At 59.7% G+C, this 57,671-nt stretch carries 50 protein-coding genes and 2 pseudogenes (2 of these 52 cut by a window edge); 15 read left to right on the forward strand and 37 right to left on the reverse strand.

The window, feature by feature from the left end; genetic code table 11:
• The 3 genes from nrdA to yfaE form a co-directional block, all read left to right on the forward strand.
• On the forward strand, positions 1-683 hold the 3' portion of the coding sequence (nrdA, locus tag ACOI7Z_RS10045) for a class 1a ribonucleoside-diphosphate reductase subunit alpha (protein ID WP_048297918.1). The gene continues 1,603 nt to the left of window position 1, outside the view; the window shows 683 of its 2,286 coding nt (coding positions 1,604-2,286); its start codon lies off the left edge, out of view; its stop codon occupies positions 681-683.
• Between the two features lie 101 nt (positions 684-784).
• A complete protein-coding gene (nrdB, locus tag ACOI7Z_RS10050; RefSeq protein WP_004140835.1) occupies positions 785-1,915 on the forward strand; it encodes a class Ia ribonucleoside-diphosphate reductase subunit beta in 1,131 nt (376 codons plus the stop codon).
• On the forward strand, positions 1,915-2,169 hold the full coding sequence (gene yfaE / locus ACOI7Z_RS10055) for a class I ribonucleotide reductase maintenance protein YfaE (protein ID WP_004201692.1): 255 nt from the start codon (positions 1,915-1,917) through the stop codon (positions 2,167-2,169). The genes nrdB and yfaE overlap by 1 nt, the downstream gene beginning before the upstream one ends.
• Positions 2,170-2,379: 210 nt before the next feature.
• Here the strand turns inward: yfaE and glpQ are convergent, their stop codons facing one another.
• On the reverse strand, positions 2,380-3,450 hold the full coding sequence (gene glpQ / locus ACOI7Z_RS10060; RefSeq protein ID WP_087849528.1) for a glycerophosphodiester phosphodiesterase: 1,071 nt from the start codon (positions 3,448-3,450) through the stop codon (positions 2,380-2,382).
• A gap of 9 nt (positions 3,451-3,459) precedes the next feature.
• Positions 3,460-4,806, reverse strand: a complete 1,347-nt coding sequence (gene glpT, locus ACOI7Z_RS10065; RefSeq protein ID WP_023290488.1) for a glycerol-3-phosphate transporter — start codon at positions 4,804-4,806, stop codon at positions 3,460-3,462.
• 272 nt (positions 4,807-5,078) lie between these two features.
• Between glpT and glpA the strand changes: the two genes are divergently transcribed.
• Genes glpA through glpC form a run of 3 tightly spaced genes read left to right on the forward strand, consistent with a single transcriptional unit; the run spans position 5,079 to position 9,125 of the window.
• Entirely contained in the window at positions 5,079-6,701 is a 1,623-nt protein-coding gene (glpA, locus tag ACOI7Z_RS10070) for an anaerobic glycerol-3-phosphate dehydrogenase subunit A (RefSeq protein WP_032453558.1), read from the forward strand.
• Entirely contained in the window at positions 6,691-7,950 is a 1,260-nt protein-coding gene (gene glpB / locus ACOI7Z_RS10075; protein ID WP_087849529.1) for a glycerol-3-phosphate dehydrogenase subunit GlpB, read from the forward strand. Before glpA ends, glpB begins: the two co-directional genes overlap by 11 nt.
• Positions 7,947-9,125 (forward strand): anaerobic glycerol-3-phosphate dehydrogenase subunit GlpC, encoded by a 1,179-nt coding sequence (gene glpC, locus ACOI7Z_RS10080; RefSeq protein WP_087849530.1) that lies wholly within the window; start codon positions 7,947-7,949, stop codon positions 9,123-9,125. The genes glpB and glpC overlap by 4 nt, the downstream gene beginning before the upstream one ends.
• A 21-nt stretch (positions 9,126-9,146) precedes the next feature.
• Here glpC and yfaU read toward each other — a convergent pair whose 3' ends face one another.
• From yfaU to ACOI7Z_RS10115, 7 genes and pseudogenes are all read right to left on the reverse strand, one after another.
• Positions 9,147-9,950, reverse strand: a complete 804-nt coding sequence (gene yfaU / locus ACOI7Z_RS10085) for a 2-keto-3-deoxy-L-rhamnonate aldolase (protein WP_086075462.1) — start codon at positions 9,948-9,950, stop codon at positions 9,147-9,149.
• 14 nt (positions 9,951-9,964) lie between these two features.
• Positions 9,965-11,254, reverse strand: coding sequence for an MFS transporter (locus ACOI7Z_RS10090; protein WP_032428943.1), 1,290 nt, complete (start codon positions 11,252-11,254; stop codon positions 9,965-9,967).
• A gap of 41 nt (positions 11,255-11,295) precedes the next feature.
• Entirely contained in the window at positions 11,296-12,501 is a 1,206-nt protein-coding gene (gene rhmD, locus ACOI7Z_RS10095; RefSeq protein WP_087849531.1) for an L-rhamnonate dehydratase, read from the reverse strand.
• Positions 12,502-12,511: 10 nt separating this feature from the next.
• Entirely contained in the window at positions 12,512-13,297 is a 786-nt protein-coding gene (locus ACOI7Z_RS10100) for an IclR family transcriptional regulator (protein ID WP_023290494.1), read from the reverse strand.
• A gap of 203 nt (positions 13,298-13,500) precedes the next feature.
• Complete coding sequence (locus ACOI7Z_RS10105) at positions 13,501-14,697, reverse strand: nicotinamide mononucleotide deamidase-related protein YfaY (RefSeq protein WP_049013195.1); 1,197 nt, start codon at positions 14,695-14,697, stop codon at positions 13,501-13,503.
• 102 nt (positions 14,698-14,799) lie between these two features.
• Entirely contained in the window at positions 14,800-15,342 is a 543-nt protein-coding gene (locus ACOI7Z_RS10110; protein ID WP_004201712.1) for a YfaZ family outer membrane protein, read from the reverse strand.
• Positions 15,343-15,625: 283 nt separating this feature from the next.
• A pseudogene (locus ACOI7Z_RS10115) lies at positions 15,626-16,339 on the reverse strand (Rpn family recombination-promoting nuclease/putative transposase); the annotation flags it as partial.
• Here ACOI7Z_RS10115 and ACOI7Z_RS10120 point away from each other — a divergent pair.
• Positions 16,332-16,415 (forward strand): annotated as a pseudogene (locus ACOI7Z_RS10120) (nucleoside triphosphatase NudI); the annotation flags it as partial. The pseudogenes ACOI7Z_RS10115 and ACOI7Z_RS10120 overlap by 8 nt on opposite strands.
• Here ACOI7Z_RS10120 and ACOI7Z_RS10125 read toward each other — a convergent pair.
• Together ACOI7Z_RS10125 and tctD are read right to left on the reverse strand one after the other, a co-directional pair.
• On the reverse strand, positions 16,407-17,813 hold the full coding sequence (locus ACOI7Z_RS10125) for a sensor histidine kinase (protein ID WP_032453565.1): 1,407 nt from the start codon (positions 17,811-17,813) through the stop codon (positions 16,407-16,409). The pseudogene ACOI7Z_RS10120 and the gene ACOI7Z_RS10125 sit on opposite strands and share 9 nt — an antisense overlap.
• Positions 17,800-18,477: a transcriptional regulator TctD gene (tctD, locus tag ACOI7Z_RS10130; RefSeq protein ID WP_087849532.1), complete on the reverse strand. Its 678-nt coding sequence runs from the start codon at positions 18,475-18,477 to the stop codon at positions 17,800-17,802. Before tctD ends, ACOI7Z_RS10125 begins: the two co-directional genes overlap by 14 nt.
• 133 nt (positions 18,478-18,610) lie before the next feature.
• On the opposite strand from tctD, the gene ACOI7Z_RS10135 reads away from it, so the two are divergent.
• Genes ACOI7Z_RS10135 through ACOI7Z_RS10145 form a run of 3 tightly spaced genes read left to right on the forward strand, consistent with a single transcriptional unit; the run spans position 18,611 to position 21,567 of the window.
• Positions 18,611-19,591, forward strand: coding sequence for a Bug family tripartite tricarboxylate transporter substrate binding protein (locus tag ACOI7Z_RS10135; RefSeq protein ID WP_048297924.1), 981 nt, complete (start codon positions 18,611-18,613; stop codon positions 19,589-19,591).
• A 15-nt stretch (positions 19,592-19,606) separates the two neighbouring features.
• A complete protein-coding gene (locus ACOI7Z_RS10140) occupies positions 19,607-20,038 on the forward strand; it encodes a tripartite tricarboxylate transporter TctB family protein (RefSeq protein ID WP_023290501.1) in 432 nt (143 codons plus the stop codon).
• 11 nt (positions 20,039-20,049) lie between these two features.
• A complete protein-coding gene (locus tag ACOI7Z_RS10145) occupies positions 20,050-21,567 on the forward strand; it encodes a tripartite tricarboxylate transporter permease (RefSeq protein ID WP_023290502.1) in 1,518 nt (505 codons plus the stop codon).
• On the opposite strand, the gene menE is transcribed toward ACOI7Z_RS10145, so the two are convergent.
• The 7 genes from menE to ACOI7Z_RS10180 form a co-directional block, all read right to left on the reverse strand.
• Complete coding sequence (menE, locus tag ACOI7Z_RS10150) at positions 21,564-22,925, reverse strand: o-succinylbenzoate--CoA ligase (RefSeq protein WP_087849533.1); 1,362 nt, start codon at positions 22,923-22,925, stop codon at positions 21,564-21,566. The two genes, ACOI7Z_RS10145 and menE, sit on opposite strands and share 4 nt — an antisense overlap.
• Entirely contained in the window at positions 22,922-23,887 is a 966-nt protein-coding gene (gene menC, locus ACOI7Z_RS10155) for an o-succinylbenzoate synthase (protein ID WP_087849534.1), read from the reverse strand. Before menC ends, menE begins: the two co-directional genes overlap by 4 nt.
• The gene (menB, locus tag ACOI7Z_RS10160) at positions 23,887-24,744 is read right to left on the reverse strand and encodes a 1,4-dihydroxy-2-naphthoyl-CoA synthase (RefSeq protein WP_004201730.1); all 858 of its coding nucleotides are present in this window, start codon (positions 24,742-24,744) and stop codon (positions 23,887-23,889) included. Before menB ends, menC begins: the two co-directional genes overlap by 1 nt.
• 14 nt (positions 24,745-24,758) lie before the next feature.
• Positions 24,759-25,517 (reverse strand): 2-succinyl-6-hydroxy-2,4-cyclohexadiene-1-carboxylate synthase, encoded by a 759-nt coding sequence (gene menH, locus ACOI7Z_RS10165; RefSeq protein WP_087849535.1) that lies wholly within the window; start codon positions 25,515-25,517, stop codon positions 24,759-24,761.
• Positions 25,514-27,184 (reverse strand): 2-succinyl-5-enolpyruvyl-6-hydroxy-3-cyclohexene-1-carboxylic-acid synthase, encoded by a 1,671-nt coding sequence (gene menD, locus ACOI7Z_RS10170; RefSeq protein ID WP_087849536.1) that lies wholly within the window; start codon positions 27,182-27,184, stop codon positions 25,514-25,516. The genes menH and menD overlap by 4 nt, the downstream gene beginning before the upstream one ends.
• An 82-nt stretch (positions 27,185-27,266) precedes the next feature.
• On the reverse strand, positions 27,267-28,556 hold the full coding sequence (menF, locus tag ACOI7Z_RS10175) for an isochorismate synthase MenF (RefSeq protein ID WP_087849537.1): 1,290 nt from the start codon (positions 28,554-28,556) through the stop codon (positions 27,267-27,269).
• 135 nt (positions 28,557-28,691) lie between these two features.
• Positions 28,692-29,153 carry a GNAT family N-acetyltransferase gene (locus ACOI7Z_RS10180; protein WP_080901565.1) on the reverse strand — a complete coding sequence of 154 codons (462 nt, stop codon included), beginning with the start codon at positions 29,151-29,153 and terminating at the stop codon, positions 28,692-28,694.
• A 57-nt stretch (positions 29,154-29,210) separates the two neighbouring features.
• Here ACOI7Z_RS10180 and rnz point away from each other — a divergent pair, with 57 nt between their 5' ends.
• Positions 29,211-30,131, forward strand: coding sequence for a ribonuclease Z (gene rnz, locus ACOI7Z_RS10185; RefSeq protein ID WP_087849538.1), 921 nt, complete (start codon positions 29,211-29,213; stop codon positions 30,129-30,131).
• Positions 30,132-30,187: 56 nt separating this feature from the next.
• Here rnz and nuoN read toward each other — a convergent pair whose 3' ends face one another.
• The 14 genes from nuoN to ACOI7Z_RS10255 form a co-directional block, all read right to left on the reverse strand.
• Positions 30,188-31,645 (reverse strand): NADH-quinone oxidoreductase subunit NuoN, encoded by a 1,458-nt coding sequence (gene nuoN / locus ACOI7Z_RS10190; RefSeq protein ID WP_004201737.1) that lies wholly within the window; start codon positions 31,643-31,645, stop codon positions 30,188-30,190.
• Between the two features lie 6 nt (positions 31,646-31,651).
• Positions 31,652-33,181 (reverse strand): NADH-quinone oxidoreductase subunit M, encoded by a 1,530-nt coding sequence (gene nuoM, locus ACOI7Z_RS10195; RefSeq protein WP_008803950.1) that lies wholly within the window; start codon positions 33,179-33,181, stop codon positions 31,652-31,654.
• Between the two features lie 298 nt (positions 33,182-33,479).
• A complete protein-coding gene (gene nuoL / locus ACOI7Z_RS10200; protein ID WP_032453592.1) occupies positions 33,480-35,321 on the reverse strand; it encodes an NADH-quinone oxidoreductase subunit L in 1,842 nt (613 codons plus the stop codon).
• Entirely contained in the window at positions 35,318-35,620 is a 303-nt protein-coding gene (nuoK, locus tag ACOI7Z_RS10205) for an NADH-quinone oxidoreductase subunit NuoK (RefSeq protein ID WP_004865088.1), read from the reverse strand. Before nuoK ends, nuoL begins: the two co-directional genes overlap by 4 nt.
• Complete coding sequence (gene nuoJ / locus ACOI7Z_RS10210; RefSeq protein WP_004201743.1) at positions 35,617-36,171, reverse strand: NADH-quinone oxidoreductase subunit J; 555 nt, start codon at positions 36,169-36,171, stop codon at positions 35,617-35,619. Before nuoJ ends, nuoK begins: the two co-directional genes overlap by 4 nt.
• A 10-nt stretch (positions 36,172-36,181) precedes the next feature.
• Positions 36,182-36,724 carry an NADH-quinone oxidoreductase subunit NuoI gene (gene nuoI, locus ACOI7Z_RS10215; protein WP_002913152.1) on the reverse strand — a complete coding sequence of 181 codons (543 nt, stop codon included), beginning with the start codon at positions 36,722-36,724 and terminating at the stop codon, positions 36,182-36,184.
• Between the two features lie 14 nt (positions 36,725-36,738).
• A complete protein-coding gene (gene nuoH / locus ACOI7Z_RS10220; RefSeq protein ID WP_023290510.1) occupies positions 36,739-37,716 on the reverse strand; it encodes an NADH-quinone oxidoreductase subunit NuoH in 978 nt (325 codons plus the stop codon).
• On the reverse strand, positions 37,713-40,439 hold the full coding sequence (nuoG, locus tag ACOI7Z_RS10225) for an NADH-quinone oxidoreductase subunit NuoG (protein WP_087849539.1): 2,727 nt from the start codon (positions 40,437-40,439) through the stop codon (positions 37,713-37,715). Before nuoG ends, nuoH begins: the two co-directional genes overlap by 4 nt.
• 33 nt (positions 40,440-40,472) lie before the next feature.
• Positions 40,473-41,810 (reverse strand): NADH-quinone oxidoreductase subunit NuoF, encoded by a 1,338-nt coding sequence (nuoF, locus tag ACOI7Z_RS10230; protein ID WP_002913158.1) that lies wholly within the window; start codon positions 41,808-41,810, stop codon positions 40,473-40,475.
• Positions 41,807-42,307, reverse strand: coding sequence for an NADH-quinone oxidoreductase subunit NuoE (gene nuoE, locus ACOI7Z_RS10235; protein WP_002913160.1), 501 nt, complete (start codon positions 42,305-42,307; stop codon positions 41,807-41,809). Before nuoE ends, nuoF begins: the two co-directional genes overlap by 4 nt.
• A 2-nt stretch (positions 42,308-42,309) precedes the next feature.
• A complete protein-coding gene (gene nuoC / locus ACOI7Z_RS10240) occupies positions 42,310-44,118 on the reverse strand; it encodes an NADH-quinone oxidoreductase subunit C/D (protein ID WP_004201746.1) in 1,809 nt (602 codons plus the stop codon).
• An 87-nt stretch (positions 44,119-44,205) separates the two neighbouring features.
• Positions 44,206-44,880, reverse strand: a complete 675-nt coding sequence (nuoB, locus tag ACOI7Z_RS10245) for an NADH-quinone oxidoreductase subunit NuoB (protein WP_002913178.1) — start codon at positions 44,878-44,880, stop codon at positions 44,206-44,208.
• Between the two features lie 15 nt (positions 44,881-44,895).
• On the reverse strand, positions 44,896-45,342 hold the full coding sequence (gene nuoA, locus ACOI7Z_RS10250) for an NADH-quinone oxidoreductase subunit NuoA (protein WP_002913181.1): 447 nt from the start codon (positions 45,340-45,342) through the stop codon (positions 44,896-44,898).
• A 650-nt stretch (positions 45,343-45,992) separates the two neighbouring features.
• Positions 45,993-46,919, reverse strand: coding sequence for a LysR family transcriptional regulator (locus ACOI7Z_RS10255; protein ID WP_086075473.1), 927 nt, complete (start codon positions 46,917-46,919; stop codon positions 45,993-45,995).
• Positions 46,920-47,794: 875 nt separating this feature from the next.
• On the opposite strand from ACOI7Z_RS10255, the gene alaA reads away from it, so the two are divergent.
• Both alaA and yfbR read left to right on the forward strand, forming a co-directional pair.
• The gene (alaA, locus tag ACOI7Z_RS10260; protein ID WP_004201748.1) at positions 47,795-49,012 is read left to right on the forward strand and encodes an alanine transaminase AlaA; all 1,218 of its coding nucleotides are present in this window, start codon (positions 47,795-47,797) and stop codon (positions 49,010-49,012) included.
• 81 nt (positions 49,013-49,093) lie between these two features.
• Entirely contained in the window at positions 49,094-49,693 is a 600-nt protein-coding gene (gene yfbR / locus ACOI7Z_RS10265; protein ID WP_002913188.1) for a 5'-deoxynucleotidase, read from the forward strand.
• A gap of 45 nt (positions 49,694-49,738) precedes the next feature.
• Here yfbR and ACOI7Z_RS10270 read toward each other — a convergent pair whose 3' ends face one another.
• The 4 genes from ACOI7Z_RS10270 to yfbV form a co-directional block, all read right to left on the reverse strand.
• Entirely contained in the window at positions 49,739-51,571 is a 1,833-nt protein-coding gene (locus tag ACOI7Z_RS10270; RefSeq protein ID WP_044524269.1) for an SLC13 family permease, read from the reverse strand.
• Between the two features lie 76 nt (positions 51,572-51,647).
• Complete coding sequence (locus ACOI7Z_RS10275) at positions 51,648-52,307, reverse strand: sugar phosphatase (protein WP_023290514.1); 660 nt, start codon at positions 52,305-52,307, stop codon at positions 51,648-51,650.
• An 11-nt stretch (positions 52,308-52,318) separates the two neighbouring features.
• A complete protein-coding gene (locus ACOI7Z_RS10280; protein WP_023290515.1) occupies positions 52,319-52,813 on the reverse strand; it encodes a YfbU family protein in 495 nt (164 codons plus the stop codon).
• A gap of 87 nt (positions 52,814-52,900) precedes the next feature.
• A complete protein-coding gene (gene yfbV, locus ACOI7Z_RS10285) occupies positions 52,901-53,356 on the reverse strand; it encodes a terminus macrodomain insulation protein YfbV (protein ID WP_002913194.1) in 456 nt (151 codons plus the stop codon).
• A gap of 338 nt (positions 53,357-53,694) precedes the next feature.
• Between yfbV and ackA the strand changes: the two genes are divergently transcribed.
• On the forward strand, positions 53,695-54,897 hold the full coding sequence (gene ackA, locus ACOI7Z_RS10290) for an acetate kinase (protein ID WP_086075475.1): 1,203 nt from the start codon (positions 53,695-53,697) through the stop codon (positions 54,895-54,897).
• A 199-nt stretch (positions 54,898-55,096) separates the two neighbouring features.
• Positions 55,097-57,244, forward strand: coding sequence for a phosphate acetyltransferase (pta, locus tag ACOI7Z_RS10295; protein WP_032453599.1), 2,148 nt, complete (start codon positions 55,097-55,099; stop codon positions 57,242-57,244).
• Between the two features lie 90 nt (positions 57,245-57,334).
• Here pta and yfcD read toward each other — a convergent pair whose 3' ends face one another.
• Positions 57,335-57,671, reverse strand: the 3' portion of a protein-coding gene (gene yfcD, locus ACOI7Z_RS10300; RefSeq protein ID WP_002913197.1) for an NUDIX hydrolase YfcD. The gene runs 215 nt beyond the window's last position; only the last 337 of its 552 coding nucleotides appear in the window; the start codon falls outside the window, past its right edge; its stop codon occupies positions 57,335-57,337.

Consider the following 57,671-nt stretch of genomic DNA (forward strand, 5'->3'; position numbering starts at 1 on the left):
GCGCCAACAACCTGACCCACAAAACGTTCGAAGCGATTCAGTACTACCTGCTGAAGGCCTCCAACGAACTGGCTATCGAACAGGGCGCTTGCCCGTGGTTCAACGAAACCACCTATGCGCAGGGTATCCTGCCGATCGATACCTATAAAAAAGACCTGGACGGCATCGTCAGCGAAGCCCTGCACTACGACTGGGAAGCGCTTCGCGCGTCCATCAAAACCCACGGCCTGCGTAACTCCACGCTCTCCGCGCTGATGCCGTCCGAGACCTCGTCGCAGATCTCCAACGCCACCAACGGCATCGAGCCGCCGCGCGGCCACGTGAGTATCAAAGCGTCGAAGGATGGGATCCTGCGCCAGGTGGTGCCGGACTACGAAAACCTGCAGAACGCCTACGAACTGCTGTGGGAAATGCCGAACAACGACGGCTACCTGCAGCTGGTGGGTATCATGCAGAAGTTTATCGACCAGTCGATCTCTGCGAATACCAACTACGATCCGACGCGCTTCCCTTCCGGAAAAGTGCCGATGCAGCAGTTGCTGAAAGACCTGCTCAACGCCTATAAATTCGGCGTCAAAACGCTGTACTATCACAACACCCGTGATGGCGCTGAAGACGCTCAGGATGACCTGGCCCCGTCCATCCAGGACGACGGCTGCGAAAGCGGCGCTTGTAAGATCTAAGGTATTTTTGCCGGGTGGCGCTACGCTTACCCGGCCTACGATTTTGTAGGCCCGGCCAACGCATCGCCGCCGGGCAGTACAGTTCAACAGGACTCACTTCAATGGCATACACCACTTTTTCACAGACGAAAAACGATCAGCTGCTTGAGCCAATGTTTTTTGGCCAGCCGGTTAACGTGGCCCGCTACGATCAGCAAAAATACGATATCTTTGAAAAGCTGATTGAAAAACAGCTCTCCTTCTTCTGGCGCCCGGAAGAGGTTGACGTCTCCCGCGATCGCATTGACTACCAGGCGCTGCCGGAACATGAAAAACACATTTTCATCAGCAACCTGAAGTACCAGACGCTGCTCGACTCCATCCAGGGCCGTAGCCCAAACGTGGCACTGCTGCCGCTGATCTCCATCCCGGAGCTGGAGACCTGGGTGGAAACCTGGGCCTTCTCCGAGACCATTCACTCGCGCTCGTACACCCATATCATCCGCAACATCGTCAACGACCCGGCGACCGTGTTCGACGATATCGTCACCAACGAGCAGATCCAGAAGCGTGCCGAGGGGATCTCCCACTATTACGATTCGCTGATCGAGATGACCAGCTACTGGCACCTGCTGGGCGAAGGCACCCACACCGTCAACGGCAAGACCGTGACCGTCAATCTGCGCGAGCTGAAAAAGAAACTCTATCTGTGCCTGATGAGCGTCAACGCCCTGGAAGCGATCCGCTTCTACGTCAGCTTCGCCTGCTCCTTCGCCTTTGCCGAGCGCAAACTGATGGAAGGCAACGCCAAAATTATCCGCCTGATCGCCCGCGATGAAGCGCTGCACCTGACCGGCACTCAGCATATGCTGAACCTGCTGCGCTCCGGCAGCGACGATCCGGAAATGGCGGAAATCGCCGAAGAGTGCAAGCAGGAGTGCTATGACCTGTTCGTGCTGGCGGCGCAGCAGGAGAAAGAGTGGGCGGACTACCTGTTCCGCGACGGCTCGATGATTGGCCTGAACAAAGATATTCTCTGCCAGTACGTCGAGTACATCACCAATATCCGCATGCAGGCGGTAGGCCTCGATCTGCCGTTCCAGACCCGCTCCAACCCGATCCCGTGGATCAACACCTGGCTGGTCTCCGACAACGTCCAGGTGGCGCCGCAGGAAGTAGAGGTCAGCTCTTACCTGGTCGGCCAGATCGACTCTGAAGTCGATGCCGACGACCTGAGCAATTTCCAGCTGTAATGAAGCGGATCTTCTTGAAAATCTCTGACACTCGCCTTGAGTGTCAGGATGAACACCCTTCCCTGTTGGCTGCTCTTGAATCGCATAATATCGACGTCGAGTATCAGTGCCGCGCAGGCTATTGCGGCTCCTGCCGCACTCGTCTGGTCTCCGGCCAGGTTGACTGGCTGACCGAGCCGCTGGCCTTTATCCAGCCGGGAGAAATTTTGCCCTGCTGCTGCCGGGCGAAGGGCGATATTGAGATCGAGATGTAGTCTTGTCAGGTGGCGCTACGCTTACCTGACCTACTGTTCCAGGACCGGCCGTTTACGCACTGCCGTCCTGGGCTGCTGAAACTGCCGGTGTTGCGGCCTCAAAATCGCTGAGACGTTCCCGGAAGGCTGGGGCAGCCCGCATGGATGTGGGCTGAGGGCCGTGTTTTGCACGGACGCTGCCTCGGCCCGACCCGAAGCCTGCAGGGATATTTAGCGTTTAGCATCCAGGAATTGCACCGCTTTATCCGGGAAATCGGTAAACAAGCCATCGACGTCCGCCTGGCGATACAGCAGGTCATAGAGCTGATTGACGTTGCTGGCGTACTCCGGCAGCTGATCCGCGCGCACGGTATACGGATGCACCTGCAGATGGCTGGCGTGCGCCTCCTTGACCATCGCCGTCAGCTTCACCGCCCCCGGCTTTGAGCCTTCCGCCACCAGCATATGATAATCCGGACCAATGCCGTCGGCGTACTGCGCAATCTGCGCCATGGCCCCCGGCTTGAACATCCAGTCATAGCTGTAGTTCACCCACTTGCCGTCAGCCTGCCGCTGCTGGGTTTCATTCCAGTCGGTATAGGCGATAAGCTGCACCAGCTTGAGATCCATGCCCATCTTCGGCTCCAGCTCATGCTTAATACGCTTGAGCTCGTTGGCGTCAAAGCACTGCAGATAGACCTTATCCTGCTTGCTGGTGTAGCCATATTCTTTCAGCACTTTCAGCGTGCTGGCGGCAATATCTTTGCCTTCCTGATGGTGGAACCACGGCGCTTTGATTTCCGGGTAAATACCGATGTTTTTGCCGGTGGAATGATTCAGCCCCTGGACAAACTCAATCTCTTCTTCAAAGGTATGAATGCGGAAATCGGATTTGCCCATCGGGAAACGCCCGGGATAGGTTTGCACATTCTTGCCATCTTTCGGCTCAAAGCCTTCGGTAAACGTCAGCGACTTGATCTCGGCCAGGGTAAAGTCGATGGCGTAAAAACGGCCATCTTGACGCGCCCGCTGCGGGAAGCGCTGAGCGACGTCGGTCACCCGATCCAGATAGTGGTCGTGCAACACCACCAGTCGGTCGTCTTTGGTCATCACCAGGTCTTGCTCAAGGTAATCCGCCCCCTGCGCGTAGGCCATCGCTTTCGCCGGCAGGGTATGTTCAGGCAGATAACCGCTGGCGCCCCGGTGGGCGATAACCATTTTATCCGCCGCTGTCGCGCTGAAGCACAGCGCCGAACTGGCCAACATCATGCCGCTAATTAGCGCGGTGAGTTTCATGTTCATCGCCGCTCCTTAGGCTTGCTTCAGCTGTTGATGATGGCGGCGTTCACCGAGCATCACGATAACCAGCAGGACAACCGCCAGCACGCTGCCGCCGATCATCACCATAAAGCCGCCGTCCCAGCCGAAGAAATCGACGGTGTAGCCGACGATGGCGCTCGCGGCCACGGAACCGCCGAGGTAACCGAACAGGCCGGTGAAGCCTGCGGCGGTGCCGGCGGCTTTCTTCGGCGCCAGCTCCAGCGCATGCAGGCCAATCAGCATCACCGGGCCGTAGATCAGGAAGCCGATAATAATCATACAGGCCATATCGACGCCCGGGTTACCCGGCGGGTTCAGCCAGTACACGACGGTCGCGATGGTGACCAGGGTCATAAAGAACACGCCGGTGGCGCCGCGGTTGCCTTTAAACACTTTATCCGACATCCAGCCGCACAGCAGGGTGCCCGGGATCCCCGCGTACTCGTACAGGAAGTAGGCCCAGGAGGACTTATCCAGCGCGAAGTGCTTCACCTCTTTCAGGTAGGTCGGCGACCAGTCGAGAATGCCGTAGCGCAGCAGGTAAACGAAGACGTTGGCGACCGCGATGTACCACAGCAGCTTGTTCGGTAGAATGTACTGCATAAAGATCTGCTTCGCCGTCAGCTCTTGTTCATGCTCTTCGCTGTAATCGTCCGGGTAGTCGTTTTTATACTCTTCGATCGGCGGCAGGCCGCAGGATTGCGGCGTATCGCGCATCATCGCGAAGGCGAAAATCGCCAGCAGAATAGCGCCGAAAGCCGGCATATAGAGCGCCGCGTGCCAGTCGTTAAACCAGGCCATACCCAACAGGAACAGCAGCGGCGGAATCCCCCCGCCGACGTTATGCGCGCAGTTCCACACTGAAACAATTCCGCCGCGCTCTTTCTGCGACCACCAGTGGACCATGGTACGGCCGCACGGCGGCCAGCCCATCCCCTGGAACCAGCCGCAGAGGAACAGCAGCACGAACATGATCATGATGCTCGAGGTGGCCCACGGTACGAAGCCCATCACCAGCATCACCAGCGCGGCGAGGATCAGCCCCGCCGGCAGGAAAATGCGCGGATTCGAACGGTCAGAGACCGATCCCATGATGAATTTCGAAAATCCGTAGGCAATGGAGATGCCGGAAAGGGCGAAACCGAGATCGCCGCGGGAGAAACCTTGCTCGATAAGATAGGGCATCGCCAGGGCAAAGTTCTTACGAACCAGATAGTAAGCGGCATAACCAAAGAAGATGCCGATAAAAATCTGCCAGCGTAACCGACGATAGAGCGGGTCGATCTCCGCGGCTGGCAAACGCGCTTTATGCGCGGCGGGTTTAAAAATACTTAACATATCAGCCTCCGTGGCCCTTGCTGTTTTTTACTGACGTCACGACAACAATCCCAGATTAATCAACAACTTCGAATCTGGCCGCGATGGTAGGCAATACGTAGAGCTGATACTGTGAAACATCGCACAATTTGTTACAGAAATATGACAAAAGGTTCCAATGTGAGCACAAAATCACATAATTCGCTCAAATAACGCGCGAATATGCTCGAAATCAAACAATAACCTTATTGATTGTGGCTAAATGGCGGTAAACGAAAGCAGAGGAGCTGAAGATGACGGGACGTCTTGATAGCGAGGTAATCATCATCGGCGGCGGAGCAACCGGCGCCGGCATCGCCCGCGACTGCGCCCGACGCGGATTACGCACAGTGCTCATTGAGCGCCATGATATCGCCACCGGGGCCACCGGCCGTAATCATGGGCTGTTGCACAGCGGCGCCCGCTATGCGGTGACCGACAACGAATCCGCCCGCGAATGCATCAGTGAGAACCGCATCCTGCGCCGCATCGCCCGTCACTGTATCGAACCGGCCGGCGGTCTGTTCATTACCCTGCCTGAAGACGATCTGGCCTGGCAGCAGACCTTTATCGCCGCCTGCCAGCAGGCTGGCATAGAGGCCACGCCGCTTTCTGCGCAGGAGGCGCTGCGCCGCGAGCCCGCCGTCAACCCGACGCTGCTGGGGGCGGTGCAGGTCCCGGATGGCACCATTGACCCGTTTCGCCTCACCGCGGCCAATATGCTCGACGCCCGCGAACACGGCGCGCAGATCCTCACCGGCTGCGAAGTGACAGGCCTGCTGCGCCAGGGCGACCGCGTCTGTGGCGTCCAGGTATACGATCGTCAGCTTCACCAGACCCGCGCTCTGTACGCCGGGGTAGTGGTCAATGCCGCCGGGATCTGGGGGCAGCGCATTGCGGAATATGCCGACCTGCGCATCACCATGTTCCCGGCGAAGGGATCGCTGTTGATCCTTGACCACCGGATTAACAACCTGGTGATCAACCGCTGCCGTAAGCCAGCCGATGCCGATATTCTGGTGCCCGGGGATACCATCTCGCTGATCGGCACCACCTCGATGCATATTCCTTATGACGAAATTGACGACAACCGGGTAACGACCGCGGAAGTCGAAACCCTGCTGCGCGAAGGTGAAAAGCTGGCGCCGGTCATGGGCCGCACCCGGATCCTCCGCGCCTACTCCGGCGTGCGCCCGCTGGTGGCCAGCGACAACGATCCCAGCGGACGCAGCGTCAGCCGCGGCATCGTCCTGCTCGACCATGCTCAGCGCGACGGCATGGAAGGCTTCATTACCATCACCGGCGGCAAGCTGATGACCTATCGCCTGATGGCCGAGTGGGCCACCGACGCCGTCTGTCGTAAGCTGGGCAACACCACCCCCTGTTCAACGGCCGAGAGCCCGCTCCCCGGGTCGCAGGAGCCGACGGAAAGCACCCTGCGAAAAATTATCTCCCTGCCGGGCCCGCTGCGCGGCTCTGCTGTCTACCGCCATGGCGATCGCACGCCGGCCTGGCTTGGCGACAGCCGCCAGCACCGTAGTCTGGTCTGCGAATGCGAAGCCGTCACCGCTGGTGAAGTGAAATACGCGGTGGAAAATCTGGCGGTCCACACCCTGCTCGACCTGCGCCGCCGTACCCGGATTGGCATGGGGACCTGCCAGGGGGAACTCTGCGCCTGCCGCGCCGCCGGTCTGCTGCAGCGCTTTAACGTCACCACCCCCTCGCAGTCGTTGACCCAGCTGTCGGCGTTTCTCAATGAGCGCTGGAAGGGCGTGCAGCCCATCGCCTGGGGCGACGCGCTGCGCGAAAGCGAATTCACCCGCTGGGTCTACCTCGGCCTGTGCGGACTACCACAGGAGCATCAGGATGAAATTTGACTGCGCGATTATCGGCGGCGGACTGGCCGGCCTGCTGTGCGGCCTGACGCTGAATCAGTCCGGCCTGCGCAGCGTTATCATCAGCCGCGGGCAAAGCGCGTTGCATTTTTCCTCCGCGTCGTTAGATCTGCTCTCGGCGCTGCCGAACGGCGATAACGTCACTGACCTCGCGCAAGGTCTGCAGCAGCTCGCTGAACTGCTTCCTGAGCACCCTTATTCCCGGCTCGGCGCCGGGGCGGTGCTCGAATACGCAAAACAAACTGAAGCCCTGCTGGCCGCCTGCGGCGCGGTGATGCAGGGCGACGCGCACCGCCCGCACCGGCGGGTAACGCCGCTGGGGACGCTGCGCGCGGCGTGGCTATCGCCGCAGGAGGTTCCTGTCGCGCCACTCCCCCGACAGGGGGTCTGTCTGGTGGGGATCAGCGGCTTTGCCGATTTTCAGCCGCATCTCGCCGCCGCCGCGCTCGGGCAAACCGGCGTCACCGCCGTAGCGGCGGAAATCGAGTTACCGCTGCTGGATGTTTTACGTGACAACCCCACCGAGTTTCGCGCCGCCAATATCGCCCGCCTCCTCGACGATGAAAACCACTGGCCTGCCCTGCATGCGGCGCTGCTGCCGCTGGCGCAGCAGCATGAGCTGCTAATCATGCCCGCCTGCTTTGGCCTCGCCGACGATCGCCTGTACCACTGGCTGCAGGCGCGCCTGCCCTGCCCGCTGCGTCTGCTGCCGACGCTGCCGCCTTCGGTTCCCGGGATGCGCCTGCACAGTTTGCTGCAGCGGCAGTTTATTCGCGACGGCGGCACCTGGCTTGCCGGCGATGAAGTGGTGAACATCAGCCATCGACAGGGCGCCGTCGAGGCCGTCTGGACGCGAAATCACGGCGATATTGCGCTGCGTCCGCGTTTTACCGTGCTGGCCAGCGGCAGCTTTTTCAGTAACGGTCTTGTCGCCACGCGGGATAGCGTGCGCGAACCCATTCTCGGTCTCGATCTACAGCAGACCCTGCCGCGCGACGACTGGTACCAGCGCGACTTCTTTGCCTCCCAGCCGTGGCAGCGCTTCGGGGTGAAAACCGATGCCCTGCTGCGCCCCATGCTGGGCGGGCAGCCGTTCAGCAATCTTTTCGCCATCGGTTCGCTGCTCGGCGGGTTCGATGCCATTCATCTCGGCTGCGGCGGCGGGGTCTGCGCCGTCACCGCACTGCACGCCGCCAGACAGATCCACGCCCTCGCCGGAGGCCGACCATGAACGATACCCGTTTTGAAAGCTGCATTAAGTGCACGGTCTGTACCACTACCTGTCCGGTAAGCCGGGTCAATCCGCGCTATCCCGGGCCGAAACAGGCGGGGCCGGACGGCGAACGCCTGCGCCTGAAGGATGGCGCGCTGTACGATGAGGCGCTCAAGTACTGCATTAACTGCAAGCGCTGTGAGGTCGCCTGCCCGTCGGATGTGAAAATTGGCGATATCATTCAACGCGCCCGGGCACAGTATGGCCAGCAAAAACCGACCCTGCGCGACGCCATTCTCAGCCATACCGACCTGATGGGCACCCTTTCCACCCCCTTTGCCCCACTGGTAAACGCCACCACCGGCTTAAAACCGGTACGCCGCCTGCTCGACGCGGCGCTCAATATCGATCATCGCCGCACGCTGCCAAAATATGGCTTCGGCACCTTCCGCCGCGCTTTCCGCCAGCTAGCGGCCAGACAGGCGCAGTACCCTGAGCAGGTGGCCTTCTTTCATGGTTGCTACGTCAACTATAACCACCCGCAGTTGGGCAAGGATCTGATTCGCGTCGTCAATGCGCTGGGCACCGGCGTGCAGTTGTTATCACGGGAAAAATGCTGCGGCGTGCCGCTGATCGCCAACGGCTTTTTTGACAAAGCGCGTAAGCAGGCGCAGAGCAACGTCGCCGCGATGCGGGAAAACGCGCTGCCGATCATCGCCACCTCCTCGACCTGCACCTTTACGCTGCGCGATGAATACCCGCACCTCCTTGATGTCGACAACAGCGATCTCCGCGACCGGGTGGAGCTGGCCACTCGCTGGATCTGGAAACAACTGGATAGTGGCAAAACGCTGCCGCTGCGCCCGCTGCCGCTGAAGGTGGTCTATCACACGCCGTGCCATATGGAGAAAATGGGCTGGTCGCTGTATACCCTCGAACTGCTGCGGCTGATCCCTGGCCTGCAGCTGGAAGTGCTGGATTCGCAGTGCTGCGGCATCGCCGGCACCTACGGGTTTAAGACTGAGAATTACGCGGTATCCCAGGCTATCGGCGCCCCGCTGTTCCGTCAGATTGAGGAGAGCGGCGCCGACATCGTCGTCACCGACTGCGAGACCTGTAAATGGCAGATAGAAATGTCCACCAGCAAAGGCTGCGAACATCCGCTGACGGTGCTGGCGCAGGCGCTCGCCTGAGTCCGGCGCCAGCCTGCGCCGTCAATAGCTCGCTTTCTCCTGCGGCTGAGCGCTGGCGGATTTAAACATTGCCAGCCGGCGGTCCAGCGCCTGGGTGTACAGCATGGTATCGACCCCGACGGCGACGAAATTGGCCCCCCAGGCGAGACATTTATCCGCCATCGCCGGGTCGACCGCCAGAAATCCGGCCGCTTTTCCCGCCGCGCGAATGCGCCGGATGCTCTGCTCAATCACCCGCTGCACGTCAGGATGGCCCGCATCGTCCGGGTGTCCCAGCGAAGCGGAGAGATCCGCCGGCCCGATAAACACCCCGTCAATGCCCTCCACCTCGAGGATAGCGTCCAGATTTTCCAGCGCGGTTCGGCTCTCCACCTGAATCAGCAGACAGAGTTCGTCATTCGCCTCCGCCATATAATTCTCCACTCTGCCCCAGCGCGCCGCCCGGGCCACGCCGGCGCCAACGCCGCGGCTACCGACGGGAGGATAACGGGTTGCCGAGACGACTTCCCGCGCCTGCTCGGCGGTATCGACCATCGGCACCAGCAACGTTCTGGCACCAATATCCAGCACCTGTTTTATCAGGCTGCGGCTGCCCTCCACCGGACGGATCACCGGCTGACTGGCATAAGGGGCGATGGCCTGGAGCTGATGATAAAGGTCCTGAATAGTGTTCGGGGCATGCTCGCCGTCGATCAGCAGCCAGTCATATCCTGAAGTGGCGGCAATCTCCGCCAGATAGGAGGAGGTCGAGCTCAGCCACAGGCCTATTTGCGTCTCACCGCGTAATAATCCACGTTTGAAGGGGTTTGATAACAGTGCGTTCATAGCGATTCCTTTAATCAATGCTGTACGCCGCCGCGCTGAGGAACCGCGCGGGTGAGGCTTAATGAGAAGATGGTGATCACCCCGATGATGGCCACGCCGGCCAGGGTTAACAGTCCAGCGGCGCTGCTGGCGAACAGCGTTTCGGCCTGCACGCGAACGATCGGCGCCAGAAAGCCGCCGATGGCGCCAAACAGGTTAACGAAGCCAATCCCGGCGGCCAGCGCCGTGCCGGAGAGCAGCTGCGTCGGCATCGTCCAGAAGACCGGCTGCACGGCAATCACGCCAACCGCCGCCACGCACAGCGCAATGATAGCCAGCACCGGCGCCACCAACCCGGAAACCGCAATCCCGACCGCTGCCGCCAGCAGCGTCAGCGCGGCAATATTGCGCCGCTCGCCGGTGCGATCGGAGTAGCGAGGGATAAGCCAGGTACCGAACAGCGCCGCCACCCACGGGATAGCCGTCACCACCGAGGCAATGAAGCCGACTTTGGTGCCCAACAGCGCGGCGACCTGAGTGGGCAGGAAGAAAATCAGGCCATAGACCGCCACCTGAATGGTCATGTAGATCAGCGCCAGCTGCCAGACCCGCCCGTTACGCAGCGCATCGGACAGACGCGAGGTGACCTTTTTCTCCTCCTCTCGCGCCAGCTCGCTTATCAGCGCCTGTTTCTCCGCCGCGCTCAGGAAGCGGGCATGCTGCGGCGAATCGTCCAGCCAGAAGAAGGTGAACGCTCCCGCGGCGACGGCGAGCAGGCCTTCAATCACAAACATCCAGAACCAGCCGGGATGGCCCATAAACCCATGCATCTCCAGCAGCGCGCCGGATAAAGGCGAACCGAGGGTCAGCGCCAGCGGCGCCCCCATATAAAAAAGCCCCATAATGCTGGCGCGGTTTTGCTGGGGAAACCACTGAGACGTGAGGTAGATCATGCCGGGGAAGAAGCCCGCCTCCGCCGCGCCCAGCAGGGTACGTACCAGCAGGAATTTCGCTTCCGTATCCGCCCACGCCATCGCCGCCGACAGCACGCCCCACAGCAGCGTGGTGCAGCCGATCCATTTTCTGGCGCCAAATTTGCGCATCAGCAGGTTGGCCGGCACCCCAAGAAAGGCATAGACCACAAAGAAAATCCCCGCCCCCAGCGCATAGGCTTCGTTGCTGAGGCCAGTGTCCAGCTGGTAGGTCTCTTTGGCGAAACCGATATTCGAACGGTCAAGAAACGCCAGCACGTACAGCGCCAGCATAAAGGGGATTAAGCGGGCGCGGTTTTTCTTCACCACGCTCTCCAGCAGAGTGTTGCTCATCATAATATCCTCAGGCGTGGGCCGCCGGGCGGCCCGGGGGATCAGTGTTGATAAGGACGTTTCAGGTTGCAGTCGCGATTGAGCTCGACGCCAAAGCCGGGTTTATCCAGTACCGATTTATGAATGCGCCCCCTCTCCGGCACCGGCTCGCCGAGCAGGATCGGGTCGAACTGCGGACGCAGCGTGGCGCAGTCAGGACTGGTCATCAGAAACTCGCTGAACGGCGTGTTGGTGAAAGTGATCACCGCATGATGTGAGTAAACCGACGAGCCGTGCGGCACCACCAGCTGCCCGCGCGCTTTAGCAATAGCCGCTATCTCCACCAGCGTGGTTAAGCCGCCGCACCAGCCGACGTCGGGCTGCATAATATCGATTCCGGTCTCCGACAGGGTGCGGAAGGACTGCAGGGTGCCGTGGTGCTCGCCGCTGGTCACCATCATCCCGGCCGGCGCCTGGCGCTTCAGCTCGCGATAACCTTCATACTGCTGCGGCGGCAGGCACTCCTCGATCCACTTGAGGTTGTAAGGGGCGCAGGCATGGGCAAGTTTGGTGGCATAGTTAACGTCCTGGCTCATCCAGCAGTCCAGCATTAACCAGAAATCCGGGCCGCATTTTTCGCGCATGTCCGCCACCATGGCGACGTCTTTGCGGATCCCGGCGTCGCCATCGTGCGGCCCCCAGTGGGTGGGCATTTTGCCGCCGATAAAGCCCATCTCCTGCGCCAGATCCGGACGAGCGCCGGTGGCATAGAACTGGATTTCGTCACGCACCGCTCCGCCCAGCAGTTTGTAGACCGGCAGGCCAACCACTTTCCCGAACAGATCCCACAGCGCAAGGTCGACACAGGAGATGCTGTTCATCACCAGACCGCCGGATCCTGCGTAGTAAAGGGTGGCGTTGAGCATCTGGTCGTGGATCAGTTTGATATCGCTGACGCATTTGCCTTCGATAAAGCGGTTGAGATGTTTTTCCACGATAAAGCAACCCATCTCTCCGGCCGTCGACACGGCAAAGCCGGTCTGCCCGTTGTCGGCTTCCACTTCCACAATCAGCGTGCCCAGCACGTTGATGCCAAACGACTGGCGGGACTGCTCATACTGTTTGTATTTGCTCATCGGGGTGGAGATATGATCGTCAATCCAGTGGTTAGCCCCCTGATCGTGGTAATCGCCGCCGCCGGCGCCCTGCTCTGCGGTGGCGCCGCCGGTAAACCAGGCGCGGACGTGTTTAATTTTCGGTAGGGTCATGGTGTTCTCCTTATGATGAGGCGAGTTGTTCAAAGGGGCTTTTCCACCCCAGCAGTCGTGAAATATCTTTCGCGCAGGCAATCGCCTTACCGGCAAGGTAATCGCGATTGTCTTCATTGATTTGCAGACGGGTGCCCACCACCGAGATGGCGGCGGTCAGGTCGTTATTAGCGTTAAAAACCGGGGCGGCCACGCAGCGCACGTCCGGGTAGTCCTCGCCATTATCAAAGCTCCAGCCCCGGGCGCGGATCCGCCCCAGCTCCTCCCGCAGCTGTTGAGCATTGCTGATGGTCGTTGGCGTAGCCCGCTCCCACTGCAGTTCATCGATAATCGATGCCTGAACCCCGGCGGGCTGCCAGGCCAGCAGACATTTGCCGATCCCGGAGCGGTAAAGCGACAGGCTCTTTCCTTCGTGCGAACGCACGCTAATGGTGGCGGGTGATTCAATTTTCAGAATGTAGTAGGCGTTACCGTGATCGATAATGCCCAGATGGCAGAGCAGGCCGCACTCATCCATCAGCCGGGTCAGGCGCGGCCGCGCCAGCTCGCGCAGGTCCATTTTGCTTAGCGCCTGCCCGGCCAGCTCCACCAGTTTGGTCCACAGGCAGTAGTTATCCTGATTATCCATACTGATGAAGCGCTGCTTTTTCAGCTCGCCCAGCAGCAGATAAACCGTGCTTTTCGGGATCCCCAGCTCCGCTATTATCGTCGCCGCGCTGCAGGGTCCGATGCGGCCAATTAAATTGAGGATCTCAATCGCGCGGGTCAGCGCCGGGACTTTCGTTGATTCCAACATACTGGACTCCAATCCTGAATACTGGAATCAGTGTTGCGGTTGTCCGGGCGGTAAAGTGTGAGCGACATCGCGGGGCAATCGCTTTCCCGTATGCTGGACCGTTCGCAGCGGAAAATTGCGACTTAACGCACAGAATTTTTTCAGGAGAGTACAACAGGCTGGACAACCGGCGCCCGGGAGAAGCCCGCGCGCCGGGAAACGACTTACAGCGAGAGGGAATCCACCACGTTAATCCAGCCATGTTCACTGGCCAGCGGTTGGCCATTCAGCCAGCGACGCAGCAGGTTTAATGCCATCATGGCGCAGACTTCCTGGCGTACCGCCAGGCTGTGGCGGGTGACGCTAAACTTCACCCGCAGCGCGAAGGTGCCGTCGGGGGTGGCCAGGGCCACGTTAAGATGATCGTTTTCCTGGCCGCTCACCGCCAGGGCCAGGCCGGCAAAATGGTTAATGCGCCGCTCGGCCGCCCAGCGGGCCGCCTGCGCCAGCGTCTCCTCCTGCGCCGGGACCACTTCGCTGGCCAGCAGCGGCGCGCCGGCGCGGGACAGCTGGAGCGCCAGCAGACCGCCGGTAAACTGCTCGCTGAGCGTCAGGCTCAGCTGCCGCTCCTGCAGACAGCGTGCAATCTGCGCCGGTAACCCTTCAGTGCCTTCGAAAATCAGGCTGTCGCCAGCCACTTTACGCACTTCCGGCCACAGGGCCAGCATGGCGTCACGCTGCTCAGCCGGTCCGGTCAGCTTCAGCTCAATGATCGGCATCGACGAGCGGTAGCCCATCACCACGCCAGGCGGTAACGTCAGCGGATTGAGGTTTTGCGCCAGCTCGCTTTCCGAGCGGCCAAAAGTGGTCAGCCGCAGGCATACCGGCGGTTCCGGCAGCGTAAAGCGCTGGCGCAGGCGCGGTAAAATCTCCTGCTCGACCATCACTTTGAATTCAGAGGGAACGCCGGGGGTGAAAAACATCAGGCAGCGATTGAGCTGGATGGCAAAGCCGCAGGCCGTGCCCACCGGGTTATTGATCATCTCGGCGCTGGCGGGGATTTCCGCCTGCTTACGGTTGCTTTCCGCCATCGGCCGCCCGCGTTCAGCAAAGAAGCGGGTCATGGTTTCCAGCCACTCCGGATGCAAAATAAGTCCTTCGCCTTTCGCGGTGGCCGCGGCCAGCGCGCTCAGGTCGTCGCTGGTTGGGCCGAGGCCGCCATTGACGATCAGCACATCCGCCTGTTCGCTGCGTTCGCGAAGAATCGCCACCAGCGCATCGAGATCGTCGCCGACGGTATTACGGCGCGTTAATGGTAAACCCTGATTAAAAAAGAAATCCGCCAGCCATGCTGCATTGGTGTCAACGATTTGACCATGCAACACTTCATCGCCAGTGGACAGCATTTCCACATTCAACATTGCTCACTCCTTGCCTGCCAGGTGGCAAATACTATAACGCAAAGCGGGAGGCTGACGAGGAGGAAAATCTGGCGCAGCAAGAAGAGACCGCGCCGGAGGAGATTAGAAGCTGGCGCTGGCGCCGATGTACGGGCCGTCGGCGATGGTGTTATCGCGGTTGCCATCTTTGCCCGCCAGGTTCAGATAGCGATAGCCTGCCTGGATGCTGAGCGGACGCATAATGGTCCAGCTGGCGCCGACGTTGGCTTCCTGATAGCTGTCAATGCCGCTGGAGAGGGAATCTGGAGAGTAGTAGTAGTCGCCATACAGACGGAAGCTGTCGCCGATTTTCCACTGCAGGCCGCCGCCGACCGCGGCCGCATAACCTTCATCACCCTGTTTCGGGTTGGTGTATACCCCTTTACCGCCCACGGTCGCCAGGAACGGCCCCAGCGGAATATTCAGGCCCAGGCCTAAACCCGCGGCGTCGCCGTCGTTATCGCTGTGCAGCCAGTTACCCGAAACAGCCAGACCGGTGGACTCGGTGCCGAAGCCGACCCCAAGGTTGGTGTAATGCTCGCCTGCTTCGCCGGTAACGCTGATCGCATGGGCCGCCGAAGAGACCAGCATGACGCCAGCCAGCGCCATAAAAATGCTTTTTTTCATTATTTACTCTATCCAGAAAATTAAAATCAAAGAAGTCCCGAAAAAACCTGAAAATTCTACTGCGCACTCGTCAGGAATCAATGACCTGGCGAAATGATTTTTCACAAGAGTGTAACCAGTTGCGTCTTTTTACAGCAATACCGCCGCGCATTTGCGAAAGAATGTAAATTTCACCGCATTCATATTCAGTAGAATTATATTTAATTAGGTTGTATTGATTGAATAAATCTATATTTACCTGCGCAATCGCCATTGCGCAGGCTGTTTGAAGGAAGCAGAAAAATTAATGGGCGAGCAGGGCCAGGCGCTCCGGCGCAAGCCCCGTCAGCTTCGCCACCAGCGCCAGATCAAGCCCGTTTTCCAGCATCGCCTTGGCAATACGTTGCGCAGCCAATTGTTCTCCCTGTTCAAGACCTTGCTGCAGGCCCTGCTGATGGCCGCGTTGTTCCAGAAACTGGGCAATGTTCATTAGCGTCTCCTTATGCAGCCGTCTGGGGACATTTTGCGCAAGATTACGTAAAAAGGCGACCGGATCGGCGGCATTTCCTGCCTGTAATAAATAGTGAAGCAGCGTCCTGAGCTGTCTGCGGCTAGTGTATCCCAGCGCCAACAGGCTGGCTAGTTGCTCCTGCAGTTCCATCATATCGCGTTGCCGGATATGCTTTTGCAGCAACTCAAGCATCGCGACCCGTCGGTGCTGCATTATTGTATCGTCAGGAAGCACCGTGATATCGATTAAGTGAAAATCCTGATTGTATACTTGCCGCGCGGTTTGCGGATGAGCAAATCCTTCCAGCCAACACATGGGATACGGCCAGGGCGAGACTTGCCCATGATAAAAAAGCTGCGGGATCACCAATGGCAGTTGCGTATGTCCTTTATCCAGATGGCGCTGCATCGCTGCTATCGCATAACGCATCAGGCGAAATGCCATATGACGGTCCGCAGAGCTTTGATGTTCGATAAGCAGATAGATATATCCGTCCCCCGCCTGGGTGAAAGCGGATGAGCTTAAAAACTACGATCTCAATGCCGCCACCCGCCTCACCCTGAGCATGAAGGGGCTACTCTGACGCCACGGTCAGCAGGCGCAGCGTCGCCTTCAGTCCGCCCAGGCTTTCGCTGCGCGAAAGCTGCAGGTGGCTACGATGCAAACGTGCAATATCGTTAACCAGCGCCAGGCCCAGCCCGGCGCCGGGAATCGCGCCCGCGTTATCGAGGCGGCGAAACGGCATCAGCGCCTGGTGTACCTGGTGGTCGTCAATTCCCGGACCGCTGTCTTCCACGCTGAGCAACACGGCGTCGCCGTCGCGATGCAGGCTAAGCGTGACCGTTCCATATTCCGGGGTATAGCGAATGGCATTGTCGAGCAGGTTAGCGCACAGCTCCCCCAGCAGAACGCTATCGCCTGCCACATGTACCGCCGACTGCTCGCCCTCGTAGCCAAGATCGATATGTTTGCTCCGCGCTTGCGCGATACGTGAAAAGCAGCTGTTGCGCACAATCTCCGGCAAGTTAATCACCGCAAACGCCTGCTCCCGCTGTTTTACCGTCGCCAGCTGCAGCAACCGCTCCGTTAACAAGACCGTATCGTCCAGCGTGGCGCGCATCGCCTGCAGACTTTCGCGCCACAGTTGCGGATCGTCGCTGGCCAGGGCTACCGAAGCCTGCGTTTTCAGCACCGCAAGCGGTGTTTTCAGCTGATGGGACGCATCGGCGCTAAAGCGCTCCTGGCGGGAGATCATCACCCGCAGGCGGTCGATGTAGCGGTTGAACGCGACAATCAGCAGCCGCGTTTCCGACCAGGGCAGCAGCTCCGGCAGCGGCGTCAGCAGACCGGGTTCACGGCGCACCATCAGCGCGGAGAGCTGACGCATGGGCCGCAGCACGCGGCGCAGCAGCCAGGCTGCCAGCACCAGCGTCAACAGGACCAGTAACCCTTGCGACACCCAGGATGAGAAGAGTAATTGTCCGGCCAGCCAGCGGCGGGACTGCAGCGTTTCGGCAATATATATCTCCGCCATGCCAACGATGCCGCCTTCGTTGATGGGCTGCAGCAGGCGCGCCACGCGGATTGCCTGACCGCGATATTCGGTATGATAAAACCACGCCAGCGCCGGATAGAGCTGAGTTCGCGAGGTGGAGGGCGGCATCGCGGGCAGATCGTCATAGCCGGAAATGACCTTCCCCTGCGGGTCGAGCACCTTGTAATAGAGACGATCGTTCATATTGAGCTCGAAGCTGTCCAGCACCACCCAGGGCACATTCACCTCCAGTTGCCCTCCGCGAACCACCAGCTGCTCGGCCACCGTCCGCGCCGACGACAGCAGGGTACGATCGTAGGCTTGCGTCGCCGCCTGCAGCGCGCTGACGTAGCTGTTAAACGCGGAGAGTCCCCACAGCAGGACCAGCGGCAGGCCGAGAAACAGCAACAGTTGGGCATAGAGCGATTGCGGCTTACTCCATCTCATGGCGCTCGCACTCAAGCAGATAGCCTAAACCGCGCAGGGTGGTTATACGCACATTGCTCGCCTGAAGTTTCTTGCGCAGACGGTGAATGTAGAGTTCGATGCTTTCCGGACTGACGTCATCGCTGAGGCTGAACACCTGTTCGAACAGCTGCTGACGGGAAACCGGGCGAGTGCGGCGAAACATCAGCACCTTCAATAGCGCCAGCTCGCGCGGCGTCAGAGACAACATCTGGCCACGGAGTAAAAAATAGCCTTCGTCACAATACGCCAGCTCGCCAAGCTGCTGCACCTCATGCACCTGCCCTTCGCTGCGCCGGAGCAGCGCCCGCAGGCGGGCGTCGAGCTCTTCCAGCTCAAAGGGCTTGGGTAAATAGTCATCCGCGCCGGCATTTAAGCCCTTCACCCGGTCCGCTACCGCGCTGCGGGCGGTCAGCAACAGCACCGGCAGGGTCTGCCCGCGCTTGCGCAGCCGCTGCACCACTTCAAGGCCATCGAACCCCGGCATACCGATATCCAGCACCACCAGCGCATATTGCTCGCTTTGCAGCAGATGGTCGGCCGCACGCCCGTCAGCGACGCAATCCACGGCAAAACCGCCCTGCACCAGCGCTTTTTCCAGCCAGTGAGCCAGCTCACGATTATCCTCGGCTAATAAGAGACGCATATCACATCCTGTAACGTTGCTGCTGCATTGAAAGGGAAATGAAAGGTAACTGTTTTAACAATCATGCAACCGAATCGCCATATGTCGGTTCACATAATCAAAAAAACCTGCCCTGTACCTGCTGAGGAAGCCTATGAAAACGCCATTTTTCCGCCATCTGAGCGCCATCGCGCTGTGCCTTTGCACCACATCCGCCTTCGCCGCAGAGGCCCCGTCCCGCACCGAATGTATCGCGCCCGCTAAACCCGGCGGCGGCTTTGACCTGACCTGTAAGCTGATTCAGGTGAGCCTGATGGAAACCGGCGCTATCGAGAAACCGATGCGCGTCACCTATATGCCCGGCGGCGTGGGCGCGGTAGCCTACAACGCCATTGTCGCCCAGCGCCCGGCAGAGCCGGGGACCGTCGTCGCCTTCTCCGGCGGCTCGCTGCTGAACCTGTCGCAGGGTAAATTCGGCCGTTACAGCGTCGATGACGTGCGCTGGCTGGCGAGCGTCGGTACCGACTACGGCATGATCGCCGTGCGCGCCGATTCGCCATGGAAAGATCTGAAGTCGTTTATGACCGCGATGGAGAAAAATCCCTCCAGTATCGTGATCGGCGCCGGGGCCTCCATCGGCAGCCAGGACTGGATGAAAGCGGCGCTGCTGGCGCAAAAAGCCAACGTCGACCCGCATAAAATGCGCTATGTCGCCTTTGAGGGCGGCGGCGAGCCGGTGACCGCGCTGCTCGGTAACCATGTGCAGGCGGTCTCCGGCGATCTCAGCGAGATGGTGCCCTATCTGCAGGGCAATAAAATCCGCGTGCTGGCGGTCTTCTCCAGTGAACGACTGCCGGGCGCGCTCGCCGATGTCCCCACCGCTAAAGAGCAGGGCTACGACCTGGTCTGGCCGATTATTCGCGGCTTCTTTATGGGCCCGAAAGTCAGCGACGCCGAGTACCAGTGGTGGGTCGATGAATTCACTAAACTGCAGCAAACCGAAGCGTTCAAAAAGCAACGTGAACTGCGCGGCCTGTTTGAATTCAACATGAACGGCAAGGAGCTCGATACCTACGTTAAGCAGCAGGTCAGCGACTATCGCGAACAGGCGAAAGCCTTTGGCCTGGCAAAATAATCCGCGGAGGCGCTAATGAGCGATCGTATTTTTGCCGGAGTGTGGCTGTTGTTATGTATTGGCGGTCTGTTTATCGCCTGGCAGATCCACAGCGAATACGCCTATGAACCCGTCGGCCCGCGTCCCTTCCCGCTCGGGATCATCGGCCTGATGCTGCTGTGCTCGGCGTTAATGTTGCTGCGTCGCCCGGACGCCGTCGAGTGGCCGGGACGGCATGTGCTGCAGCGTCTGCTGACCATGGTCGTGGTTCTGGTGGTCTACGCCTGGGGGTTTGAATGGCTCGGTTTTCCGCTGGCCACCGCGCTACTGACGGCGATCATTGGTCTGCTGTTCGGCGCGACGCTGCCGGCGGCGGGCATTGCCGGCGTCGCGATGGGCGTGTCGTTATGGTACGCCTTCGACACCCTGCTCGATGTCACCCTGCCCCTTGGCATCTGGTTTAATTAACGGAGGCGTTTATGGATACCTGGATCTATCTCTCGCAGGGCTTCGCCGTCGCCATGACGCCGGAGAACCTGCTGATCGCCCTGATCGGCTGCTTTGTCGGGACTATCGTCGGCCTCCTGCCGGGGCTGGGGCCTATTAACGGCGTGGCGATTCTGCTGCCGCTGGCTTTCGCCCTGCATTTACCCGCGGAATCGGCGCTGATCCTGCTGGCGACGGTCTATATCGGTTGCGAATACGGCGGGCGTATTTCATCAATTCTGTTGAACGTGCCCGGCGATGCCGCCGCCATTATGACCGCCCTCGACGGCTATCCGATGGCCCAGCAGGGTCGCGGCGGCGTTGCGCTGTCGATTTCCGCCGTCAGTTCCTTCTTTGGCTCAATGATCGCCATCGGCGGTATTATTTTGTTCGCGCCGCTGCTCGCCCAGTGGTCGCTGGCGTTCGGTCCGGCGGAGTACTTCGCGCTGATGGTCTTCGCCATCGCCTGTCTTGGCAGCATGATGGCGCAGAACCCGCTGAAGTCGTTCCTCGCGGCGTTAATCGGCCTGGGTCTGGCGACGGTAGGGGTGGACGCCAATACCGGGGTTTACCGCTTCACCTTCGACAGCGTCCATCTCTCCGACGGCGTACAGTTTATTGTGGTGGTGATCGGCCTGTTCTCGGTTTCAGAGATCCTGCTGATGCTGGAGAGCACCAGCGGCGGGCAAACGCTGGTGCGGAAAACCGGACGGATGCTGTTTAACACCAAAGAGGCCGCGCAGTGCGTCGGCGCGACCCTGCGCTCTTCGGTGGTGGGTTTCTTCGTCGGCATTCTGCCCGGCGCCGGGGCGACCATCGCCAGCGCCATTACCTACATGACGGAGAAAAAACTCAGCGGTAACAGCGATAACTTCGGCAAGGGCGATATTCGCGGCGTGGCGGCGCCGGAAGCGGCCAATAACGCCTCCGCCTGCGGTTCCTTTATTCCCATGCTGACGCTCGGCGTGCCGGGGTCCGGCACGACCGCGGTGATGATGGGCGCGCTGACGCTGTATAACATCACCCCCGGCCCGGCAATGTTCACCGAGCAGCCGGATATCGTCTGGGGGCTGATTGCCGCCCTGCTGATCGCCAACGTGATGCTGCTTATCATGAACATTCCGCTGATCGGCCTGTTCACCCGTATGCTGACCATTCCGCTGTGGTTTCTGGTCCCGGCCATCGCCGCGGTCTCCGCCGTCGGCGTCTACGCGGTACACAGCACTACTTTTGACCTGCTGCTGATGGTGGGGCTTGGGGTGCTCGGCTACATCATGCGCAAAATGCACTTCCCGATGTCGCCGCTGATCCTTGGCTTCGTGCTGGGGGAGATGCTGGAGCAGAACCTGCGTCGCGCGCTGTCGATCAGCAACGGCAATCTGGCGATCCTGTGGCAAAGCGGGGTGACCAAAACGCTGCTGGTGCTGGCTATCGCCGTGCTGGTGGTGCCGCCGCTGCTGCGTCTGCGGCGTAAACAGCGCCAGCGTCGCGCCGAAGCCAATATCGGCTAAGCCGGCGAATTGACCCATTCGCGCAGCGCCCGGCGCGAGATCTTAATCCCACCGTTCTTTAACGTTTCCGGCAGCCGCAGCCAACGCACCGGCTGCTGGAAACGCGCCAACCGTTCCGCGCTCCATGCCGCCAGCACGCTCATTTCGCAGCCGTCATCGCATTCCACCACCGCTACCGGACGCTGGCCATATTCCGCATCGTCCAGCGGCACGACAAACGCCTGCTGTATCTGCGGATGCGCCCCGATGATCCGTTCCACCTCCTCCGGCTGGATCCCTTCCCCACCGCTGAAAAAGAGATTATCCAGGCGCCCGAGGAGAGTAAGCCGTCCATCGATGATCTCGCCGCGATCGCGGGTGGCAAACCACCCTTCGTCGTTGGTCAATGGCAACAATTGACCGTCGCGCCAGTAGCCCGCGGCCATGCTCGCCGCCCGCAGCCAGACCTCGCCGGCAACGATTTTCATCTCCCGCCCCGGCAACGCCGCGCCCACATCCGCCGCGCCGTCGGCCTCTTTAGCGCAGACGGTGGAAGCGAATTCGGTCAGGCCGTAGCCGCAGTAGGTGCGTACCCCCTGCCCCCGCGCCCGCTCGGTCAATTCGACCGGGATCGCCGCGCCGCCGAGCAGCACCGCCTTGAGGGTAAGCGCAGCATCGTCATTCAGCAGGCGCCACAGCTGAGTCGGCACCAGCGAAGCATGGGTACAGCCCTGCAGCATCTGCGCCAGCGGCTGTTTATCGCGCACCGTCAGCCGTGCGCCGGCCAGCAGCCAGCGCCACATAATCCCCTGGCCGGAGACATGAAACAGCGGCAGCGACAGCAGCCAGTCATCTTCTGCGGCAAACGGCATCAGCGCCAGCACGCCGGCGGCGCTGGCCAGATGGGCGCTGGCATGATGCACCGCCGCCTTCGGCAAACCGGTCGACCCCGAGGTCAGCGTCATTGAGGCGAAACGATCCTCACGCCACGGCACAGCATGGGTTCCCGCTGTCGCCTGCAGGGTTAACGCCGGTAAATCCCCCGGCAGCGCATCGCCGTTAAGCACCAGCTGATGCTGGACGGTCAACGCTGGCAGCAGTTCCTGCAGCAACGCCGTCGGCAGCTGCGGATTGAGCGGCAGCACCCGCGCGCCGCACTGCAGCAGCGCCAGCCAGGCCAGCAGCGTCGACGGCTGGTTAAAAGCCTGCAGCGCCACCCCGTGACCTTCGGTTACGCCCTGCGCGGCAAACCCGGCCGCCAGCGCATCAACGCGGGCGCACAGGTCGCGCCAGGTCAGCGGCTGGTCATTCAGGCGCAGCGCCTGCGCCTCTCCGCGCCGCTGGCGCCAGTGCCGCCAGGGCCAGTCGCGAAAGGTCACAGCAGCGGCTCCAGCGTATCGATGCTGAGCATCGGCAGGGTGCTTTCCGGCCACGCCCGCACCAGCTGGGCGCCCATCAGCGACAGGGTGTCCAGTCCGGGGATGGTCTGCGGCGTCAGCCAGGCGGCAACCCGCGCCAGCTGGGTTAACCCGAGGCTGGACTCGATCGACGAGCTGATCACCGCGCTCAGCCCCAGCGCATGGGCCGCGGCGACCTGCTGCTGAACCCGGTGTAAACTGCCGGTTAGCGTCGGCTTGATCACCACCGCGCGCACGCCCGGCTCGGCGACGAAGCGAAAATCCGCCTCGCGCAGGCTTTCATCCCAGGCGATAGCGATCCCGGTTTCGCGACTAAAGGCCCGCGAGTCCTCCCGCGTTTTACAAGGTTCCTCAAGAAAGGCAATGCGCTGGCGATACGCCGGATCGACATATTTCGCAAACTGCTGCGCTTTCAGCGGCGTCCAGGCCCGGTTGGCATCCAGACGCAGCTGCAGGTCGGGGATGGCTTCCAGCAGCAGATTAACCACCATGCCGTCGCGGACCGCCTCCCAGAGCCCCACTTTCACCTTAGCGACTTTCTCGCCGGGCATCGCCGCCAGTCTGGCGAACAGCTCATCCGGATCGCCGGAGCAGAGCGGCGCCGCGCGATAATCCGCGGCCTGCGGCAGCTCGCCGCTGAGCTCCGCCTGCGCGCAGCTGATGCCAAAGGTGACAGAGGGCAGCGCAGGAAGCGCCGGCTCCGCTCCCTCGCGCCAGGCCTGCGCCCAGGACAGTAGCGCCGCCTGCGCCTCCGCCAGGGTTTCTGCGCTGAATCCCGGCAGGGGAGAAATTTCCCCCCAGCCCTCCCGCTCACCCTCCCGCAGGTGGATGAACAGCCCGTCGCGGGTTTTTAACCGCCGTTCTCGCAGCACCACGCCCGCGTCCATCGGTATCTGCCAGCGGTAAACCTGCGAAACGCGCATTAGGGATTCCGTTTAAATTTGCTGAAGTCCGGCTGACGTTTCTGGTTGAAGGCATTGCGGCCTTCCTGTCCCTCTTCCGTCATGTAGAACAGCATGGTGGCGTTGCCCGCCAGCTCCTGCAGACCGGCCTGGCCGTCGCAGTCGGCGTTCAGCGCCGCTTTCAGGCAGCGCAGCGCCATTGGGCTGTTCTGCAGCATTTCACGACACCAGCGCACCGTCTCTTTTTCCAGATCCGCCAGCGGCACCACGGTGTTCACCAGCCCCATGTCCAGCGCCTGCTGCGCGTCATACTGACGGCAGAGGAACCAGATTTCGCGCGCTTTTTTCTGCCCGACGATGCGCGCCATATAGGAGGCGCCCCAGCCGCCGTCGAAGGAGCCGACTTTCGGCCCGGTCTGACCGAAGATGGCGTTTTCCGCCGCGATGGTCAGATCGCACATCATGTGCAGCACGTGGCCGCCGCCGATAGAGTAGCCGGCCACCATCGCTACCACCGGCTTCGGGCAGGTGCGGATCTGGCGCTGAAAGTCGAGTACGTTGAGATGATGCACGCCGGAGTCGTCCTGATAGCCGCCGTAATCGCCGCGGACTTTCTGATCGCCGCCGGCGCAAAAGGCTTTCTCACCTTCCCCCGTCAGGACAATCACCCCGATATTGTCGTCATAACGGGCATCCGCCAGCGCCTGGATCATCTCTTTGACGGTCAGCGGGCGGAAGGCGTTGCGCACCTGCGGGCGATTGATTGTGATTTTGGCAATGCCGTCGGCCGATTTGTGATAGCGAATATCGGTATAGCCTTCGGAACAATCGTGCCATTCAACAGGGGCATAGAGCATTGCTTCATCAAGAGAGATCATAGAATGTCCTTCAGTTAACTTGCCAGAATCTGCGCCAGACAGGCAATCACCGCCGCCGGGTTGTCCCGGTGCGCGTTGTGTCCGGCATGGTGAATAAGATGGAGATCCGCCGCGAGCGCCTGCGCGATGGCGCGAAACTTCGCGTCGCGCTCGCCGCACAGGTAGTGAAAGGGGAAATCGCGCGCCTGCAGGGACGCGCGCAGATCGGCCTGCCCGGCAAGGGAGGTCGCCTGCAGCATCTCGGCCAGCGTCGCGCCGTTGTTCCGGCTGCGTAAGGCGACCAGCGCCGCGCGCTGCCCGGCATCCAGTGAAGCGAAGACCGGCTGCTGATACCAGTCGGCAAAGACCTGCGCCAACGGCTCATGGCGAAAACGTTCCGCCCAGGCGCTGTCGTTGCTGCGCCGCGCCTGCCGCGCTTCGGCATCCTGCAGCCCCGGATGGCCGCCCTCAACGATCAGGCCGCGCAGGCCCGCGCGCGGCTGGCAGGCGAAGTTCATCGCCACCCGGCCCCCCAGCGAGTAACCGATCAGCCAGTAGTTAAGTATGTTGTAACTATTAAGCGTAGCCTGCAGTAGAATATTGACCCCGGCAAAGTCCTGCACCGCGATATCCGCCGAGCCGCCGTGGCCTGGCAGATCGAGATACAGCCGCGGCCAGGCGCGAAACGCGTCGCCTATTTCCCGCCACTCATGGCGGTCGCCGGAAAAACCGTGCAGAAAGACCAGCCAGGGATAACCCGGCTGGCCATGTTCGACTGCAGCGCTGAGGGTCACAGGCGACTTACCTGCGCCAGCAGCTGCTGGAGGGTCTGCGTGCCGTCGGTCTCATTGACCGCCAGCTCAATCACCGTCGCCCCTGCCCTGCGCCAGGCGCCGGCCAGCGCCTCATCCAGCGCCTGCCAGTCAGCCGGGCGATGATAGACCAGGCCGAACATCGCCGCCGCGTGGCTGAAATCAACGTCCTGCGGCATTAAGTAGAACTGGCGCCGCTCGTCCTGCGGCGTCGGCAGCATGGAGAAAATCTGCCCGCCGTTGTTGTTCACCACGATCAGCACCAGCGGCGCCGACGCCTGGCGCAGCAGGGCCAGCGAGTTGAGATCGTACAGCGCCGAAAGATCGCCGACGATAGCCAGGGTTGGCCGGGCGCTGGCGCGCTGGACGCCGGCGGCGGTGGCGATCAAGCCATCAATGCCGCTGGCGCCGCGGTTGCTGTAAACCGGGTAGCCAGCCGGCAGCTGCGCCAGGGCGTCGATCAGGCGCACCACCAGGCTGTTGCCGACAAACAGTAGCCCCTGTTCCGGCAGATAGCGCCGAATTCGCTGCGCCAGCTGCGCTTCGCCAAAGGGTTCGTTGCTGGCGACCGCCGCCTCCCACGCCTGCCGGGCCAGCTCAGGAATAGCCGTCGCCCAGGGCTGGCGTTTCTCCGCCGGGTGAAGCTCAAGCCAGCGGTCAACGCTGGCGAGCAGACGACGGCCGCGGTGCTGCGCCGGATCGAGACGGCCGGGCAGATTATCCACCAGCCAGTATTCATCAGGCTCGCAGGTGGCCTGCCACTGCAGGACCCGCTTGCCGGTCAGGCTGCTGCCGAGCTGAACCACGATCTGCGCCTGCGCCAGCTCGCTCACCGCTTTGCCGTTGCCCAGCCACAGGTCAGCGCACGGCAGCGGCTGCCCGGTCTGCGACAGGACATCGCCGATCAGCGGCCAGCCGAGGGTTTGCGCCCACTCGGCCACTTTTTTCCCTTCGGCGGCGCTCATTCTGCCCGCCACGACCACGCCGCGCTTTTGCCGCCAGAAGAACCAGTCGCGCTGTTTCTCACTTTCCATCTGCAGCGCCTGACGTAACCAGGGTTTATCGCTCTGCCACCAGTTGCCGAGCTGCTGCTGCCACTCCACGCCGGTATCATCCATATCGCCATACAGCGGTTCGGCGAACGGGCAGTTGATATGCACCCCGCCGGCGTGCAGCTCGCCCAAGGCCTGGTCGAGGGTCGAGACCAGCCAGCGGGCGGAAATATCCTGCGAGGGACGCGGCAGAGAAATCGTCTGCGACGGATGGGAGGCGAACATCCCCGGCTGACGAATCGCCTGATTGGCGCCGCAGTCGATCAGCTCCGGCGGACGGTCAGCGGTCAGGAGAATCAGCTTTTCCCCGGTAAGCCCCGCCTCAATCAGCGCCGGATATAGGTTCGCGGTGGCAGTCCCGGAGGTCACAATAACCGCCACCGGCTGACGACTGGCTTTCGCCAGACCGAGCGCCAGGTGGCCAAGGCCGCGTTCGTCAAAATGGGTATGATGGATAAAGGCGCGGTTTTCCGCCGCCGCCAGGGTTAAGGGTGTCGAGCGCGAGCCCGGCGCAATGCAGATATGCTGCACGCCGTGGCGCGTTAAAGCTTCCAGGATCACCGCCGCCCAGCGTCGGTTAAATGCGCTTACTGACATGAAATTGTCCGGTATCAAATATTGATGCTAAGTATAGATAAGGCAAAGTGACGGCGTTTTGATATGCATCGTCATTCCCGTCTTATGGACACAGCAGCGAGCGCAGCCCGGCCGCTTTGTTGTCAATCTCCTGCCACTCCTGCTGCGCATCGGAGCCGCTGACGATCCCCGCCCCGGCATACAGTCGCAGAGTGTCGTTGTCCACTTTCGCCGAACGCAGCGCCACGCAAAACTCGCTTTGCGCCAGCGACAGATACCCGGCGGAACCGGCGTACCATTCACGGGAAAAAGGTTCATGGCGCTGAATGAATGCCAGCGCCGCCCGCCGCGGCAGGCCGGCCACCGCGGCGGTGGGCTGGAGCTGCAGCAGGCAGCGGCTGTCGTCAGGCTCCGCCAGCTCGGTCCAGATGCAGCGTCGGAGATGCTGCACCTTGCGCAGCCTCACCACCTGCGGCGGCAGAACGTCCAGCGTCGAGGCCTCACTCTGCAGGCGCTGGCAGATATCCTCCACCACCAGCATGTTTTCCCGCTGATTTTTGTCGTCTTTCATCAACCAGTCGGCCAGCTGCTGCGCCTTCGCGTCATCCTGATGATTAGCGACGGTGCCCGCCAGCGCTTCGGTGCGCAGCAGCGCGCCGCGCCGGCGCCACAGCCGCTCCGGCGTGGAGCCGAAAAACGCCTGCCGGGCATTGAACGCCATCAGGAAATGAAAACAGTTAAGATTGCGGCTGCGGCTGGCGGCCATGATGCTCACGGCATCCAGCGGGGCGGCAAACTGCAGGTCGGTTGCACGCGCCAGCACCACTTTATCCATGTCGCCGGCGGCGATGGCCTGCGTCGCCTGGTCTATCATTGCCTGCCACTGGGGATAATCGGAGGAGTGGCGCTCGCTCAGCAGCGGCGGCACGCCGCCAGGGGTCGCCTGGGCGGTGGTCAGACTGGCGAGAAAATCACGCGCCGTCAGGGCATCGTCGCGCAGGGAGAGGTCGCTGTGCAGCACCAGCCGCATCACGGCCCTGCCGCCGCACCGACGCCACTCCAGACGCGGCAGCACCAGCCGGCCCTGCTGCGGGGCAAACGCATTCAGGCCGCAGATGCGCAGATCCTGCCGCCCGGCCTGGTGTAAAAAGCGGTTTGCGGCGTCGAGCGAGGGAAAGCTTTTTACCGCCCCCAGCGCCGCCAGCTCCTCGTCGCCATTGCGCTGCTGCCAGTAGAACTGCGGCCACTGCGGCTGCTGGCCGCACCATAGCAGCGGATCGAAGGCATCATTCAGCGGAAAGGCAATATCGATAATTCGCGTGCCGGGTGAGTCAGGAAAGGGCTCACTCAGGCCGTCACATAAACGGGCCAGCGCAGTGGAAACAGACAGCACGCAAACCTCCACGGTAGTAAAACCCCACATTATAAGGGGTTCAACGGCGGAATAGCAGTACCCATGACGAGGGAGCGGGTTTTAACTCACCCGCTCGCCGGCCCGGAACAAGGTTGGAACGCGAATGTTCAGGGGTCAGCCAGCGCGGCTTTCCCGCGCCATGCCGATGTGCGGAATGCCATCCTCATCATAGACCTCAGTCACCGGCGTAAAACCGAAGTGGGCGTAAAAGGCTTGCAGATGCGCCTGCGCCCCGAGGTAAATCGCCTTTTGCGGCCAGTGCCGCTGACAGCTGGCCAGCGCCTGCGCCATCAGTTGATGGCCGAGCTTTTCGCCGCGCGCGGCGGGGCTGACGATAACCCGGCCAATCACCACCGGATCGTACATCTCTTCGCTTTTAAGGATCCGCGCATAGGCCACCAGTTCGCCATCGCGCCAGCCGAGCAGATGGCGATTTTCCCCGGCCAAATCATCGCCGTCGACATCCTGATAGGCGCACTGCTGCTCCACGACAAAGACTTCGCTGCGCAGCTTCAGCAGCGCATACAGCTGGGGAACGGTAAGTTCACTATGATGGAGATCCTGCCAGGTCATCATCTGCTGCTCCTTATTGATATACTGATACTTTGCGACTCGCCCTGAGGACACTGGACGATGGAATTAACTTTTTTGGGGACATCCGCCGGGGTGCCGACCCGCACGCGTAATATGACGTCGATAATACTCAATTTGCAACAGCCAACCCGCGCCGAAATGTGGTTGTTTGACTGCGGCGAAGGGACCCAGCATCAATTTCTGCATACGCCCCATCATCCTGGCAAACTGAATAAGATCTTTATTACCCATCTGCACGGCGACCATCTGTTCGGCCTGCCCGGCCTGCTGTGCAGCCGCTCGATGCAGGGGAATTCGCTGCCGCTGACGGTCTACGGACCAAAAGGAATAAAGGAATTCATTGACACCGCGCTGCGCCTCAGCGGTTCGTGGACCGATTATCCCCTGACCATCGTCGAAGTCGGCCCCGGTCTGGTGTTCGACGAAGAGGGCTATCGGGTCACCGCGTTCCCGCTCAGCCATCCGGTGGAGTGCTACGGGTATCGCATTGAGCAGCATGACAAGCCCGGCGCCCTCGACGCCGCCCAGCTGATTGCCGACGGCGTGCCCCCCGGACCGCTGTTTCACCGGCTTAAGCGCGGTGAACAGGTCACGCTGGCGGATGGCCGGACGATCGACGGCAGCCGCTACCTGGGACCCGCTACGCCGGGTAAAACGCTGGCCATCTTCGGCGATACCGCCCCCTGCCCGCAGGCGCTGGAAATGGCGCGCGGGGCGAATGTGATGGTGCACGAAACCACGCTGGAGCAGGCGATGGCGGAGAAAGCCAATAGCCGCGGCCACTCTTCCAGTCAGCAGACCGCAGCGCTTGCCAAAGAAGCGGGGGTCGGCACGCTAATCGCCACCCACTTTAGCTCACGCTACGATGCCGAAGGCTGCCTGCGGATGCTGGCGGAATGCCGGGAGATTTTCCCGGACACCCTGCTGGCGGAAGACTTTATGGTCTACAGGGTGGCGTAACATTCCGGGCATAAAAAAACCGCCATTCCGGCGGTTTTTTTATTGAGGCAATCAACTTACATCAGCGGCGTCGCCAGCTGCACGATGCTAATCAACGGCTGCGGCCAGATACCGAGCACCAGCACCAGCAGGGCAGAGATCAGCACCACGATACCGCCCGCGCTGTACTGCCAGTTCGACGGCGCATCACGGTTCAGCTGCTCCGGCGCGCTCAGGTACAAACTCACCGCCACGCGCAGGTAGTAGTAGAGACCGATCGCCGAGCCGACAACCACCGCGGCAACCAGCCACCACAGATGGGCGTGAACACCGACGGCCAGCACGTAGAACTTACCGATAAAGCCGAGCGTCATTGGGATACCGGCCAGGGAGAGCATCATCACCGTCATCACCGCCGACAGGATCGGACGGTGCCAGAACAGACCGCGGTAGGAGAACAGCGAGTCCGCGTCCGGGCCACGGTATGGGCTGGACATCAGGCTGACCACGCCGAACGCGCCGAGGCTGCTGAACAGGTAGCCGGCCAGGTAGACGCCAACGGCTTCCATCGACATTTCGCCGCTTTGCAGGGCGATCAGCGCCACCAGCAGATAGCCGAGGTGGGAGATAGAAGAGTAACCGAGCAGACGTTTGATATTGGTCTGGCTCAGCGCCATCAGGTTACCGAAGATGATAGAGGCGAAGGCGATCAGCCCCAACACCACGCGCACCGCTTCGCTGTTGCCCACCGGCATGTACAGGAACAGACGCATCACCACGCCGAAGATAGCAATCTTGCTGGCGGTCGCCAGGAAGGTGGAGACCGGCGCAGGCGCCCCCTGGTAAACGTCCGGCGTCCACAGGTGGAACGGCACCAGCGACAGCTTAAAGCCAAGACCGACGATCATCAGGCCGAGCCCCGCCAGCAGCAGCGGCTCGTGCAGGGTGTTGTCCGCCAGGCTCTTGCCCAGCGCAAGGAAGGACAGGTTGCCGGAGTTCGCATACACCAGCGCCATACCGAACAGCAGGAAAGAGGAGGCTGCCGCGGAGAGGATGGTGTATTTGATGCTCGCTTCCAGCGAACGCTTCTGGCGGAAGGCGTAGCCGACCAGGCCGAACAGCGGCAAGGAGATTAACTCGATGCCGAGGAACAGCGCCGCCAGATGATTCGCACCGGCCAGCAGAATGCCGCCCAGGGCGGCAATCAACACCAGCAGGTAGAACTCTTCTTTGTTGTCCTTGTAACCCTCAAGCCACGGGTAGGCGAAAGTACAGGTCGCGAGGCTCGCCAGCAGCACCAGCCCGGTATAGAGCATGGCGTAGCCGTCAACGCGGATCAGCGGCGTGACGTCCATCGCCCCGTTCTGGCCGACGAACCAGAGCGAGACCAGCGCGGCGTTAAGTCCGAGAACCGACAGCGTGGCATTGAGAAAATGATTGCGTCGCCACGCAATGGAGAGCATCACAACCACCACCGTCAAGCCGACGATCAGCAGCGGTAGCAGTGCGATCAGTTGTTGTGGAGTTATTGTCATGGCGAATTACGGCCTTGTAGTAGAAACAGAATTAACAAACCACTGCTGAATGTTGCTCATCGCAGCATGCGAGGTGTCGAGGATTGGCTGCGGGAAGAAGCCCAACAGCACCAGCAGCACCACCAGCAGCAGGATGATAGACAGTTCACGCAGGGACATCCCCGGCAGCGCTTTCGCCGCGATTTCGCTTTTCGCTTTACCGAAATAAGCGCGATGCAGCATCGACAGCGAGTAAACGGACGCGAATACCAGACCAAAGGTCGAGATCACGGTGATCACCGGCACCACTTTATAGCTGCCGAACAGGATCATAAATTCGCCGACGAAGTTACCCGTGCCCGGCATCCCCAGGGTGGCGACGGCGAAGAACATCGACATCGCCGGCAGCCATTTGATTTTGCTCCACAGACCGCCCATCTGACGCATGTCACGGGTATGCAGACGTTCGTACAGCTGGCCGCAGAGAATAAACAGACCCGCCGCGGAGAGACCGTGAGCAATCATCTGGATCACCGCCCCCTGATACGCCAGCTGGCTGCCGGTGTAGATAGCAATCAGCACGAAGCCCATGTGGGACACGGAGGTGTAGGCGATAAGACGTTTGATATCCGTCTGCGCAAAGGCCATCCACGCGCCGTAGAAGATCCCGATCACGCCCAGCCACATCGCGATGGGCGCAAACTCGGCGGAGGCGTTCGGGAACAGCGGCAGCGCAAAGCGCAGCAGACCGTAGGCCGCGGTTTTCAGCAGGATCCCCGCGAGGTCGACGGAACCGGCGGTCGGCGCCTGGGAGTGGGCGTCCGGCAGCCAGCCGTGCAGCGGCACCACCGGCATTTTCACCGCGAAGGCGATGAAGAAGCCGAGCATCAGCAGGTATTCCACGCCGTGGGACATCGGGGTTTTCAACAGATCTTCATAGTTGAAAGTCCACACACCGGTGGCGTTGAAGTGGACGAATGCCAGCGCCAGAATGGCGATCAGCATCACCAGGCCGCTCGCCTGGGTGTAGATGAAGAACTTGGTGGCCGCCGTGATACGCGTTTTACCGTCAGAGGCTTTGTGGCCCCACAGCGCGATCAGGAAGTACATCGGCACCAACATCATTTCCCAGAAGAAGAAGAACAGGAACATGTCGATGGCGAGGAACACGCCGATGACGCCGCCCAGGATCCACATCAGGTTGAGGTGGAAGAATCCCTGGTATTTTTCGATTTCGCGCCAGGAACAGAGCACCGCCAGCACGCCGAGCAGGCCGGTCAGCACCACCATCAGCAGCGACAGGCCGTCGATCGCCAGATGAATGCTAATGCCGAAGCGTGGGATCCACGGCAGCACGAACTCAGACTGCCACTGCGGAATACCCGCGGATTGCGTCAGAGAATAGCCGCCCTGCATCCAAAGCTGCAGGCCAAGCGCCAGCGTCAGTCCCATAGTAATCAGCGCGATCCAGCGCGGCACTTTCACGCCAAAGCGTTCGGTCTGCCAGCACAGGAAGCCGCCGATAAAGGGGATTAATATCAACCAAGGCAATAACATGGTGATTTTTATTCCTTATTTAAGTCCGGTTCAGGCTATCTTACTCGTCATAGCGAACTCCGGCTGTGCTCACAATCCTCACGTACTTTAATACGCTCCGGTTGCTCCGCGCAGGCGGCGTCCACGTTGACTTCGCCGATAATGCCTGTCCTTTACGACCTGATTTTCAACGAATTCTCACAGAAAATTCACTTCGGTTTGAGGCTTGTTTTGTCGGGTGGCGCTAACGCTTACCCGACCTACGGTCCCGTAGGCCCGGCAAGCAGCGCGCCGCCGGGCAACACAATGGTTCTCAAACTCAACGCAATACCATCAGCAGCGCCAGCACCACCACCGCGCCGATGCTCATTGACGCCACATACCAGCGCAGATAGCCGTTCTCGCTCACCAGCAGGCCTTTACCTGCGAAGCGGGAGAGGATCGCCGGGATGTTCATCAATGCGTTCAGCGGATCGCTCTTCAGCAGCCAGGCAATGCCGAGGAATGGCTTAACGAAGACTTTGTCGTATAACCAGTCGAAGCCCCAGGCATGGAACCACCAGGTACCGAAGAAGCGGCCAGGCGCGCTGTTGGCGATAGAGGTCACCAGGGTGCGTTTGCCCAGCCACAGCCATGCGGCGATCAGGATGCCGGCAATGGCGATGATCCCGGAGGCAATCTCCAGCGTCATCACGTTGCCGTGCGCCAGTTCAGTGGTCTGCGGCAGGACGCCTTCCAGCGGCGGCACGATCAGCGCGCCAACGAAGGTGGACAGCACCAGCAGCACAATCAGCGGCAGATGATGGGTGATCCCCTTCCCTGCGTGCGCGTGAATTTGCTCTTTACCGTGGAACACGATGAAAATCATGCGGAAGGTGTACAGCGAGGTCATAAAGGCGCCGACCAGGCCCGCCACCATCAGGTTGATATGGCCGTTGGCCATCGCCCCCGCCAGAATCTCATCCTTACTGAAGAAGCCTGCGGTAATGAGCGGCAGAGCGGACAGCGCCGCGCCCCCCACCAGGAAGCAGACGTACACCAGCGGAATAGATTTGCGCAGGCCGCCCATCTTGAAGATGTTCTGTTCGTGATGGCAGGCGAGGATCACCGAACCCGACGACAGGAACAGCAGCGCTTTAAAGAACGCGTGGGTCATCAGATGGAAAATCGCCGCATCCCATGCCTGCACGCCCAGCGCGAGGAACATGTAGCCAATCTGGCTCATGGTGGAGTAAGCGAGAACGCGTTTGATGTCGGTCTGCACCAGCGCGGCGAAGCCCGCCAGCACCAGCGTTACCGCCCCGACGATCCCGACCAGATGCAGCACTTCCGGCGTCATCAGGAACAGGCCATGCGTGCGCGCAATCAGGTAGACGCCCGCGGTAACCATGGTGGCGGCGTGGATCAGCGCGGAGACTGGCGTCGGACCCGCCATCGCATCGGCAAGCCACGTTTGCAGCGGCAGCTGGGCGGATTTACCGACCGCGCCGCCGAGCAGCATCAGCGTCGCCCACTGCAGCGTGGTGCTGCCGTTAGCGAAGTGCTGCGGCGCCAGCTCAACCATTTCGCGGAAGTTGAGGGTACCCAGTTCGTTATAAAGAATGAACAGCGCGAAGGCGAGGAACACGTCGCCGACGCGGGTCACCACAAACGCTTTCATCGCTGCGGCGCCGTTCTTCGGATCGGTGTAGTAGAAACCGATCAGCAGGTAAGAGCAGAGACCCACCCCTTCCCAACCCAGGTACATCAGCAGCAGGTTATCGGCCAGTACCAGAACCACCATGCTGGCGATAAACAGGTTGGTGTAGGCGAAGAAGCGGGAATAGCCCTCTTCACCGCGCATATACCAGGAGGCGAACATATGGATCAGGAAGCCGACGCCGGTCACCACGGAGAGCATGGTCAGCGACAGGCCGTCCAGCACCAGGTTGAAGCCGATGTTGAAATCCCCAACCGACATCCAGGTCCACAGCGGCACGCTGACCGCCTGTTTGCCGTTAGCGAAAAAGTCAACGCCGACGTAGGCGGTGACCAGCGCCGCCAGGCCTACCGAGCCCATGCCAACGGTGGCGGAAAGGTTTTCCGACCAGCGCCCGCGGGAAAAGGCCAGCAGCACAAAGCCAATCAATGGCAAAAGAATGGTTAAGGCAAGCATGTTCATCCACGCAACTCACTTACTGAATCGATGTTCAGGTTCTGGCGGCGACGATGGAGCTGCAGCAGCAGCGCCAGACCGATACTCGCTTCCGCAGCCGCGAGGCTGATAGCGAGGATATACATAATCTGACCATCAGTCTGGCCCCAGTAGCTGCCCGCCACCACAAAGGCCAGCGCGGCGGCGTTAATCATGATTTCCAGGCTGATCAACATAAACAGCAGATTGCGGCGGATCACCAGCCCCGTCAGACCAAGCACAAACAGGATGGCCGCGAGGATCAGTCCATGTGTTAAGGGGATCATGCGTGTTCCTCCGTTTTTCTTTTGTCGCTGTCGTTCACGCGGTTGCTCAGCACCTCGCCGGCGCGCTCTTCGCGGCCGATATGGAAAGCGACCACCAGGCCCGCCAGCAGCAGCATGGAGGCCAGCTCCACCGCCAGGACGTACGGCCCAAACAGCGCAATACCCACTTCTTTGGCGTTGATCGCCGCGCCGTCGATACCCTGGTCGTTAATCCCCAGGATGGCGTAAACGATAACCACCAGCAGCACCGCGGAGAGGATGGCCGGGCCAATCCAGATCCCCGGCTGCAGCCATTTGCGTTCCTGTTCGATTTCGCTGCCGCCCAGGTTGAGCATCATCACCACGAAGACGAACAGCACCATAATGGCCCCGGCGTAGACGATAATCTCCAGCGCCCCGGCGAAGTAAGCGCCCAGCGAGAAGAACACCCCGGCAATCGCTAACAGCGAAATGATCAGGTACAGCAGCGCATGCACCGGATTGGTGTGGGTGACGACCCGCAAGGTTGCGAGGATGGCGATCAGGCCACAGATATAAAAAGCGAATTCCATTGCCCTCTCCTTACGGTAACAGGCTCTTGACGTCGATCGGCTTAGCTTCGTTTTCCGCTTCGCCCTTATCTTTGCCGTCGATTGCCATACCCGCCATCCGGTAGAAGTTATATTCCGGGTATTTGCCCGGACCGGAAATCAGCAGATCCTCTTTTTCGTACACCAGATCCTGACGCTTGTATTCACCCAGCTCAAAGTCCGGGGTCAACTGGATCGCCGTGGTCGGGCACGCTTCTTCACACAGACCGCAGAAGATGCAGCGTGAGAAGTTGATGCGGAAGAACTCAGGGTACCAGCGGCCGTCTACCGTCTCTGCTTTCTGCAGCGAAATACAGCCCACCGGGCAGGCTACCGCACACAGGTTACAGGCGACGCAGCGCTCTGCACCGTCCGGATCGCGCGTCAGCACGATGCGACCGCGATAGCGCGGCGGCAGATAGACCGGTTCTTCCGGGTACATCCGGGTTTCACGTTTGGCGAAGGCATGCAGGCCAATCATCCAGATACTGCGGACCTGGGTGCCGAACCCCACCAATAATTCTTTTAAGGTCATGTTCAATTCACCCCTTATTGCGCCTGCCAGAGAATGACAGCCGCCGTTACCAACAAGTTGACCAGCGTTAACGGCAGGCATACCTTCCAGCCAAAGGACATTACCTGGTCATAGCGCGGACGCGGTAATGATGCGCGGATCAAAATGAACATCATCATGAAGAACGCGGTTTTCAGCGCGAACCAGATGAAAGGAGGTAACCACGGGCCATTCCAGCCGCCGAAGAACAGCGTGACGATCAGCGCTGAAACGGTGACGATACCGATGTATTCACCCACGAAGAACAGACCGAACTTCATGCCGGAATATTCAATGTGGTAACCATCGGCCAGCTCCTGCTCCGCTTCCGGCTGGTCGAACGGGTGACGGTGACACACCGCCACGCCGGCGATGGCGAACGTCACGAAGCCGAAGAACTGCGGAATAACGTTCCACAGATGCGCCTGGTTGTTGACGATATCGGTCATGTTGAATGACCCCGCCTGCGCCACCACGCCCATCAGGGAGAGGCCGAGGAACACTTCGTAGCTCAGGGTCTGCGCGGAAGCACGCATCGCCCCCAGCAGGGAGTATTTGTTGTTGCTCGACCAACCGGCGAACAGCACCGCGTATACCGCCAGGCCTGCCATCATCAGGAAGAACAGGATCCCGATGTTCAGATCGGCCACCACCCACGTCGGGCTGACCGGCACAATGGCGAAGGCCAGCAGCAGCGAAGTAAAGGCGATCACCGGCGCCAGAGTAAAGATCACGCGATCCGAGAAGCGCGGAACCCAGTCCTCTTTAAAGAACATTTTGATCATGTCGGCGACCAGCTGCAGCGAACCGCCCCAGCCCACCCGGTTTGGCCCGTAGCGGTTCTGGAACAGACCGAGCAGACGACGCTCGCCGAAGCTCATGAACGCGCCGCAGGTGACCACCACCAGCAGAATGACCACGGCCTTCAGGATGCTTAACAGAATGTCGATAAGATCCGGCGTTAACCAGCTCATGCTTTCGCCTCCTGCAGTGAATCAATACGCGATCCGGTCAGTACCGGCGCAATGCCCGGCATGCCCATCGGTAAGCCAACCTGTCCTGCGGTCAGACCTTCAGAGATAACCAGCGGCAGACGCAGGGTCTGGCCTTCCACGCTAAAGGAGAGCATCGCCCCGGCGTTGACGCCAAGCTTCGCGGCATCCGCCGGGTTCAGCTTGATGTACGGCTCAGGCATCCGGCTCTGGAACACCGGCGCGCGCTGTGACAGCTCATCGCTGCCAAACAGGTGGTAGTACGGCGCGATACGCCATTTCCCGTCTTCCGCCTGGAAGCTGGCCGGCACCGCCGCGAAGTATTCCAGCCCGCTGGCGGACGCTTCAAACAGACGGACGCCCGGATCGCCGTGGCGCAGTTTCCCGCCCACTTCATCCTGGAACTTGTTCCATGCCTGCGGGGAGTTCCAGCCCGGCGCCCAGGCGAACGGGATCTGCGAACGCGGGGCGGACGGCTGGTTGTTCCCTTCCATGGAGAAGGCGAACATGGTGTCTTTATCCTGCGGCTGACGCGGTTCGTGGACGCTGATGTTGGCGCGCATCGCTGTGCGGCCGCTGTAGCGGTGCGGTTCACGCGCCAGCTTCTGACCGCGAATGCGGAAGGTCGCATCCGGCGCGGCGTCTTTAATGCCCGCCAGCTGCGGCAGGGCGGCAATCGCGGCATCGATGACGTGGTCCAGCTGCGTCCAGTCAACCTGACGGTTGTTAACGGTGCTGTGCAGGGAATGCAGCCAGCGCCAGCTTTCCAGCATGACGGTTTTCGCGTCGTAGTAGGCCGGGTCGTAGACCTGGAAGAAGCGCTGAGCGCGGCCTTCGTTGTTGACCACGGTACCGTCGCTTTCCGCAAAGCTTGCCGCGGAGAGCACCAGGTGCGCTTTGTCCATAATCGCCGTGCGCTGATGGTCAACCACCATCACCAGCGGCGCTTTGGAGAGCGCTGCGTCGACGCGGGCGGCGGAAGCATGACGGTGAAGGTCGTTTTCCAGCACGATAACCGCGTCTGCGGCGCCGCTTTCCAGTTCGTCCAGCGCCTCTTCAAGCGAGCCGCCGCCGATCATACCCAGACCGACGCTGTTCACCGCGCGGGCAACCATCGTCACGCCGACGTCGGCGCCGCGGCCTTTCAGGGCTTTCGCCACGTTAGCGGCGGCCTGGATGATCTCCATGCTGCCGGCGTTGGTTCCGGAAATAATCAGTGGTTTTTTCGCCCCGGCCAGCGCCTGGACGATGACATCGACTTTCCCCTGCAGTTCGCGGCTCAGGCCGTCAACCGCCGGCGCGCTGTCGTCCAGCGCATGGGCGATGGCGAAACCGAGACGCGCTTGATCTTCCACCGGCGCGCGGTAGGTCCACGCGGCGATGTCATCCAGGCGGGTGTCATCGATGTTGGTGACGAATAGCGGGTGTTTGGCGCGCTGGCCGATGTTGAGGATCGCGGCGATCTGCCAGTCGGCCACTTTCTGCGCCGCCGCCATTTCGCGTGCTTTCCCTTTCACCGCCTGACGCACCGCCAGCGCGACGCGCGCGCCGGTCTGGGTAATGTCTTCGCCCAGCACCAGTACCGCGTCGTAGGATTCGATATCGCGCAGGCTTGGGGTGTGGATCCCACCTTCGCGCAGCACTTTCAGCATCATCTGCAGGCGCGCTTGTTCGCCTTTGGCGATGCCGGTATAGAAGTTGTCGGCGCCCACCAGCTCGCGCAGCGCGAAGTTGCTTTCAATGCTGGCGCGCGGGGAGCCGATGCCGATCACTTTCTTCGACTGGCGCAGAATATCCGCCGCGCCCTGCATCGCCTGCTCGGCGTTGAGGGTAATCAGATCGTCGCCGCGGCGCTGAACCGGCTGACGCGGACGGTCTTTCAGGTTCACGTAGCCATAGCCGAAACGACCGCGGTCGCAGAGGAAGTAGCGGTTAACGGTCCCGTTATAACGGTTTTCGATACGACGCAGTTCGCCATAGCGTTCGCCCGGACTGATGTTACAGCCGATGGAACACTGCTGGCAGATGCTCGGCGCAAACTGCATGTCCCATTTACGGTTATAGCGCTCGGAGTGGGTTTTATCGGTGAAGACGCCGGTCGGGCAGACTTCCACCAGGTTGCCGGAGAATTCACTCTCCAGGGTGCCATCTTCCGGGCGGCCGAAGTAGACGTTGTCGTGGGCGCCATAGACGCCCAGATCGGTGCCGTCGGCATAATCTTTGTAGTAGCGCACGCAGCGGTAGCAGGCGATGCAGCGGTTCATTTCGTGAGAAATAAACGGCCCCAGATCCTGATTGCGGTGGGTACGCTTGGTAAAACGATAGCGGCGGAAGCTATGGCCGGTCATCACCGTCATATCCTGCAGGTGGCAGTTGCCGCCCTCTTCGCAGACCGGGCAGTCGTGCGGGTGGTTGGTCATCAGCCACTCCACCACGCTTTCGCGGAACTGCTTCGCTTCGCCATCGTCGATAGAAATAAAGGTGCCGTCGGATGCCGGAGTCATACAGGACATCACCAGGCGACCACGCGTGTCTTCCGCGTTCTGATATTGCTTCACCGCACACTGGCGGCAAGCACCGACGCTCCCTAGCGCCGGGTGCCAGCAAAAGTAGGGAATATCAAGCCCAAGAGAGAGACAAGCCTCCAGCAGGTTGTCCGCTCCGTTGACCTCGTATTCTTTGCCGTCTACATGAATCGTAGCCATTAGCGTGCTTCCAAAAATAAAAAAACCTTTAGATTACCAGCGCGTCTTAAGCAGGTTCGGCTGAATCCCGTTGATTGCATGGGTATTGCTGAACTGCTGCTTAATGCCAGCCTCGAATTCTTCGCGGAAATATTTAATCGCGCTCTGCAGCGGCTCAACCGCGCCCGGCGCGTGCGCGCAGAAGGTTTTACCCGGGCCCAGGAATCGACACAGTTGCTCAAGGGTTTCGATATCGCCAGGCTGGCCTTCGCCGCGCTCCAGGGCGCGCAGGATCTTCACGCTCCACGGCAGCCCATCGCGGCACGGCGTACACCAGCCGCAGGACTCGCGGGCGAAGAACTCTTCGAGGTTGCGCACCAGCGAGACCATGTTGATCTCGTGGTCAACGGCCATCGCCAGCGAGGTGCCCAGACGGCTGCCCGCTTTACCAATGCTTTCGAACTCCATCGGCAGATCGAGGTGCGCTTCGGTGAGGAAGTCGGTCCCTGCCCCACCCGGCTGCCAGGCTTTAAACTTCAGGCCATCGCGCATGCCACCGGCGTAATCTTCCAGGATCTCGCGGGCAGTGGTGCCGAACGGCAGCTCCCAGACGCCCGGGTTCTTCACGCGGCCGGAGAAGCCCATCAGCTTGGTGCCGGCATCTTTACTGGTGGAGATGTTCTGGTACCACTCAACGCCGTTGGCCAAAATCGCCGGCACGTTGCACAGGGTTTCCACGTTGTTGACGCAGGTCGGCTTACCCCACACGCCGGAGCTCGCCGGGAACGGCGGCTTGGAGCGCGGGTTAGCGCGGCGACCTTCCAGGGAGTTAATCAGCGCCGTCTCTTCGCCGCAGATATAGCGCCCTGCCCCGGTGTGGACAAACAGCTCGAAGTCAAAACCGGTGCCGAGGATGTTTTTCCCCAGCAGGCCCGCCTCGGTGGCTTCGGCAATCGCGCGGCGCAGATGCTGGGCCGCTTCGATATACTCTCCGCGCAGGAAGATGTAGCCGCGGTAGGCCTTCAGCGCAAACGCGGAGATCAGCATGCCTTCCACCAGCAGGTGCGGCAACTGCTCCATCAGCAGGCGGTCTTTATAGGTGCCCGGCTCCATTTCATCGGCGTTACACAGCAGGTAACGGATGTTCATGGATTCGTCTTTCGGCATCAGGCTCCACTTCAGACCGGTGGAGAAGCCCGCGCCGCCGCGCCCTTTCAGGCCAGCGTCTTTTACCGCCGTGACGATCTCGTCCGGCGCCATGCCGGTCAGCGCTTTTCGCGCCCCTTCATAGCCATTTTTGCTGCGATACTCGTCCAGCCAGACCGGCTGCTTGTCATCGCGCAGGCGCCAGGTAAGCGGATGCGTTTCCGCAGTACGAATTACGGTTTTCATTTGTACTGCTCCAGCAGGTCAGGAATTGCCTCCGGCGTCAGATGGCTGTGAGTGTCCTCATCAATCATCATGGTCGGTCCCTTGTCGCAGTTGCCCAGGCAGCAGGTCGGCAGCAGGGTAAAGCGGCCATCAAAGGTGGTCTGCCCTGGCTTGATGTTCAGCTTCTTCTCGATGGCGGCCTGAATTCCCTGATAGCCGGTAATGTGGCACACCACGCTGTCGCAGTAGCGGATCACGTGACGGCCAACCGGCTGGCGGAAAATCTGGCTGTAGAACGTCGCCACGCCTTCGACGTCGCTGGCCGGGATGCCCAGCACATCGGCAATGGCGTAGATCGCGCCATCCGGCACCCAGCCGCGCTGTTTCTGAACAATTTTCAGCGCTTCGATGGACGCCGCACGCGGATCTTCGTAGTGGTGCTTCTCGTGCTCAATAGCCTCACGCTCTGCCGCACTCAGCTCAAAAGCCTCGGTTTGTGGTTGTTGATTCTCGTGCATAATTAGCGGTCCACGTCTGACATAACAAAATCGATACTACCCAGATAGACGATCAGGTCGGATACCAGGCTGCCGCGGATCGCCGACGGGATCTGCTGCAGGTGCGCAAAGCTCGGCGTGCGGACGCGGGTACGGTAGCTCATGGTGCTGCCGTCGCTGGTCAGGTAGTAACTGTTAATCCCCTTGGTCGCCTCAATCATCTGGAAGGATTCGTTGGCCGGCATGACCGGGCCCCACGATACCTGCAGGAAGTGGGTGATCAGGGTTTCGATATGCTGCAGCGTGCGCTCTTTCGGCGGCGGCGTTGTCAGCGGGTGATCCGCTTTGAACGGCCCTTCCGGCATATTGTCGAGGCACTGCTGAAGAATGCGCAGGCTCTGGCGCAGCTCTTCGACTTTCAGCATCACGCGGGTGTAGCAGTCAGAGACGCCGCCCCCGGTCGGGACTTCGAAGTCGAAGTTTTCATAGCCAGAATAAGGACGCCATTTACGCACGTCGAAGCCGATACCGGTGGCGCGCAGGCCTGCGCCGGTGGTGCCCCACTCCAGCGCCTCTTTAGCGGTATAGGCTGCCACGCCGACGGAACGGCCCTTCAGAATGGTGTTGCGCAGGGCGGCTTTTTCATAGGAGTCCAGACGCTTCGGCATCCACTCGAGGAACTCACGCAGCAGACGATCCCAGCCGCGCGGCAGATCGTGCGCGACGCCGCCGATGCGGAACCACGCCGGGTGCATACGGAAACCGGTGATCGCTTCCACCAGATCGTAGATTTTCTGCCGATCGGTAAAGGCGAAGAAGACCGGGGTCATCGCGCCGACGTCCTGAATAAAGGTAGAGATATACAGCAGGTGGCTGTTGATGCGGAACAGTTCGGAGAGCATTACGCGGATCACGTTGACGCGATCCGGCACGGTGATCCCGGCCAGTTTTTCCACGGCCAGCACGTACGGCATCTCGTTGACGCAGCCGCCAAGGTATTCGATACGGTCGGTGTACGGGATGTAGCTGTGCCAGGACTGGCGCTCGCCCATCTTCTCGGCGCCGCGGTGGTGGTAACCGATGTCCGGCACGCAGTCGACGATCTCTTCGCCATCCAGCTGCAGAATAATGCGGAACGCACCGTGCGCGGAGGGGTGGTTCGGACCGAGGTTGAGGAACATGAAGTCCTCGTTGTCGGTGCCGCGCTTCATGCCCCACTCTTCCGGTTTGAAAGTCAGCGCTTCCATCTCCAGATCCTGCTTGGCTTTGGTCAGCTCAAACGGATCGAATTCGGTGGCGCGCGCCGGGTAGTCTTTACGCAGCGGGTGACCTTCCCAGGTCGGCGGCATCATGATGCGACGCAGATTCGGGTGGCCATCGAAGGTAATACCAAACATTTCCCAGGTTTCACGCTCATACCAGTTGGCGTTGGGGAACAGTTTGGTGAAGGTCGGCAGATGCAGATCGTTTTCAGACAGCGCCACCTTGAGCATGATGTCGCGGTTGCGGTCGATGGAAATCAGGTGATAGAAAACGGAAAAATCCGCGGCGGGCAGGCCATCGCGGTGCGTGCGCAGACGTTCGTCCATGCCGTGCAGGTCAAACAGCATCACGTAAGGTTTCGGCAATTTCTTCAGGAAATCACCCACCTCAAGCAGTTGCTCGCGCTTGACCCATACCACCGGTACGCCGGTACGGGTTGGCTGAACGGTAAAGGCATCCGGCCCAAAGCGGTTGCGCAGTTCGCCGATCACCGGGTCATCAAGGTGATCGCGGGTTTGCCAGGCTGGTGCGGCGTCATGCGCGGTTAAATCGGTCATATTGTTCACCATTGCAAAAGGTCCGTGGTGACTGCCGGGCGAGACTTCGCGCTGTTGTAGATTGATTTGCGAAGTGGTTCTCCCGCCCGCAGGCGCAAATTAAATCTCGTCCGGCGTCCGCAGATTGGTCACTGCAATACGTTCGCCGCGTTTACGCTCGCGTTCCGACTGCATATTGGCGCGATAGACGCCCTGATCGCCAACCACCCATGAGAGCGGACGACGTTCTTTACCAATGGACTCCTGCAGCAGCATCAGCGCCTGCATATAGGCCTCCGGACGCGGCGGGCAGCCCGGGATGTACACATCGACCGGAATGAATTTATCCACGCCCTGGACGACGGAATAGATGTCGTACATGCCGCCGGAGTTCGCGCAGGCACCCATGGAGATCACCCACTTCGGCTCCAGCATCTGATCATAGAGACGCTGAATAACCGGCGCCATTTTGGTGAAGCAGGTTCCGGCGACCACCATCAGGTCCGCCTGACGCGGAGAGGCGCGCAGAACTTCGGCCCCAAAGCGCGCAACGTCATGCACCGCAGTGAATGACGTCACCATTTCCACATAACAGCAAGAAAGGCCGAAGTTATACGGCCAAATTGAGTTCTTACGGCCCCAGTTCACCATGTCATGCAGCGCGTGTTCGAGTTTCCCCATATACACGCTTTTGTTGACTTCCTGCTCCAGGGGGTCGGTAACGATCTCCTGTTTCTGCAGGGGGTAACGGTCGTTCTCACCGTTAGGATCTATGCGGGTGAGCGTATAATCCATCTTATTGCCTCGCTTTTACTGCATATGACGGTTAGTGGGACTGTCTGTTTCCGGGTTAACCAGCGTGCGACGGGAACGCGCAGGCGTCCAGTCCAGTGCGCCGATGCGAACGAGATAAACCAGACCAGCCAGTAGCACTAAAATGAAAATTGCGGCTTCCACAAAGCCGACCCAGCCGCTCTCGCGGATGGAGGTCGACCATGCGTAGAGATACAGGGCTTCCACGTCGAAGATCACGAAGAACATGGCAACCAGATAAAACTTCGCAGAAAGACGTAAGCGGGCCGAACCAACGGAGTCGATCCCCGATTCAAACGGCGTGTTTTTGCTTCGCGCGCGCGCGCGACCGCCAAGGTACCAACCGCCGACGAGCATCAGGCAGCACAGACCGATAGCGATGATGAGAAATATAGCGAATGCCCAGTGATGAGCGATGACTTCAGTGGATGTTGACATACGCATTGCTTAACCAAAAAAGTGTAGCGCCAAAACCCTCTGCTCTTACTGGCAGATGAACGCCACAGCGTTTCACGGGAGGAATAAAAAATAACCGTGCAAAAAAGCGTCCCTGGAAGATGTGAGAAGCCCAGATGCCGTGGCTTTTTACCCCTTTCTTTAACCTTTTGTCAACTTTAACAAAAGTTTTCATAACATTAATTTACATTGGAATCTTTTCATTAACATTAAATGCCCTTTTATGCGAAATAACCTTGCATACTGTTCGGTTTTAGTGTTGTTGAATCGTGTCCGTTTCCGTCGTAAATCAAAAATCCCTGCTATTTTGACAGGATTTAGCCTCGATTCCTCCCCCCAAAGAGGGGTATTTTCTTGATCTGCGACACGGTTTTGTTAATTACCCCAGGAAATCGGCAACAATCCATCCGGTTTTTTAACATTAGCAGGAAGTGTTGAAAGTGCAGGAAAAAGTCGACAAGGTGAGCGTCCGGTCACGCCAATATGCTGATTTTTCTGCAAAGAAATAAAAAAAAGATTCAAAACATCAATAAGAGTGCAAAAAAAAGAGCCACCAGACGAGAAACCCACCCCTGAGGCTCTTTTTGGACACTTACATTCTGTTACCAGTTTTTGTGATCTTTGTTAGCAAAATAACCTCACAAAATGAAGGTGCTTCCTCCCTCTTCCGGAGTAAGTACCGGCCCCGCGCGCCAGGGATCGCTCTCCTGGCTCAGAGACTGAAAAATCGCCTGCGGTAGTTCGCTCACCGTCTGCGGATTGCAGCTGACGACGTACCGGGTATCCGGCAGGACCGGCAGGCCATCGCTAATGCCGGCCACGCGCAAATCCGGGCTCATCATTTCGACCGGACGCGCGGTGACCCCCAGCCCGGCTTTCACTGCCGCTTTCACCCCGGAGAGCGACGAGGCGCCGTGGGCCAGATGCCAGGAGACGCGAGCAGCCTCCAGCGCGGCGATGATGTCCTCACGGAACGGGCCAGGCTCTTCGAGCAGGATCAGGGGGATCGATTCCCCTTTCGCCAGCACGTAGTCCGCCGCACAGTACCAGAGGGTAGGCGACGTTCTCAGCGTGAAAGCGGTAAAACCGGGAAGCTGATGGGTGGTTAATGCCAGATCGACCTCTCCCCCGCTCAGCATCGCCATGATGACGGCGTGGGGATGGACTTTAATCTCCAGCGTCATTCTGGGATAGAAGCAGCCGATGCGGTTTAACAGAAACGGCAGGATAGTATCAGCGGTTTCTTCCGACGCGCCGATGGTCAGTCCCCCCTGCAGACTGCCATACATCAGCGACATGCAGGCTTCATCGTTAAAGCGCAGGATTTTGCGGGCATAGCCCAGCAGCTGGATGCCCTGCTCGGTCAGCAGTTTATTGCGTCCGTGACGAGCGAAAAGCTCCTTGCCAACCAGCTGCTCCAGGCGTTGCATTTGCTGGCTGACCGCGGACTGGGTACGGCACACTGCAGCGGCGGCGGCGGCGAAGGTGTTCAAATCAGCGACGGCTACAAAGGTGCGCAGCAGATCGAGATCGAGGTTGAGTATCGGACGTGTTGTATTAATCATCTTTCTTCACTTACAGGTGGCTAACGCTGACCTGCCTTGTTGATGCTTTACGCCAGGTTTCCGGCTATTCCCTGAGCCTTGTGCTCACCGTCAGATGGCGGATAAACAACTGGACGAACGTTATTACATGCCAAAGTACTCATCTGAGCAAATGCGCAGAACACCGGAGTAATATATTGTTCGTATTCCTCATTATTATTAATTACCACGGCCAGCAAGGCGTCATACGTCGCCCCGGGAAATCGCACAGTGGTGGTGAGAAAGCCTCTCTTTCGCCGGACTTCTTTTTGGCGAAAAACGAACAATAAAATTCTGTAATAACAATATATTAGATACCAATTCAGCCGTAAATCATACCGACTACCACTGATATTAACGGCGATATTCTAACCGATTCCCATCCTTTTTATAAGCCTTAATAAGGATTAACTGAGTTAATTTTAAATTTTTTTCAACATTTTATATAAATTAACAAACCTCAGATTATTACCTGTCAAAAATAATAATAATGCGCTTGCGCACAGTTTTTTATTAAAATTACTTAACATCAAGATTACAAATCAACCGCTATTACATTAAGGATAGCGTTTTTTTGCGGCCATCCATTCTTCAGCCCCCCGTTTACCCGACAAACAAACCAGATAAATGATGGTAAAAAAGGCACTACCTCAACATAGACGACCGAAAAAATGCCATGAAAAGGCATAAACCACAGGAAAAATCAGCAAGCAGCAGATAAATCAATTACGCTTAAAATCCTGCGTTAGCAAAATCTTCTCCTGCAAAGCCTTCAAAACAGCGGGGAGGCGGAGTACATTGTTCCGTGCTGACTTCCACGGCAGGGAGTGGCGATAACAGCTAAAAGGTCAAGATTCATGTCCCCCATCGAAAAATCCAGCAAGTTAGAGAACGTCTGTTATGACATCCGCGGCCCGGTTCTGAAAGAAGCGAAACGTCTTGAAGAAGAAGGCAATAAGGTTCTGAAACTGAACATCGGCAACCCGGCGCCCTTCGGCTTCGAAGCCCCTGACGAGATCCTCGTCGACGTCATCCGCAATCTGCCTACCGCCCAGGGTTACTGCGATTCGAAAGGATTGTACTCGGCGCGTAAAGCCATCATGCAGCATTACCAGGCGCGGGGAATGCGCGATGTCACCGTGGAAGATATTTACATCGGCAACGGCGTGTCCGAACTGATTGTCCAGGCGATGCAGGCGCTGTTAAACAGCGGCGATGAGATGCTGGTACCCGCCCCGGACTACCCGCTGTGGACGGCGGCGGTGTCCCTTTCCAGCGGTAAAGCGGTGCACTATCTGTGTGACGAATCCTCTGACTGGTTCCCGGATCTTGACGATATCCGCGCTAAAATTACGCCTCGCACCCGCGGGATCGTGATCATCAACCCCAACAACCCCACCGGCGCGGTCTATTCCAAAGAGCTGCTGCAGGAGATCGTGGAGATCGCCCGCCAGCACAACCTGATTATTTTCGCCGATGAGATCTACGACAAGATCCTCTACGACGAAGCCCAGCATCACTCGATCGCCGCTCTGGCGCCCGATCTGCTGACGGTGACCTTCAACGGACTGTCGAAAACTTACCGCGTCGCCGGCTTCCGTCAGGGCTGGATGGTGCTGAATGGCCCGAAAAAACATGCGAAAGGCTATATCGAAGGACTGGAAATGCTGGCGTCGATGCGTCTGTGCGCCAACGTGCCGGCCCAGCATGCTATCCAGACGGCGCTGGGCGGCTACCAGAGTATCAGCGAATTCATCATTCCCGGCGGGCGTCTGTATGAACAACGCAACCGCGCCTGGGAGTTGATCAACGATATTCCGGGCGTCTCCTGCATGAAGCCAAAAGGCGCGCTGTACATGTTCCCGAAAATCGACGCCAAACGCTTCAATATTCACGATGACCAGAAAATGGTGCTCGATTTCCTGCTGCAGGAGAAAGTGCTGCTGGTGCAGGGTACTGCCTTTAACTGGCCGTGGCCGGATCACGTACGCATTGTGACCCTGCCTCGCGAAGACGACCTGGAGATGGCGATCTCCCGCTTCGGCCGCTTCCTCTCCGGCTACCATCAGCTGTAATCGTGCCGCCGCCGGCATTTGCATCCGGCGGCGATCCCTGCGCACAATGGAACCCGATGTTGTCACTGATTAAGGGTTCCTATGAGTCAGAGTCATTTCTTTGCCCACCTCTCCCGTCTGAAACTGATTAACCGCTGGCCGCTAATGCGCAACGTGCGTACTGAAAATGTCTCCGAGCACAGCCTGCAGGTGGCGATGGTCGCCCACGCGCTGGCGGCGATCAAAAACCGCAAATTCGGCGGCCAGGTCAACGCCGAGCGTATCGCCTTGTTAGCGATGTACCATGACGCCTCGGAGGTCTTAACTGGCGATCTCCCTACTCCGGTGAAATATTTCAATTCGCAGATTGCCCAGGAATATAAGGCGATTGAGAAAATCGCCCAGCAGAAGCTGGTGGATATGGTGCCTGACGAGCTGCGCGATATTTTCGAACCGCTGATTGACGAGCATCACTACAGTGAGGAAGAGCAGTCGATCGTCAAACAGGCTGACGCCCTCTGCGCCTACCTGAAATGCCTCGAAGAGCTGTCGGCGGGCAACAACGAATTTCTGCTGGCCAAAGGCCGTCTGGAAAAAACGCTGGCGTCGCGGCGCAGCGCGGAGATGGATTACTTTATGCAGGTGTTTGTCCCGAGCTTCCAGCTGTCGCTGGATGAAATCAGCCAGGATTCGCCGCTGTAATTTTTCAGGCCGGGCAGCGGTCGCCCCCTACCCGGCCTGCATACCTTAAAACGGGAAGAGCACCGGGATCAGCAGGACGCAGACCACCATTACCAGCACGGTAAAGGGCACGCCAATCTTTACAAAGTCGCTGAAGGAATACTTACCCGGGCCAAGCACCAGGGTGTTGACCGGCGAGGAGACCGGGGTCATAAACGCCGCCGAAGCCGCCATCGCCACCACCATGGCAAAGGGATAGGGCGACACGCCCATCGACTTCGCCGCCGCTAAGGCAATAGGCGCCATCAGCACTGCGGTGGCCGTGTTAGAGATAAACAGGCCTATCGCCGCGCACATCACAAACAGGCAGCCGAGCATCAGATAAGGCCCCTCGCCTCCGGCAACGTCCATCAGTCCCTTGACCACCAGATCCACCCCACCGGTTTTCTGCAAGGCCAGGGCAAACGGCATCATCCCGACAATCAGAATAATGCTCGGCCAGTGGATCGCCTTGTAGGCGCTTTCGGCGTTGATGCAGCGGAATTTGCCCATCAGCAGACAGGCGATGATCGCGGCGATGGGGTTGGGGATTTCATCCGTCAGCATCAGGGCCACCATCAGCACCAGACAGAAAATCGCGTGCGGAGCCTGGCTGTGGGCCGGCGAAGCGTCATCGACCTCAACCGGCATATTGAGCACCACGAAATCCCGACCGCGCTTCGCCAGCAGGGCAATTTGCCGCCAGTTGCCGACCACCAGCAGGATATCGCCGAGCTGCAGCGGCTCATCGACCACGGAACCATCCATCGCTTTGCCATCGCGCTTCATGCCGACGATATTGAGACCAAACCGGGTGCGGAAGGCTATCTCACGCACCGTTTTGCCTATCATCTCTGAATCCGGGATCAGCGCCACCTCCGCCATCCCCACATCCAGCGCCTGATCGGCAAAATACTCGCCGCGCAGCACCATCGGCTCGAGCATTTGCTCGCCGCAGAACTGGCGCAGGTCGACATCGGAGGCGGACATATCGATCAGCAGGACGTCGCGGGCGCGAAATTCCGATACCCCGTTGACGTTAACAATCACCCGACGGAACCGCCGCCAGCGCTCAACGCCGATAACGTTGGCACAGTAGCGCTCACGCAGCTTTAAATCATCCAGCCGCTGACCGATCATCGGCGAACCGGGTCGGATCGCCAGTCGGCGGGCGCGGCCGGTGAGGTGATATTCGCGAATCAAATCGCGGAAGGTGCTTCTTTTTCGTCCATCGCGCGCGGATTCGCCATTATCCGTCTTCAGCATAAAGCGCACCGCCAGCATATAGACGATGCCCAGGATCAGCACCACCAGGCCAATCGGGGTGACGCTGAAAAAACTGAAGCCGTGCAGCCCTTCGCGCAGCAGTTCGCTGTTGACCACCAGGTTGGGCGGCGTCGCCACCAGGGTCATCATCCCGCTGATAAGCCCGGCGAAGCTCAGCGGCATCATCAGCCGCGAGGGGGAGGTATTCATCCGCGCCGAGACGCTAAGGACCACCGGAATGAAAATGGCGACCACGCCGGTGGAGCTCATAAACGCGCCCAGCCCGGCGACGGTGAGCATCAGGTAGATCAGCATTTTGGTTTCGCTGTTGCCTGCTACGCTCACCAGCCAGGCGCCCATCTTGGTGGCTACCCCGGTACGCACGAGGCCGTCGCCGATAATAAACAGGGCGGCAATCAGGATCACGTTAGGATCGCTGAACCCGGAAAAAGCTTCGGTCAGCGTCAGCGTGCCGCTGAGGACAAAGGCGACAATGACCATCAGGGCGATAGCATCCATGCGCACCTTGCCGGTAGCAAACAGCACAACCGCGATGGCCAGGAGGGATAAAACCCAAATCAATTCACCGTTCACAACGTTTCCTTGTCACAAGTGGGAGTCGACATAGTGGCATAAAAAAGCCCCGACGACGCGGGGCGAAATCATGGGTTTACGCTTTAAGACGCACATTCACCACGCCGTCGGCCTGGCGTTCAACCAGCAGATCTTCCAGGCTGCTCAGCACAAGGTCGGCTTCATCCAGACGGGGGGCATCGGCAGGCACCTTGACCGCGATGGTGCGACAGCCTGCCGTCAGCCCGGAGAGCAGACCCGCCGGCGCATCTTCCACCACCGCGCACTCCCCGGCAGGCAGCCCCAGCCGCTCGGCGCCCAGCAGATAGGCGTCCGGCGCCGGCTTGCCGTGCTTCACTTGCTCTGCGGTGACAAACACCTCCGGCATCGGCAGGCCCGCCGCGCGGTGACGCGCGTGCGCAACCGGAATCGAGCCGGAGGTGACAATCGCCCACGGGATCCCAGCCTCATTGAGCGAATTCAGCAGGGCTAACGCCCCCGGCAGGGCGACGATGCCTTCGATATCAGTGGCTTCCATCTGCTCGAGATAACGGAATTCGGCCTGGATATCCTCCTCGCTGCGACCCGGCATAAAATGGCGAATGGAGGTAATGGCCTGCTTGCCGTGAATAAAACTGAGAATTTCATCATGGTCGATGGCGAAACGATCCCCCCACTTGCACCATGAACGCTCCACCACCGGCAAGGAATCCACCAGCGTCCCGTCTAAATCGAACAGGAAACCTTTACACTGCACGGGCACCTCCCTCAGGCATTGATGATTTGGTTAATTTCGTTACTGCTCAGATGATACTGGCGCGGGCAGGCGTGCCAGACGCTCAGCATCCGCTGATATTTCTCCCACATCGGGGTCTGCGAGTTAAAGCCATGGGTGCCGGCGTCAAAGTGGCTGTAACGGCCTTCAACATTGACCATAAAGCGCACGTAGCCGAGAAAACGCGCTTCGGTGGCGGCATCAAAGCCGAGGAAGGTGACTCGACGCTCGTCGATACCCTCCGCGTCTTTCAGGTTGGTCCAGGAGACGTGTAGCGCGTGGTACATCTCCATGATGTCGATAACGGTACGGCAGGTTTCTTCCGTCAACTGGCCGAACTCGCGGTCCAGTTCACGCATCTGCAGCCCATACCCACGCTCAATGATGGTTTGCAGACGACGGTAGCGCTCCGCATTGTCCGGGTCGAGCATCGTCATCATTTTGTACTGATTGGATAAAATCAGACGCTGCGCATTGGTCATTTCCATGTTGTGACTCCTGTAGCACGGTAGGGCGTGAAATAAAGAAGGCGCATAAATCATGCGCCTTCTTTTATATGCGTTTTCCGTAGTGAATTACAAATCATCAAGGAAAGTTTTATCGAGTTGTTTGAAGGCGCGCTTAAGCGTGTCAGCCAGCGCCTGATAATCGGGCTTGCCTTCGACAGGCGCCAGCGCCTGCCCCGCCTCCTGCAGTTTGCCGCGTACTTCGTAGAACCAGTTAAGAATGGAAGGCGGCAGCGGCGTCACTGAACGTTTACCCAACCACCATAACCCCTGCATCGGCAGGCTCAATGCAAACAGCGCGGTGGCCACGGCGGGACCCAGCTGGCCGCCCAGCGCTATCTGCCAGCAAAGGGTGAAAATGGCGATCGGCGGCATGATGCGGATGGCGTAGCGGGTGGCACGAATGATGCGGTTTTCAATAAATACCGGCGCGAGGCGCTTGTCGAGAGGCCAGGTCTTGGCGTAGTGCTGCCCGCGGTTGAACAAGCTAAAGAAGCTAACGGGGCGTTTCTCAGGGGTCGACATGGCTTTACCTCAACTTTACATATAAAACTTAAAAAATTCGTGCAAAACACCAACTATGCATGACATCGTTCAAAAGATTTTGGCAAAGGATGCCGCAATCAGGTATCCTGTGCCCGCCTGAAAGGGCGGATAGACTCTTTTGCCAGGCTAGTCAAATTATCGCATATTCTGCCATTGGCTGAAAATTATGCAAAATGGCATAAAATCAAATGTACTTATCTCATCGTGCCTGAAAACAGAACAAGGCATGATGTTAATCATAAATGTCGAGGTCATCCTGCGCTACGCTAATGACACACTGACGTTTTTTTAGCCACGTATCATAAAAAGGTACTTCCATGTCGAGTAAGTTAGTACTGGTTCTGAACTGCGGTAGCTCCTCTCTGAAATTTGCTATCCTTGACGCCGTGAACGGCGACGAATACCTGTCCGGTTTAGCGGAATGCTTCCACCTGCCGGAAGCCCGTATCAAATGGAAAATTGACGGCGGCAAACATGAAGCCGAATTAGGCGCGGGCGCCGCGCACAGCGAAGCACTGAACTTTATCGTTAACACTATTCTGGCACAAAAACCAGAACTGTCTGCTCAGCTGACCGCAATCGGCCACCGTATCGTCCACGGCGGCGAAAAATACACCAGCTCCGTAGTCATCGACGAGTCCGTGATTCAGGGCATTAAAGACGCCGCGTCCTTCGCCCCGCTGCACAACCCGGCACACCTGATCGGCATTGCTGAAGCGCTGAAATCCTTCCCGCACCTGAAAGACAAAAACGTGGCAGTATTCGATACGGCGTTCCACCAGACCATGCCGGAAGAATCCTATCTCTACGCCCTGCCGTACAGCCTGTACAAAGAGCACGGCGTTCGTCGTTACGGCGCGCACGGCACCAGCCACTTCTACGTGACTCAGGAAGCCGCTAAGATCCTGAACAAGCCGGTTGAAGAGCTGAACATCATCACCTGCCACCTCGGCAACGGTGGTTCGGTTTCCGCTATTCGTAACGGCAAGTGCGTTGACACCTCCATGGGTCTGACCCCGCTGGAAGGCCTGGTGATGGGTACCCGCTCCGGCGATATCGATCCGGCCATCATCTTCCATCTGCACGACACCCTGGGCATGAGCGTTGACGCCATCAACAAAATGCTGACCAAAGAGTCCGGCCTGCTGGGCCTGACCGAAGTCACCAGCGACTGCCGCTATGTGGAAGACAACTACCAGGAAAAAGCCGACGCTAAACGCGCGATGGACGTCTACTGCCACCGCCTGGCGAAATACATCGGCTCCTACACCGCGCTGATGGACGGCCGTCTCGACGCCGTGATCTTCACCGGTGGCATCGGTGAAAACGCCGCGATGGTGCGTGAGCTGTCGCTGGGCAAACTGGGCGTACTGGGCTTTGAAGTTGACCATGAGCGTAACCTGGCTGCCCGCTTCGGCAAGTCTGGCTTCATCAACAAAGAAGGCACCCGTCCTGCCGTGGTTATCCCGACCAACGAAGAGCTGGTCATCGCGCAAGACGCCAGCCGTCTGACCGCATAATTCCACACCGCCAGCCCTGACCCGCAATACTTCGAGCTGCAGGAAGGCGGCGACACAGCAGATCCCCGGCGCGTACAGCGCGTACGCGACCGGGGTGAGCAAGTAGAGCCAACGCACGTGCAACGTGGAGTATGACGGGTCGCTGGTGGTGCTGTTTTGTATCCCGCCTGATACTGGCGGTAACGAAAGAGGATATACCGTGTCCCGTACTATCATGTTAATTCCTACCGGTACCAGCGTAGGCCTGACCAGCGTCAGCCTCGGTGTGATCCGCGCTATGGAACGCAAAGGCGTTCGTCTGAGCGTCTTTAAACCTATCGCCCAGCCGCGCTCCGGCGGCGATGCCCCGGACCAGACCACCACCATCGTTCGCGCCAGCTCCTCCACCACCACCGCTGCTGAACCGCTGAAGATGAACCACGTTGAGTCTCTGCTCTCCAGCAATCAGAAAGATGTGCTGATGGAAGAGATCATCGCCAACTACCACGCGAACACTCAGGACGCGGAAGTGGTACTGGTGGAAGGCCTGGTGCCGACCCGTAAGCATCAGTTCGCCCAGGCGCTGAACTTTGAAATCGCCAAAACCCTGAACGCGGAAATCGTCTTCGTGATGTCGCAGGGCACCGATACGCCAGAACAGCTGAACGAGCGTATTGAACTGACCCGCAACAGCTTTGGCGGCGCGAAAAATACCAGCATCACCGGCGTTATCATCAACAAACTGAATGCGCCGGTCGACGAGCAGGGCCGTACCCGTCCTGACCTGTCAGAAATCTTCGACGACTCATCCAAAGCGAAAGTCGTGAAGATCGACCCGGCTCAGCTGCAAAACGGCAGCGCGCTGCCGGTGCTGGGCGCCGTACCGTGGAGCTTCGATCTGATCGCCACCCGCGCGATCGACATGGCCCATCACCTGAATGCGACCATCATCAACGAAGGCGACATCAACACCCGCCGCGTCAAATCCGTGACCTTCTGCGCGCGCAGCATCCCGCACATGCTGGAGCACTTCCGCGCGGGCTCGCTGCTGGTTACCTCTGCAGATCGTCCTGACGTGCTGGTTGCCGCCTGCCTGGCAGCGATGAACGGCGTGGAAATCGGCGCCATCCTGCTGACCGGCGGCTATGAAATGGACGCGCGCATCAGCAAGCTGTGCGAACGCGCCTTCGCCACCGGCCTGCCGGTATTCATGGTCAACACCAACACCTGGCAGACCTCCCTGAGCCTGCAGAGCTTCAACCTCGAAGTACCGGTTGACGATCACGAGCGCATTGAGAAAGTTCAGGAATACGTCGCCAACTACATCAACGCCGACTGGATCGAATCGCTGACCGCGACCTCTGAGCGCAGCCGTCGTCTCTCCCCGCCAGCCTTCCGCTACCAGCTGACCGAGCTGGCGCGCAAAGCCGGCAAACGCGTGGTTCTGCCGGAAGGCGACGAGCCGCGTACCGTGAAAGCCGCCGCTATCTGCGCCGAACGCGGGATCGCCACCTGTGTGCTGCTGGGTAACCCGGATGAGATCAACCGCGTTGCGGCAGCGCAGGGCGTTGAGCTGGGCGCCGGTATCGAAATCGTCGACCCGGAAGTGGTACGCGAAAGCTACGTGGCTCGCCTGGTCGAACTGCGTAAGAGCAAGGGCATGACCGAAGCAGTCGCCCGCGAGCAGCTGGAAGATAACGTGGTTCTCGGCACCCTGATGCTGGAACAAGACGAAGTCGACGGCCTGGTGTCCGGCGCGGTACACACCACCGCCAACACCATTCGTCCGCCGCTGCAGCTGATCAAAACCGCACCGGGCAGCTCGCTGGTCTCTTCGGTGTTCTTCATGCTGCTGCCGGAACAGGTTTACGTTTACGGCGACTGCGCGATCAACCCGGATCCGACCGCAGAGCAGCTGGCGGAAATCGCGATTCAGTCCGCTGACTCCGCGATTGCCTTCGGCATCGAACCGCGCGTGGCGATGCTCTCCTACTCCACCGGTACTTCCGGCGCGGGTAGCGATGTAGAAAAAGTCCGCGAAGCGACCCGCCTGGCGCAGGAAAAACGTCCTGACCTGATGATCGACGGTCCGCTGCAGTATGACGCCGCGGTGATGGCTGACGTCGCGAAATCCAAAGCGCCGAACTCGCCGGTAGCTGGCCGCGCGACCGTGTTCATCTTCCCGGATCTGAACACCGGTAACACCACTTACAAAGCGGTACAGCGCTCTGCCGACCTGATCTCCATCGGGCCGATGCTGCAGGGTATGCGCAAGCCGGTCAACGATCTGTCTCGTGGCGCGCTGGTAGACGATATCGTCTACACCATCGCACTGACCGCGATCCAGTCAGCTCAGCAGCAGAAGTAATCGCTCGCTGAGAGAAAAACAAAAGGCAGCCAGATGGCTGCCTTTTTTTGTCAGGAGGCGAACAGCGTTTGCTGCCACGCGTTCGCGCGATTATTCGCGCTCGCTCTCTTCCGCGTCATCATACTCGTTACCGGCGTTGCGGGTCATCCACAGCGCCAGCGCTTTCAGGGAGTCGGGCGTGAACTCATCGCAGCGGGCGGTGATCTCTTCCGGCGTTAACCAGCACACCTCGCTTACCTCTTCTTCCTGCAGGGCAAACGGCCCGTGGGAAACGCAGCTGAACAGGCTTCCCCAGACGCGGCAGAATTTATCTTCGTAGTAGAACTGGCCGTGATCGGCAAACGGCACCCCGGCGATGCCTAACTCCTCTTCCGCCTCGCGGCGGGCCGACTCCAGCAATTGCTCATCAGCCTGCACGACGCCGCCG

This window comes from Klebsiella sp. C283 (genome assembly GCF_048822555.1).
GTDB classification, from domain to species: domain Bacteria; phylum Pseudomonadota; class Gammaproteobacteria; order Enterobacterales; family Enterobacteriaceae; genus Klebsiella; species Klebsiella quasipneumoniae.

Excerpts from the sequence above, each read along its gene's own strand:
- tctD (WP_087849532.1), bottom strand. The coding sequence starts at position 18,477 with ATGCGTCTCTTATTAGCCGAGGATAATCGTGAGCTGGCTCACTGGCTG.
- nuoH (WP_023290510.1), bottom strand. The coding sequence starts at position 37,716 with ATGAGCTGGTTAACGCCGGATCTTATCGACATTCTGTTAAGCATCCTG.
- nuoL (WP_032453592.1), bottom strand. The coding sequence starts at position 35,321 with ATGAACATGCTTGCCTTAACCATTCTTTTGCCATTGATTGGCTTTGTG.
- yfaU (WP_086075462.1), bottom strand. The coding sequence starts at position 9,950 with ATGAACGCACTGTTATCAAACCCCTTCAAACGTGGATTATTACGCGGT.
- menB (WP_004201730.1), bottom strand. The coding sequence starts at position 24,744 with ATGATCTCTCTTGATGAAGCAATGCTCTATGCCCCTGTTGAATGGCAC.
- glpQ (WP_087849528.1), bottom strand. The coding sequence starts at position 3,450 with ATGAACATGAAACTCACCGCGCTAATTAGCGGCATGATGTTGGCCAGT.
- ACOI7Z_RS10125 (WP_032453565.1), bottom strand. The coding sequence starts at position 17,813 with ATGAGATGGAGTAAGCCGCAATCGCTCTATGCCCAACTGTTGCTGTTT.
- rnz (WP_087849538.1), top strand. The coding sequence starts at position 29,211 with ATGGAATTAACTTTTTTGGGGACATCCGCCGGGGTGCCGACCCGCACG.
- ACOI7Z_RS10145 (WP_023290502.1), top strand. The coding sequence starts at position 20,050 with ATGGATACCTGGATCTATCTCTCGCAGGGCTTCGCCGTCGCCATGACG.
- nrdB (WP_004140835.1), top strand. The coding sequence starts at position 785 with ATGGCATACACCACTTTTTCACAGACGAAAAACGATCAGCTGCTTGAG.
- nuoE (WP_002913160.1), bottom strand. The coding sequence starts at position 42,307 with ATGCACGAGAATCAACAACCACAAACCGAGGCTTTTGAGCTGAGTGCG.
- ACOI7Z_RS10105 (WP_049013195.1), bottom strand. The coding sequence starts at position 14,697 with ATGTTGAATGTGGAAATGCTGTCCACTGGCGATGAAGTGTTGCATGGT.
- ACOI7Z_RS10280 (WP_023290515.1), bottom strand. The coding sequence starts at position 52,813 with ATGGAAATGACCAATGCGCAGCGTCTGATTTTATCCAATCAGTACAAA.
- ackA (WP_086075475.1), top strand. The coding sequence starts at position 53,695 with ATGTCGAGTAAGTTAGTACTGGTTCTGAACTGCGGTAGCTCCTCTCTG.
- glpB (WP_087849529.1), top strand. The coding sequence starts at position 6,691 with ATGAAATTTGACTGCGCGATTATCGGCGGCGGACTGGCCGGCCTGCTG.
- nuoI (WP_002913152.1), bottom strand. The coding sequence starts at position 36,724 with ATGACCTTAAAAGAATTATTGGTGGGGTTCGGCACCCAGGTCCGCAGT.
- ACOI7Z_RS10100 (WP_023290494.1), bottom strand. The coding sequence starts at position 13,297 with ATGTTGGAATCAACGAAAGTCCCGGCGCTGACCCGCGCGATTGAGATC.
- ACOI7Z_RS10135 (WP_048297924.1), top strand. The coding sequence starts at position 18,611 with ATGAAAACGCCATTTTTCCGCCATCTGAGCGCCATCGCGCTGTGCCTT.
- nuoF (WP_002913158.1), bottom strand. The coding sequence starts at position 41,810 with ATGAAAACCGTAATTCGTACTGCGGAAACGCATCCGCTTACCTGGCGC.
- rhmD (WP_087849531.1), bottom strand. The coding sequence starts at position 12,501 with ATGACCCTACCGAAAATTAAACACGTCCGCGCCTGGTTTACCGGCGGC.
- glpC (WP_087849530.1), top strand. The coding sequence starts at position 7,947 with ATGAACGATACCCGTTTTGAAAGCTGCATTAAGTGCACGGTCTGTACC.
- ACOI7Z_RS10140 (WP_023290501.1), top strand. The coding sequence starts at position 19,607 with ATGAGCGATCGTATTTTTGCCGGAGTGTGGCTGTTGTTATGTATTGGC.
- nuoK (WP_004865088.1), bottom strand. The coding sequence starts at position 35,620 with ATGATCCCCTTAACACATGGACTGATCCTCGCGGCCATCCTGTTTGTG.
- nuoA (WP_002913181.1), bottom strand. The coding sequence starts at position 45,342 with ATGCGTATGTCAACATCCACTGAAGTCATCGCTCATCACTGGGCATTC.
- menD (WP_087849536.1), bottom strand. The coding sequence starts at position 27,184 with ATGTCAGTAAGCGCATTTAACCGACGCTGGGCGGCGGTGATCCTGGAA.
- nuoC (WP_004201746.1), bottom strand. The coding sequence starts at position 44,118 with ATGGTGAACAATATGACCGATTTAACCGCGCATGACGCCGCACCAGCC.
- nuoB (WP_002913178.1), bottom strand. The coding sequence starts at position 44,880 with ATGGATTATACGCTCACCCGCATAGATCCTAACGGTGAGAACGACCGT.
- nuoG (WP_087849539.1), bottom strand. The coding sequence starts at position 40,439 with ATGGCTACGATTCATGTAGACGGCAAAGAATACGAGGTCAACGGAGCG.
- glpA (WP_032453558.1), top strand. The coding sequence starts at position 5,079 with ATGACGGGACGTCTTGATAGCGAGGTAATCATCATCGGCGGCGGAGCA.
- nuoJ (WP_004201743.1), bottom strand. The coding sequence starts at position 36,171 with ATGGAATTCGCTTTTTATATCTGTGGCCTGATCGCCATCCTCGCAACC.
- ACOI7Z_RS10180 (WP_080901565.1), bottom strand. The coding sequence starts at position 29,153 with ATGATGACCTGGCAGGATCTCCATCATAGTGAACTTACCGTTCCCCAG.
- yfbV (WP_002913194.1), bottom strand. The coding sequence starts at position 53,356 with ATGTCGACCCCTGAGAAACGCCCCGTTAGCTTCTTTAGCTTGTTCAAC.
- ACOI7Z_RS10255 (WP_086075473.1), bottom strand. The coding sequence starts at position 46,919 with ATGATTAATACAACACGTCCGATACTCAACCTCGATCTCGATCTGCTG.
- yfaE (WP_004201692.1), top strand. The coding sequence starts at position 1,915 with ATGAAGCGGATCTTCTTGAAAATCTCTGACACTCGCCTTGAGTGTCAG.
- ACOI7Z_RS10090 (WP_032428943.1), bottom strand. The coding sequence starts at position 11,254 with ATGAGCAACACTCTGCTGGAGAGCGTGGTGAAGAAAAACCGCGCCCGC.
- menC (WP_087849534.1), bottom strand. The coding sequence starts at position 23,887 with ATGCGCGTTTCGCAGGTTTACCGCTGGCAGATACCGATGGACGCGGGC.
- glpT (WP_023290488.1), bottom strand. The coding sequence starts at position 4,806 with ATGTTAAGTATTTTTAAACCCGCCGCGCATAAAGCGCGTTTGCCAGCC.
- nuoM (WP_008803950.1), bottom strand. The coding sequence starts at position 33,181 with ATGTTATTGCCTTGGTTGATATTAATCCCCTTTATCGGCGGCTTCCTG.
- nuoN (WP_004201737.1), bottom strand. The coding sequence starts at position 31,645 with ATGACAATAACTCCACAACAACTGATCGCACTGCTACCGCTGCTGATC.
- alaA (WP_004201748.1), top strand. The coding sequence starts at position 47,795 with ATGTCCCCCATCGAAAAATCCAGCAAGTTAGAGAACGTCTGTTATGAC.
- yfbR (WP_002913188.1), top strand. The coding sequence starts at position 49,094 with ATGAGTCAGAGTCATTTCTTTGCCCACCTCTCCCGTCTGAAACTGATT.
- ACOI7Z_RS10110 (WP_004201712.1), bottom strand. The coding sequence starts at position 15,342 with ATGAAAAAAAGCATTTTTATGGCGCTGGCTGGCGTCATGCTGGTCTCT.